The organism is Hyphomicrobium zavarzinii ATCC 27496 (assembly GCF_000383415.1).
Classification (GTDB): Bacteria; Pseudomonadota; Alphaproteobacteria; order Rhizobiales; family Hyphomicrobiaceae; genus Hyphomicrobium_C; species Hyphomicrobium_C zavarzinii.
This window is the reverse complement of the sequence record NZ_KB911260.1, coordinates 115344-156398: the sequence shown is the minus strand read 5'-3', so window position 1 is coordinate 156398 and position 41055 is coordinate 115344. Positions and strand designations below refer to the sequence as shown.

45 protein-coding genes (1 of these 45 cut by a window edge) are annotated in these 41055 nt (G+C 64.6%); 24 read left to right on the top strand and 21 right to left on the bottom strand.

Annotation, left to right across the window (positions count from 1 at the left end):
- The first annotated feature begins 650 nt into the window (after nt 1-650).
- Complete coding sequence (locus tag F812_RS0117205; protein ID WP_020087235.1) at nt 651-920, top strand: hypothetical protein; 270 nt, start codon at nt 651-653, stop codon at nt 918-920.
- A gap of 215 nt (nt 921-1135) precedes the next feature.
- Here the strand turns inward: F812_RS0117205 and F812_RS0117200 are convergent, their stop codons facing one another.
- A complete protein-coding gene (locus F812_RS0117200; protein WP_020087234.1) occupies nt 1136-1477 on the bottom strand; it encodes a hypothetical protein in 342 nt (113 codons plus the stop codon).
- Nucleotides 1478-2130: 653 nt separating this feature from the next.
- On the opposite strand from F812_RS0117200, the gene F812_RS0117195 reads away from it, so the two are divergent.
- Nucleotides 2131-2361, top strand: coding sequence for a hypothetical protein (locus F812_RS0117195; RefSeq protein WP_020087233.1), 231 nt, complete (start codon nt 2131-2133; stop codon nt 2359-2361).
- Between the two features lie 137 nt (nt 2362-2498).
- Here F812_RS0117195 and F812_RS0117190 read toward each other — a convergent pair whose 3' ends face one another.
- The gene (locus F812_RS0117190) at nt 2499-2828 is read right to left on the bottom strand and encodes a hypothetical protein (RefSeq protein WP_245257703.1); all 330 of its coding nucleotides are present in this window, start codon (nt 2826-2828) and stop codon (nt 2499-2501) included.
- 388 nt (nt 2829-3216) lie between these two features.
- On the opposite strand from F812_RS0117190, the gene F812_RS0117185 reads away from it, so the two are divergent.
- The 3 genes from F812_RS0117185 to F812_RS0117175 all read left to right on the top strand — a co-directional run bounded on the left by F812_RS0117185 (nt 3217) and on the right by F812_RS0117175 (nt 4891).
- Nucleotides 3217-3507: a PsiF family protein gene (locus F812_RS0117185; protein ID WP_020665390.1), complete on the top strand. Its 291-nt coding sequence runs from the start codon at nt 3217-3219 to the stop codon at nt 3505-3507.
- Nucleotides 3508-3766: 259 nt separating this feature from the next.
- Nucleotides 3767-4339: a TIGR00645 family protein gene (locus F812_RS0117180; protein ID WP_020087230.1), complete on the top strand. Its 573-nt coding sequence runs from the start codon at nt 3767-3769 to the stop codon at nt 4337-4339.
- A gap of 87 nt (nt 4340-4426) precedes the next feature.
- A complete protein-coding gene (locus F812_RS0117175; protein ID WP_020087229.1) occupies nt 4427-4891 on the top strand; it encodes an FKBP-type peptidyl-prolyl cis-trans isomerase in 465 nt (154 codons plus the stop codon).
- Nucleotides 4892-4978: 87 nt separating this feature from the next.
- On the opposite strand, the gene F812_RS0117170 is transcribed toward F812_RS0117175, so the two are convergent.
- Nucleotides 4979-5239, bottom strand: coding sequence for a hypothetical protein (locus tag F812_RS0117170; protein ID WP_020087228.1), 261 nt, complete (start codon nt 5237-5239; stop codon nt 4979-4981).
- 215 nt (nt 5240-5454) lie between these two features.
- On the opposite strand from F812_RS0117170, the gene F812_RS25665 reads away from it, so the two are divergent.
- The gene (locus F812_RS25665; RefSeq protein WP_020087227.1) at nt 5455-6219 is read left to right on the top strand and encodes a DUF2147 domain-containing protein; all 765 of its coding nucleotides are present in this window, start codon (nt 5455-5457) and stop codon (nt 6217-6219) included.
- Nucleotides 6220-6306: 87 nt separating this feature from the next.
- Here the strand turns inward: F812_RS25665 and F812_RS0117160 are convergent, their stop codons facing one another.
- From F812_RS0117160 to F812_RS0117150, 3 genes are all read right to left on the bottom strand, one after another.
- On the bottom strand, nt 6307-7830 hold the full coding sequence (locus tag F812_RS0117160; protein ID WP_020087226.1) for an MFS transporter: 1524 nt from the start codon (nt 7828-7830) through the stop codon (nt 6307-6309).
- A gap of 255 nt (nt 7831-8085) precedes the next feature.
- Entirely contained in the window at nt 8086-9696 is a 1611-nt protein-coding gene (locus tag F812_RS25660; protein WP_020087225.1) for a sensor domain-containing protein, read from the bottom strand.
- A 169-nt stretch (nt 9697-9865) separates the two neighbouring features.
- Nucleotides 9866-10171: a DUF2218 domain-containing protein gene (locus F812_RS0117150; RefSeq protein ID WP_020087224.1), complete on the bottom strand. Its 306-nt coding sequence runs from the start codon at nt 10169-10171 to the stop codon at nt 9866-9868.
- 126 nt (nt 10172-10297) lie between these two features.
- Here F812_RS0117150 and F812_RS0117145 point away from each other — a divergent pair, with 126 nt between their 5' ends.
- Nucleotides 10298-11164, top strand: coding sequence for a MurR/RpiR family transcriptional regulator (locus F812_RS0117145; RefSeq protein ID WP_020087223.1), 867 nt, complete (start codon nt 10298-10300; stop codon nt 11162-11164).
- A 211-nt stretch (nt 11165-11375) separates the two neighbouring features.
- The gene (locus tag F812_RS0117140) at nt 11376-13448 is read left to right on the top strand and encodes a TonB-dependent receptor domain-containing protein (protein WP_156827499.1); all 2073 of its coding nucleotides are present in this window, start codon (nt 11376-11378) and stop codon (nt 13446-13448) included.
- 69 nt (nt 13449-13517) lie between these two features.
- Here the strand turns inward: F812_RS0117140 and F812_RS0117135 are convergent, their stop codons facing one another.
- Entirely contained in the window at nt 13518-14519 is a 1002-nt protein-coding gene (locus F812_RS0117135) for an energy transducer TonB family protein (protein WP_040498780.1), read from the bottom strand.
- Nucleotides 14520-14788: 269 nt separating this feature from the next.
- Here F812_RS0117135 and F812_RS0117130 point away from each other — a divergent pair, with 269 nt between their 5' ends.
- A complete protein-coding gene (locus F812_RS0117130) occupies nt 14789-15631 on the top strand; it encodes a DUF72 domain-containing protein (RefSeq protein WP_020087220.1) in 843 nt (280 codons plus the stop codon).
- 14 nt (nt 15632-15645) lie between these two features.
- Here F812_RS0117130 and F812_RS0117125 read toward each other — a convergent pair whose 3' ends face one another.
- Nucleotides 15646-16182: an SRPBCC family protein gene (locus F812_RS0117125; RefSeq protein WP_020087219.1), complete on the bottom strand. Its 537-nt coding sequence runs from the start codon at nt 16180-16182 to the stop codon at nt 15646-15648.
- Nucleotides 16183-16348: 166 nt separating this feature from the next.
- Here F812_RS0117125 and F812_RS0117120 point away from each other — a divergent pair, with 166 nt between their 5' ends.
- The 4 genes from F812_RS0117120 to F812_RS0117105 all read left to right on the top strand — a co-directional run bounded on the left by F812_RS0117120 (nt 16349) and on the right by F812_RS0117105 (nt 19277).
- Nucleotides 16349-16714 (top strand): hypothetical protein, encoded by a 366-nt coding sequence (locus F812_RS0117120; protein WP_020087218.1) that lies wholly within the window; start codon nt 16349-16351, stop codon nt 16712-16714.
- 221 nt (nt 16715-16935) lie between these two features.
- Entirely contained in the window at nt 16936-17202 is a 267-nt protein-coding gene (locus F812_RS0117115; protein ID WP_020087217.1) for a hypothetical protein, read from the top strand.
- Between the two features lie 121 nt (nt 17203-17323).
- Nucleotides 17324-17926 carry a Spy/CpxP family protein refolding chaperone gene (locus tag F812_RS0117110; protein WP_020087216.1) on the top strand — a complete coding sequence of 201 codons (603 nt, stop codon included), beginning with the start codon at nt 17324-17326 and terminating at the stop codon, nt 17924-17926.
- A gap of 112 nt (nt 17927-18038) precedes the next feature.
- Entirely contained in the window at nt 18039-19277 is a 1239-nt protein-coding gene (locus tag F812_RS0117105) for an OmpA family protein (RefSeq protein ID WP_083929235.1), read from the top strand.
- Nucleotides 19278-19384: 107 nt separating this feature from the next.
- Here F812_RS0117105 and F812_RS24410 read toward each other — a convergent pair whose 3' ends face one another.
- Nucleotides 19385-19639, bottom strand: a complete 255-nt coding sequence (locus F812_RS24410; protein ID WP_156827498.1) for a hypothetical protein — start codon at nt 19637-19639, stop codon at nt 19385-19387.
- A gap of 159 nt (nt 19640-19798) precedes the next feature.
- Between F812_RS24410 and F812_RS0117095 the strand changes: the two genes are divergently transcribed.
- From F812_RS0117095 to F812_RS26150, 3 genes are all read left to right on the top strand, one after another.
- Nucleotides 19799-20215 (top strand): thioesterase family protein, encoded by a 417-nt coding sequence (locus tag F812_RS0117095; RefSeq protein ID WP_020087213.1) that lies wholly within the window; start codon nt 19799-19801, stop codon nt 20213-20215.
- A gap of 128 nt (nt 20216-20343) precedes the next feature.
- On the top strand, nt 20344-21291 hold the full coding sequence (locus F812_RS0117090; protein ID WP_020087212.1) for a polysaccharide deacetylase family protein: 948 nt from the start codon (nt 20344-20346) through the stop codon (nt 21289-21291).
- Nucleotides 21292-21427: 136 nt separating this feature from the next.
- Complete coding sequence (locus tag F812_RS26150; protein ID WP_020087211.1) at nt 21428-22837, top strand: DUF1134 domain-containing protein; 1410 nt, start codon at nt 21428-21430, stop codon at nt 22835-22837.
- Between the two features lie 91 nt (nt 22838-22928).
- Here the strand turns inward: F812_RS26150 and F812_RS24405 are convergent, their stop codons facing one another.
- From F812_RS24405 to F812_RS0117065, 4 genes are all read right to left on the bottom strand, one after another.
- Entirely contained in the window at nt 22929-23900 is a 972-nt protein-coding gene (locus tag F812_RS24405; protein ID WP_020087210.1) for a L,D-transpeptidase, read from the bottom strand.
- Nucleotides 23901-24014: 114 nt separating this feature from the next.
- A complete protein-coding gene (locus F812_RS0117075; RefSeq protein ID WP_020087209.1) occupies nt 24015-24440 on the bottom strand; it encodes a L,D-transpeptidase in 426 nt (141 codons plus the stop codon).
- Nucleotides 24441-24628: 188 nt separating this feature from the next.
- The gene (locus F812_RS0117070) at nt 24629-26077 is read right to left on the bottom strand and encodes a cryptochrome/photolyase family protein (protein ID WP_020087208.1); all 1449 of its coding nucleotides are present in this window, start codon (nt 26075-26077) and stop codon (nt 24629-24631) included.
- A 118-nt stretch (nt 26078-26195) separates the two neighbouring features.
- A complete protein-coding gene (locus F812_RS0117065) occupies nt 26196-27941 on the bottom strand; it encodes a tetratricopeptide repeat protein (RefSeq protein WP_020087207.1) in 1746 nt (581 codons plus the stop codon).
- Nucleotides 27942-28115: 174 nt separating this feature from the next.
- Between F812_RS0117065 and F812_RS0117060 the strand changes: the two genes are divergently transcribed.
- Nucleotides 28116-28685 carry a thioesterase family protein gene (locus tag F812_RS0117060; RefSeq protein ID WP_020087206.1) on the top strand — a complete coding sequence of 190 codons (570 nt, stop codon included), beginning with the start codon at nt 28116-28118 and terminating at the stop codon, nt 28683-28685.
- A 5-nt stretch (nt 28686-28690) separates the two neighbouring features.
- Here the strand turns inward: F812_RS0117060 and F812_RS0117055 are convergent, their stop codons facing one another.
- Complete coding sequence (locus F812_RS0117055; protein ID WP_040498770.1) at nt 28691-30145, bottom strand: bifunctional ADP-dependent NAD(P)H-hydrate dehydratase/NAD(P)H-hydrate epimerase; 1455 nt, start codon at nt 30143-30145, stop codon at nt 28691-28693.
- A gap of 399 nt (nt 30146-30544) precedes the next feature.
- Here F812_RS0117055 and F812_RS0117050 point away from each other — a divergent pair, with 399 nt between their 5' ends.
- Both F812_RS0117050 and glnA read left to right on the top strand, forming a co-directional pair.
- Nucleotides 30545-30883: a P-II family nitrogen regulator gene (locus F812_RS0117050; protein WP_020087204.1), complete on the top strand. Its 339-nt coding sequence runs from the start codon at nt 30545-30547 to the stop codon at nt 30881-30883.
- A 54-nt stretch (nt 30884-30937) separates the two neighbouring features.
- Nucleotides 30938-32344, top strand: coding sequence for a type I glutamate--ammonia ligase (gene glnA, locus F812_RS0117045; protein WP_020087203.1), 1407 nt, complete (start codon nt 30938-30940; stop codon nt 32342-32344).
- A 96-nt stretch (nt 32345-32440) separates the two neighbouring features.
- On the opposite strand, the gene F812_RS0117040 is transcribed toward glnA, so the two are convergent.
- Entirely contained in the window at nt 32441-32749 is a 309-nt protein-coding gene (locus tag F812_RS0117040) for a hypothetical protein (protein ID WP_020087202.1), read from the bottom strand.
- A 967-nt stretch (nt 32750-33716) separates the two neighbouring features.
- Between F812_RS0117040 and F812_RS0117035 the strand changes: the two genes are divergently transcribed.
- A complete protein-coding gene (locus F812_RS0117035; RefSeq protein WP_020087201.1) occupies nt 33717-34094 on the top strand; it encodes a c-type cytochrome in 378 nt (125 codons plus the stop codon).
- Nucleotides 34095-34198: 104 nt separating this feature from the next.
- Nucleotides 34199-34972, top strand: coding sequence for a DUF4846 domain-containing protein (locus tag F812_RS0117030; protein ID WP_020087200.1), 774 nt, complete (start codon nt 34199-34201; stop codon nt 34970-34972).
- A gap of 87 nt (nt 34973-35059) precedes the next feature.
- On the opposite strand, the gene F812_RS26635 is transcribed toward F812_RS0117030, so the two are convergent.
- From F812_RS26635 to F812_RS0117010, 4 genes are all read right to left on the bottom strand, one after another.
- Nucleotides 35060-35464 (bottom strand): hypothetical protein, encoded by a 405-nt coding sequence (locus F812_RS26635; protein ID WP_020087199.1) that lies wholly within the window; start codon nt 35462-35464, stop codon nt 35060-35062.
- Nucleotides 35465-35656: 192 nt separating this feature from the next.
- The gene (locus F812_RS0117020; protein WP_020087198.1) at nt 35657-36769 is read right to left on the bottom strand and encodes a pyridoxal phosphate-dependent aminotransferase; all 1113 of its coding nucleotides are present in this window, start codon (nt 36767-36769) and stop codon (nt 35657-35659) included.
- Nucleotides 36770-36843: 74 nt separating this feature from the next.
- Complete coding sequence (locus F812_RS0117015; protein WP_020087197.1) at nt 36844-37284, bottom strand: DUF1489 family protein; 441 nt, start codon at nt 37282-37284, stop codon at nt 36844-36846.
- A gap of 85 nt (nt 37285-37369) precedes the next feature.
- Nucleotides 37370-37831: a hypothetical protein gene (locus tag F812_RS0117010; protein ID WP_156827496.1), complete on the bottom strand. Its 462-nt coding sequence runs from the start codon at nt 37829-37831 to the stop codon at nt 37370-37372.
- A gap of 285 nt (nt 37832-38116) precedes the next feature.
- Here F812_RS0117010 and F812_RS24400 point away from each other — a divergent pair, with 285 nt between their 5' ends.
- Nucleotides 38117-38590 (top strand): hypothetical protein, encoded by a 474-nt coding sequence (locus tag F812_RS24400; RefSeq protein WP_156827495.1) that lies wholly within the window; start codon nt 38117-38119, stop codon nt 38588-38590.
- Here the strand turns inward: F812_RS24400 and F812_RS0117000 are convergent, their stop codons facing one another.
- Nucleotides 38591-39391, bottom strand: coding sequence for a YdcF family protein (locus tag F812_RS0117000; protein ID WP_020087194.1), 801 nt, complete (start codon nt 39389-39391; stop codon nt 38591-38593).
- A gap of 71 nt (nt 39392-39462) precedes the next feature.
- Nucleotides 39463-39759 carry an SH3 domain-containing protein gene (locus tag F812_RS24395; protein ID WP_020087193.1) on the bottom strand — a complete coding sequence of 99 codons (297 nt, stop codon included), beginning with the start codon at nt 39757-39759 and terminating at the stop codon, nt 39463-39465.
- Nucleotides 39760-40003: 244 nt separating this feature from the next.
- Here F812_RS24395 and F812_RS0116990 point away from each other — a divergent pair, with 244 nt between their 5' ends.
- Complete coding sequence (locus F812_RS0116990; protein WP_020087192.1) at nt 40004-40489, top strand: methyltransferase family protein; 486 nt, start codon at nt 40004-40006, stop codon at nt 40487-40489.
- A 17-nt stretch (nt 40490-40506) separates the two neighbouring features.
- On the top strand, nt 40507-41055 hold the 5' portion of the coding sequence (locus F812_RS24390) for a hypothetical protein (protein ID WP_020087191.1). 240 nt of this gene lie beyond the right edge of the window; only the first 549 of its 789 coding nucleotides appear in the window; its start codon is at nt 40507-40509; its stop codon lies beyond the right edge, outside the window.

Here is a 41055-nt window from a genome sequence, read left to right as displayed (position 1 = left end):
GCGCCCTTCGCGGGCGCGTGGATCGAAACAACGCCACCATCTGGACCGACCGATGTCGTTGTGGTCGCGCCCTTCGCGGGCGCGTGGATCGAAACTTTTGCGCCGCCTTCCCCCAAGCGCGGCGATGGCGTCGCGCCCTTCGCGGGCGCGTGGATCAAAACTCGCCAACAACCTCGCTGCCACCCTCGGCGCATAGAGTCCGTATCGCGATGGGCTTTGGCGTGCGACAGCCAATCCTCCTATTCCGGACCCGCGAGAACGGCGACGCAGCGGAGCATACGCATCAACGTAATGACCGCTTCTGGGACGAAGCCGACATCCAAAACCTTATCCCGCCCTCTCCGCTCGCCCCTACCCTCTCCCCATCCCGCTCATCCGGCGGCACTCTCTTGGCGCATGCCTTCGGCATGACGCGAGCTGGGCAGGTCTTGCCGGAGCTGAGCGCAAATAAAACGCGAGCGGGAGCGCCCCCCCCCTCAACACTGCCCACTGCCCACTGCCTACCACCCTGACTCCAAACCCGAATACCGCCCGCGCCCGGCACAGCCGCGTGCGCCGCCCTCTCTTTCCCTGCCGCCCATCGAACCAAATCGGCCCACGGAGCGTTTCCGGCGCGCCAACACGAGAAGCCCCCAGCACAGGAGGAGCCCATGTACGTCTCCACGCGTATCACCACGGTTGGCCTCGCCCTCGCCGGCACCCTCGCCCTCATGACCGCCACCGCCTCAGCCGCCGTCGTCTGCAACGCAGAAGGCGACTGCTGGCGCGTCAAGGAACGCCACGAGTACAAGCCCGAGTTCGGCCTGCGCGTTTACGCCGACGACTGGAGATGGCCTGAGGCCGAAGCCCATCGCTACCGCTGGCGCGAGGTCGGCCACGGCCGCGGCTATTGGCATAACGGCATCTGGATCGAGTTCTAGAGCCTTTCCGCAAAAGCGATTTTCCGATCAGAAGCACGTCCAGTCAAAGAGCGAGCGTCTGTCCGCGGGTCCACGAAAAAAGCGGCAAGACACGCGTTCGCTTGCCACGCGGAGCGGGGCTGTCGCCGGCAACTGGCGGCAACAGCCCTCTCCTTCGGACAGGCTCGTACCTTCGGAAAGGCTTGCGCGCGCCGCGCGGATGCAGCTCGCTATGATCAGCGAAGAGGCTCAAGCCTCTCCGTTAGCCGCGCCAGGGCGCGAATGATGAGCGCTGTCTCGATCACGAGCACGGCCAACGCGCCGCCGACGAACCAGCCGAGGGGAATGGCAGCACCCATCCAGCCCTCGATGAGGCGCGGCGCGATCAGCACGACGGCAAGGACACTCGCGAGCGCGAGCAGCACCAGGCGCCGCACGCCCCCGCGCACCTCCGCCTCGCGCGAAGGCGGCAGGAGATAGCCGCGGCCCGTGACGCCGTTGGGATAGAACACTGCATCGCCGCGCTCGGTAGTGCGGAACAACTGGTTCACGAACAGCCAATCGAAGATGCGCATCATGGGGAAACCCTTCTCTCTCGCAGCGCATTCCGCCGTCGCACGGAACGCTAGAGAGCCCGCATCAGGCCGTCTGTTCCAGCGGGATCATGGGCGCGAAGAGAAGCCGCGGCCCCGGAGGCAAAAGCACAGACAACGGAGTAGTGCTTGCCACTCGCATGAAAGTAATGCAATCTTAAGTTGCGTAACTTTGTGGAGGACCCGTACATGGCAAGCCTGAACGCGCAGTACATCAAAGACCACATGGCCAACATTCACACCAATGATTCCTGAGCTCGCGCTATCGCCGAGCGCGCGCTGGCGGAAGCTGTCACGAAAATCGGAACCAGCTCGGCCGACGCCGTCACCATCGATGCCAAGTTCCACGTCACCGCGATTGAAACCAAAGGCTGCGTCCGCCTGTGCACGGAAATAGGCGGCGTCCTGATCTGCACGCACATGAATCTCTGATCCTCAGCCACAACGAGACACCCTGACCAGCGGCCGCCATGCACATCGGGCACCGGCGGCCGCTCGCATCTCGAAACACACGCGAGACGGTAATCGCGCTGTGAAGGACGCAGCCCGCTCCCCTTTGCCCGCAGCCTGCCTTCCGGAACAAAATCCGCACCCATACATTGAGTGAAGCCGGGTCGAATTTTGAAGGAGACAACTCCATGCACAAGCTCACTGCCGCGGCCTTCGCCGCCGGCGCGATGATTTGTATCGGAATCCCGTCCTCCAGTGCCGCCCCCAACGCCGCCGCCCTCGGAAAATCCCTGTCGCAGCCCAGCATGGTGGAAACCGTGCAGGTTCGCCGCTCCTGCCGCTTCTGGTATCGCGAATGCCGCGCTCGCTGGGGATGGGGCTGGCGCTTCCGCCGCTGCGTGGTGCGCCACGGCTGCTGAGCGAGCGTCCGCGAGTTGCACGGGTCGAGGCAGCCCAGCGCGGCACATGAAATCTCACGCAGATAAAAGAGAAAGCGCCGGAAAAACTCCCGGCGCTTTCAGATGTCTTGAGATCAGGCCCTAGGATCAGGCGATCCTTACACGGCCAGCACGGAGCGGATCTGATCCTCGTACTGTTTCACCGCCTCGAGCGCCCGCGCCTTCATCACGGGATCGGCCCCGGACTGCGCCGTGAAGCCCTCCACCGCATCGCGCGCGTTGGCGATGATCTTGCCCGCCGACTGCTGGGGATTCATCTCACGCTTGCAGATGGTCTGCAGAAGCTGAGTGAGAATGACGCCCGTGGCGAGAGCCAGACCGGAAAGCTCCGCGTTCTCGCGCTTGAGCTGATTGATCGCCTCGGTCGTATCCGTCGTGTCCGCCATAACTTCAAACTCCGTTCTCGCGCCTTCGCGGCTCTTGCTCATCTTAGATCATCGTCGTCCGGGCCTGGCCGGCCCGGGCAGGACTCACCCGCCCCATAAAAACCGAGAGCGCGGCCGGATTCAAATGTGAACATCGGACATGAAGCCGCGACCGGCCGAAAATCGCGGGAGCGCCGGGTTTTCGCGGGCGCGAACAGGCTTAATCCCGCCCGCCCCCACCAGTCCCTGCTCCCCGCGACGCCCCAAGCGCTTTACCGATTTGTATACGCCGCACCGCTGGCGAAGCCCCGGGCTCACCCCCATCACTAGGAGTGGGCGAAGGCAGTAGCCTCCCCCGCAAGAAGGCCGTCCGGCCCCATCCCGAAAGCGGGCCGGGCGGCACGTCCCAGCCCGTTTTCGAAATGTAGGTTTCAAGGAAGGAATGACCCCGATGAAGGCTTTGAAATATCTTCCGGCGCTTGCCGCCTCGGCCATGTTGATCGCGAGCAGCGGAGCGATGGCGGCGAACTACGGTTCGAACGCGCAGTCGAACGCACCCGCCGCAACCAACAAATCGGCGCCGGCTACGAAGACGGCGAAGGCGAGAAGCCCGGAGTCGATCCAGTGCTCGCAGGAGGCAGACGCCAAAGGCTTGCATGGCAAGGACCGCGTGAAATTCCGTTCGGCCTGCAAGACCGCGCTCAGGGCACACAAGCCGATTCCGGACGTGCACAAGAGCTGACGGACAGCCACAGATCCGGCGATCTCCCCTCGATGGCGGATGAGGCCGCGGCGCGCCAGCGTCGCGGCTTCGCCATTGAACCCATTCAAACCCCGTAAAATAACGCCAAAATGCACCCCTTCAGGAGAACTACGTGCGTGCGCGGCTTCCTGCATGCCGCATTTAGAATTGCAATCGCGGATGCTATCGAGCGCCCCTCGTTTTCACGAGGAAGACACAGCGTCTTCGCAGAGCAAGCTCACCCGCAGAGGTACGCACCATGTCCGCACAGCCCGCCTTTTCCCCGCTTCGCGCGCTCGCGTCGCTCATCTTCGGATCGCGCTGGCTACAGGTGCCGCTCTATCTTGGCCTCATCATCGCGCAGTGCGTCTACGTCTTCCTGTTCATGAAAGAGCTCATCCACCTCCTCTTTCATGCGGGCTCCTTCGGCGAGCAGCAGATCATGCTGATCGTGCTGGGCCTCATCGATGTGGTGATGATCTCCAACCTGCTCGTGATGGTGATCGTCGGCGGATATGAGACCTTCGTGTCCCGCTTGAGGCTTCAAGGCCATCCCGACCAGCCCGAATGGCTCGATCACGTCAACGCCAGCGTGCTCAAGATCAAGCTCGCCATGGCCATCATCGGCATCTCCTCGATCCATCTCCTGAAGACCTTCATCGAGGCCGGAAATCTCGGCATGGAGAGCGCCAAGTTCACGGAGGCGGGCGTCATGTGGCAGACCATCATCCACGTCACGTTCATCCTGTCGGCCATCGGCATCGCCTACGTGGATCATTTGAGCCACGCCGCCAACGGGGCGAAGCCCGCCAAGGCCGGCGCGGCGCACTGAGGCAATGTTCCTCTGCCTCTCGCCATAGTGTTAGGCTACATACGGCCCCGGCATTCGAGACATCGAACCCAGGGAGCAGGAAAAAAGATGAAAACAGCAAGGCCCGCCAATACCCTCGCGGCAGCGGCAACCGCCCTCGCATTTGGCGCCACGGCGATCCTCGTCGCCCCCGCCGCCGCGACGGCCCAACAGGTAGGAGAGACTGTGACAACGGAAAGCGGTTTGCAGATCACCGATACGGTGATCGGCACCGGAGCCTCGCCCCAGAAGGGGCAGACCTGCATCATGCACTACACGGGCTGGCTCCTGGAGGACGGCAAGAAGGGCACGAAGTTCGACAGCTCCGTAGACCGCGGCGAGCCGTTCCCGTTCAAGATCGGCATGGGGCAGGTCATCAAGGGATGGGATCTCGGCGTCGCCTCCATGAAGGTCGGCGGCAAGCGCACCCTCGTCATTCCCTCGGAGCTTGGATACGGCATGAGAGGCGCGGGTGGCGTCATCCCGCCCGGCGCCACGCTGATCTTCGACGTCGAGCTCTTGGACGTCAAATAGCCCGCGGCAGACGCACATAAAAGGAACGGCGCTCCGGACCGCAAAGGCCAGGAGCGCCGTTCGCTTCCATAGAGGCGCAAACGCGTGCTAGCGGCGAGCGCGACGCTCCGCACGGTAGCGCGCCTTCTTGCTGGGTTCGCCCGAGAGCTTCTGACAGAACGCGCTGCGCGTTCCGCTCAGGCAGCCATAGCGTTCGAGCAACTCGGCGTCACGCTCGCTCACGGGGCCGCCAGCCCGCGCATTGGCACGGGCGTGCTCCACCTCCCAATAGGAATCCGCGCGAACCGCTGCCGGCATGAGCGCGACGAGCGCTCCAATTCCGAGAACGGGCAAGATCAGGCGTTTCATGATCGCATCTCCGATTTCGGGGCCAGTCTAGCCCAGATTCCGGCGGGCCTCCACGCGGGATCGCGCATCCTGGAGACAAGCTGCCCGCAAGGCAAACCCAAGGTTTACGCCTCACCAATCAGCAAAGACCGTCACCTGTTCCCCAGGGAATAGCCCCCCGCCTGGGCCACCGCCAAACTCCCGGCCATGGACACCCCCGAGGAGGAAGGCGCGTCATGCAGATGAACACCCGTACCCTGAGGCTCGCCGCTGCGGCGGCAGCGATGCTTTGGTCGGCTTCCGCGCAAGCTGCTTCCGACCCCACCGGCATCTGGTTCGATCACAACGGGCGCGGCGCGGTCGAGATCGCGCCCTGCGCCACGGGCGCTGGATTGTGCGGCTATGTCGTCCACATCAAGGACGAGAAAAACGCCAAGCGCTGCGGAATGCAGATCCTCGGCAACGTCACGCCGGACGGCGGCGGCTGGATCTACAGCCCCGATCGCGGCAAGAAATACAGCGTCGAGCTCGCCCGCACCGGAGAGAGCACGCTCCGTGTGGTCGGCAACGCCGGATCGTTCTTCAGCAAGACCTTCACCTGGAACCGCGCGCCGGACACCATCACACGCTGCGGCGAGACGACGGCGGCAGCCCCGAAACAGGTCGTCGAAGCGAAAGCCGATTCCGCCGCCTCGCGGGACGCCACCCCCGTTGCGCAAGAGCCCGCGCGCGAGCCCCCGTCAACCCGCTCGCTCGGCGCATCGAGCGCATCGCTTGCACTGATGGGTGCACCGAAGAAACGGGTCGCGGAAGTCACCCCGGCAGCCGTACCCGCTGCAACCGAGCCGGCACCAGCCGCGACGAAGGAGGCCGCACCGGCAAAGACGGTCGCCACGCCCGCTTCGTCACAGGATGAAAGCTTCGACGCCGAGCCGAAGCGCACCTGCAAATACAAGATCCCCTACGTCGGCCGCGTCATCTCGGTCCCTTGCCGCGACTAGCGTGCTTTCCATTCGTCCCCAACGAGAAGCACGTTAGATCCTGCCGACGAAAGCGCGGTGACGATGCAGGGCGCCTCCCATGCATCGTCACCGCTCAACTCTTTTGAGGAGCAGCGCCGCGATCACGGCTGCCACGATCGCCCCCACGGCGGAAACTGCCGACGTCACCTCGAACGCATAGACGAACGCCTCGCGCGCCGTCGCCAACAGCCGTTCGCCGCCGTCTCCCCCGAGCTGATGAGCGACAGAGACCGCGCCCCCGAGGGTGTCGCGCGCCACCTCGACGGAGTGCGGAGACATGTCGCCCAGCACGGCTCCGCCCATCGCGCTGCGGTAGAGCGCCGTCACGATGCTGCCGAGCACCGCGATGCCGAGAGCGCCGCCGAACTCGAAGCTCGTCTCGGAAATTGCGGACGCAGCTCCGGCTCGCTCGGGAGGTGCTTCGGCCATGACGAGATCGGTCGTGATCGCTCCGATCGGCGCAAGCCCCAGACAGAAGATCATCATGCCTGCAAACAGCAGCCACGGGCTGTGTGCCGCGCTGAGCTGCGTCAGCAAAGCGAAGCCGAGCGACGACAGCAGAAAGCCCCACGCGATCACCGTGCCGGGCCGGAACGCACGCACGAGAAACGGCGCGGCCATCGAGCCGAGCGCAAACACGATCCCAGAGGGCGCCGTCCAGATACCCGCTTCGAGAGGCCCCATGCCGAGCACGAGTTGAAGATACTGCGCGATAAACAGGAAGGTGCCGAAAACGACGAACAGCGCAATGATGTTCGTCGCAAGCGCGGCGCTGAAACCGCGCGCCCGGAACAGACCCACGTCGATCAGAGGATCGGCGAGCTGCGTCTGGCGGCGGAAGAAAAAGAGACCGATGACGAGCCCCACGCCGATCGCCGCGGCCGGCCCCAAGGCCCAGCCGTCCTCGGCGATGCGCTTGATGCCGTAGATGATGGAAAGCACGGACACGAGGGATTGCGCCGCACTCATGAGATCCATGCGCCCGGCGTTGGGATCGCGGAACTCCGGCAGCAGAAACGGCCCCAGCGCGAGCAGCAGCAGCATGATCGGCACGTTGATCACGAACACCGAGCCCCACCAGAAATGGCTGAGCAATACGCCACCGATGAGCGGCCCCACGGCAGCGCCCGCCGAAAAGCTCGCGACCCACACGCCGATCGCGAATGCCCGCTCGTCGTCGTCATGGAACATGTTGCGGATCAAGGAGAGTGTCGAAGGGGCGAGCGTGGCGGCGGAAAGCCCCTGCAGCGCCCGCGCCCCGATCAGCATCTCGGCGCTCGTGGAAAAGGCAGCCAGCAGCGAGGTGACGCCGAAAGCCGCCGCTCCGATCAGCAGCAACAGCCGCCGGCCGATGCGATCACCCAGCGTGCCCATGATGATCAGCGTGCCCGCGACCATGAAGCCGTAGATATCGACGATCCAGAGCAAGGCCGCCGAGCTCGGCTTCAACGCAGCGGTGATCTGCGGTACGGCGAGATGTAGGACCGTGAGATCCATCGAGTAGAGCACGCAAGGGAGCGCAAGCACCGCAAGCCCGATCCACTCGCGGCGCGTCGCCTTCGCAGCGTTGAACGCGGCGTCTTGTGACATGAGTAAGCGGGGCCTCCACCCGATCAGCCTTCATCGGAACCGGCCGGACGGCAAAGCGCACGCCCAGGCCCGAACAGCCCCGTCAGGACTGCGCCTCTTAACGTCAAGCTCGGGAAATGTCACGGGAGGCGACGCGTTGGAGATCGCGAACGCAGGTTTCGCGGCACCTCGCTCACGATTGGTTCCCGCGGCGCAACGCACCGGGCCCTGTGGCGACGCAAGCCGTTATCAGGCTCGCCGGCCGAAAGCGCCGGATCAGGCCGCGCTCGCCTGCTCGGACGCCCGATCGGCCATATCCGGCTCATAGAAATGATAGGTGCCCCGGCCCGACGCCTTCGAGCGATAAAGCGCAAGGTCGGCGTTGTGGAGCAACTGCTCCTGGTTCGCCCCGTCGCGAGGCGCGATTGCGATGCCGATCGAAACGCCGATGCTCACCGTATTGCCCTTGACCTCATAAGGCGCCGAAAGCTCGTCGATGAAGCGCTCCGAAAGTACGGCAGCATCCTTGATCGCATCCGCCGAAACCTGCACGACGATGAACTCGTCGCCGCCGATACGCGCAACCGTATCGGTCTTCCGGATGCAAGCCCGGATCCGCTCGGCAACGGCCTTGAGCAACGCGTCGCCCACGGCATGCCCCAACGTATCGTTCACCTGCTTGAAGCGGTCGAGATCGAGATAGAGCACGGAAACACTGTCGCCGGGCGCGAGCTTCGCCAGCGCGTGATCGAGACGATCACGAAGAAGCGTGCGGTTGGGAAGGTCGGTCAGGCCGTCATGCAGCGCGAGATGGGTAATCCGGTCCTCGAGACGCAAGCGATGCGTGATGTCCTCGTGCGTCGAAACCCAGCCGCCCTCCGGCATCGGGCTGCGCACCACCGCGATCGAGTTGCCATTCGAAAGCGCATGAACGCTTTCCTTGAGATGCGCGATGCCCGCGACACGCTCGGGCAGATAATCGGCCGGCATCCCGTCCCGGTAGATATCGGTGATGACGTGGTTGTTGATCACATCGGCGAGCGGGGTTCCGGGCACGCAGAGTTGCGCCGGCAGACCGTACATCTTCGCGTATTGCTCGTTGCACATGACCAGACACTGCTCGTCATCGAACATGACAAGCCCCTGCGACATGTGCTTGAGGGCGGCATCGAGCTTCACGTTCTGATCGTGCAGCTTGGCTTGGATCGTCTTGATCTCGGTGATGTCCATGCGAAGGCTCATGTAGCCCTTGAGCTTGCCATCCGCATTCCGCACGGCGGAGTTGATGCAATGGACCCAGTAATAGCTGCCGTCCTTCGCGCGGTTGCGAACATCGCCCTGCCACACCTCGCCCCTGGCCATCGTCGCGAACATCTCGGTCCAGAAGGACTTGGGATGGAGGCCCGAATTGACGAGCGAATGCGTGCGCCCGATCAACTCGTCACGCGAATAGCCGCTGATCTTGCAGAAGTTGTCGTTGACCTCGGTGATGGTGCCGCGCACGTCCGTCTCGGAGAGAATGGCGAGGCGATCGAGGATCACCCGCTGCAGCTTGAGCCGCGCGAGCGCCGAAGCGTGAGCTTCCGCCTGGACGCTCTTGGCTTGCAGCGCATCGTCAAGCGTCCTCGCCACCTTTTGCAGCTCGGCATTGGCCGCGAGCGCCGCGTTGACGAACGGCCGGACGATCCAGAAATACATGAGAGGCGCACTGACGACCGTTACGAAAGCCGCGTCCCAGAGATGATCGATCACGCTGGCCGGTGCGCCCTGCTGCGTCCGCATCGCCATCAGGAGAAAGAGCTCGACCACGAAGATGGTCAGAGCGATCTGAGCCGTAAGCCCAACCAGCTCTTTGGGGATCGTGGGAAGGCGCAGGGTCCGTGTCATGGGCTCGGCCGATCGCAATGAACCAGTTTCGACAGGAACGCCCTTTCGTCACCCGGACCATGTCCGGTGGCGTTCCATACAAAGCAGCTCAAAATGCCGCGGACGCGTGAAATTCTGCTTAGCGCTTATGCTTAATTATCTGTTGCCGTTGAGACTTTTTAAACAAATCTCAACCGTCGCCGGACGTTGTCGGTCGATCCGCCCACTCCACGCGGAGGTCTTCGCCCCGCGCAAACCGGACAAGGTGGTCAGCGACCACGAGCTTGATGCGCTCAAGATCTTCGGCGGTCTCCGCTTCGCACATGAGGAGGAGTTGGGCCTCGGTAGCTCTGAAAAGGCAGGCGCCCGGCTGGAAATCGACGCGGCCCTGATCCGCGTCGTATTCGGCCGTCGTCTTGTGAGCAAAGTGCTTACAGAGCTGCACCAGATAGCGGCTGGCCTTCTCCGAGCTGACGCGGGCTTCTGCTGCGAGCATAGACTTCCATGACACTGATGCAGCGCAGCGGGATGGGGCGGCGCAGTCGAATTGGTCTTGAACGCAACGCGTAACATCCACTACATCTCAATACTAGATTGTAGTAGTGTACTTTTTGGATCACACATGCTGGCGGCAGGCAGGCCCAACGACAAGCTCAGCGACCGCATCCGCGTCCGCGCGCGCAACGTCTCTCCCGCGATCGCGCGGGTGCTTGAGTTCATCGACAACAACCGGCACGAGGTCATGACCCAGTCGGCGCTGGAAATCGCAGCAGCCCTGCGGACATCCGACGCGACTGTCGTCCGCGCCGTCCAGGCGCTCGGCTTCAGCGGATTGCGCGAGTTGCGGCGGGTGGTGGCAACGGCCTCGGGCGTCGGCCAAACCCCTGCGGACACCATCGCCCGCACCGTCGCTTCGATAAAAGCAAGATCGGCAACGGCCGTCGAGCAGGTCTTCGCCGACCACCAGGAAACCTTCAACAACCTGTCCGCACCCGAGACGCAAGCGAGCATTCTCGCCGCGGTCGCGCAGTTGAGACCGGCCAAGAGAATTGGCGTGTTCGGAATTGGTGCAACCGCATTTCTGGCGCGCTATTTCGCAATGTCGCTGAACCGCATCGGCTACCCGACGTTCGTGTTCGACGGATGCCTGTCGCCGCTTCCCGAGCAACTCCTGGAAATGCGCAACATCGACGCCTTGGTGATGCTCGCCTACGGAAAGCCGTTCCGCGAAGCGATCTCGACACTTGGCGAAGCGCGGCGCCTGAAGGCGCCGGTCGTCCTCATCACAGATTCGAAAGAGGTCGCGCTCACGCGTCACGCAACCGCCGTCGTCCCGGTTCTGCGCGGCTTTGCGGGACGTATCGCTCTGCACGGCGCAACGTTCGTATGCCTCGAAGCAATAAATTTCGCGATGGCCGCCGAGAACCCGCCGAAGGCCATCTCTACGCTCGAGCGGCTGACCAGGCTGCGTAGTGCCGTGCACAAATAGGCCCCTGTGACCATTCTGCACCGCTCGCCCTCCCTTCTCGCGGCTGCCCGATCATTTTATTTACTACTACAGTCAGCAATTAAAATCTGAACCCTATCAGCCAGCCAGCCACCGCGCCCGCCGCGACGTTAGCCAGCCAGCCGCCTTTGAAGCTGGAAGCCGCCAGAGCATCTGCGCAGCTCCGTTTCGCTGACAGACTTGGGGAAGATTTATGCGTCACATAAGTGGAATTCGGTCGCGATCCGCGGCCTTCATGCTCGGCACGGGGGCACCGCTTTGGATCGGGCTCGGCCCCGCATTCGCGCAGGAGCAGCCAGCCGAGCTGCCGCCCCTTGAAGTGACCGCCAAACAGAGCGCGAAAAAGAAAAAGAAGGTGGCCAACCCGGCTCCCGCACCAGCCGCCGCATCCGCGCCCGTCGAAACCCAGCCTGCGGCGAAACCCGCGGCCACAACCGTCTCCGCCGAGCCCAGCATCGGCACCAACACCACCGACATCACCTCGCAGGATCTGGCCAGGATCAATCCGAGCAACATCAAGGACGTGTTCTCCGGCCAGCCCGGCATCCTCGTCGGCAGCTCGCTGCCCATGTCGCAGAAGGTGTACGTCAACGGCATCGAGGAAACGAACCTCTCCGTCACCGTCGACGGCGCCCGCCAGAACAACAAGGTGTTCCACCACAACGGCACAAATCTCATCGACCCGAGCTTGTTGAAGGCCGCTCGCGTGGACGCGGGCGTGGCGCCTGCCGACGCGGGATTCGGCGCACTCGCAGGCTCCATCGCCTACGAGACGAAAGACGTCGGCGACCTGCTGGACCGTGACGGCCTCGGCGGGTTCGTGAAATCGTCCTTCAACACCAACGGCAACGTCTTCACCAGCAACCTCGCCGCTTACGGCATGTCCAAGGGCTTCGAAGCGCTCGGCTACTTCAGCTTCGGCGATGGCGACGACTTCGAAGCAGGCAACGGCCAGACCGTCGAAGGAAGCGAGACCGACTTCCTGAGCGGCATCGGCAAGCTCGCCTATCAGGCGACCAGCGGCGATCGCTTCGAGATCAGCCACGAGCGCCTGAACGACGAAGGGCTGCGTCCCTATCGCGCGAACGCGATCATTCCCCCGCTGGGTCTCGAGCCCGCGCTGCGCGAGTACAGGCTCGACCGGCAGACGACGGTATTCAACTACAGCGACGCGACACCCCAGGGCTGGTGGGACCCCAAGGTCGTGCTCGCCTACAGCAAGACCGAGGTCTTCACGCCCTTCACCAATCGCCGCAACGGGCGCGTCTCACCAACCCTCGGCGAGACGGACACCTTCAACGGAAAGGCCGAGAACAAGTTCGCATTCGACACCGGCAACGTGATCGCCGGCATCGACTTCAGCAAGAGCCGCGCCGCTCTCGATTTTCCCGGTGAGTACCCGCGCGAGAAAAGCACGGTCGCGGGCGCTTATGCGCAGGCCAGGATCGAGCCGGTTCTCGGCACGCGCCTCTCGTTCGGCGGCCGCGCAGACCAGCAGTGGTTCACCGGCGTCAACGGCTCGAAGTGGAACGACAGCGGCCTCAGCGGCAACATCTCCGGCGAGCAGGATCTGCTCGGCCGCTTCCTCACCGCGAAGGCGGGCTACTCGCACGTCTGGGCCGGGGTGCCCCTCGCCGAGAATTTCATCATGAGCCCCGCCTGGACCTATCCGAACGGCCTCGAAGCTACCACGGCCGACAACTACACCGCGGGCCTCGTCGCACGCTACGGCGGCTGGACGCTCGAAGGAACGATCTTCCGCACCGAGATCGACAGCGCCCGCATCGCCCTCATCTCCCGCGACGTGGAAAGCGAAGGCTTTGAGATCGGCGCGGGCTACAACTGGGGCTCGGGCTTCCTGCGCGTGAAGTACGCAAACATCGATGCCACCATCGACGGCCTGCCGGCCGATTCCTACACCGGCAACTACCTCGTGACACCCGTGGGCGAAATCATCACCGTCACCGCCGCTCACACGTTCGCCGGAACCGGCCTCACCGTCGGCGCGGACGCCGAGTTCGCGCCCGAGTATGATCGCGTTATCGCGGGCTCGCCGCCCTACCCGTCCTATCGGGTCGTGAACGCGTTCATGGAGTACAAGCCGCAGCTCTCCACCTACGATCTGACGTTCCGCCTCGACGTGCAGAACATCTTCGACGAGACCTACTCGGATCGAGCGTCCTACGGCCACGAGTTCCCCGGCGAAGTGACGCCGCTCTACGAACCCGGCCGCTCGTTCCTTCTCAGCACCACCGCGAAGTTCTGACGGATCGCGAGCTTGTCCTTGGGGAGCGCTGCCTGCGTTGCGGCGCTCCCTTCCTTTAGCAGCGCTCCGTCACCGGTACACGTAGGTGATGACGAAGGTCCGGTCCGCAATCGTCGACTTGTAGGGCGGCAGCGGAAAATAGGTCTGCTTGGTGGCGAACACGACGCTCTGATCGAGCCCGTCGCGCCCCGATGGCTCGACCACGCGCACTTCCGCAAGGTCTCCGTTCTCGGTCAGAATGAGCCGGACCGTGACACGTCCGAACACACCTCTCGGCGGCGGCATGGTTGCGCGCAAGGCGCGGATCACGCCCCGCCCGAACTCGTCGTTCTCGCCCGAGCGTGTGATGCCGGGCGGGCGCGAGACGGAGGACGAGCGTCCCGGAGGCGCGACTGCGGCATCCTTCGGCGAAGGCTCGAGCCGCGCCTGCTGCTGGGCTTTCTTCTTGGGCGGGGCGGGCTCGGCCTTCTTCTCCGCAGGCTGGGCGGCCTCCGCTTTCTTTTCGACGGGCTTCGCCTCCTCCTGCTTTTGCGGCTCGGCTGGCTTCTCCGGCGGATCGGCCGGCTGCGGGATGGTCGCGAGATCGGGAAGCAGCGTCTCGAAGTCCGGCAGCGCCGATTTCTGTTCCGGTTTAGGCTCCGCTTGCTTCGCCTCTTGCGGCGGCGGCTGAGGTTGCGGCTCCGCGGCCTTCGGCGCGGGCTCGGGCGGAGCCGGTTGCGGAGGTGCTGGCTCTGCCTGCTTCGGCTCAGGCTTCGGCGGCTCTTGTTGCGGTGGCTCTGGTTGCGGTGGAACCGGCGGCGTGGGGCTCACCGGGGGCGCAGCACCCGGCGGCGGCATCGCAACCGACTCGAGGCTGCGCAAATCGGCGGCACTGACGAGCTCCACCGCAATCGCATCGTTCGAGCCCGACCGGTCTCCCATTGTGCGCGGAACCGAACGGCCGATCTCGATGAACAACGCCGCATGAAAAAGAAACGCCAGCGCAAGCGCAACCTGAAACGGCCGCTGCCCCTTCTCCAGAGGTGGAACAAGCCGCTCAGTCAGCGCAAACGTTTCATCGGCAGTTTGCATGAGCTCATCTGTCAACGTGAGGTGCGGCGCCCATCCTGGCATTTCGCATCACATGGCGCCCCACATCCGCCTTCACAACCGGCAGGTTGTCGCTCCCGATATGTCACCCGCCTCGATATCTCACCCCGGCGGTGCCATCTACGTTCCGCGAAGCTTTCACCCGGCCCGAGACTACGCGGGCAGGGCGTGCTCCGCTATCGGGGCGCTCGACATTTCCCCTCCCGCCGTGGCTTCTCCGCCCTATAGTCCGCCAAAAGGAGACGGCAGCCATGAGCCAACGCGGAACCATCAGAGCCGGGATCGGAGGCTGGACCTTCGAGCCCTGGCGCGGCGTCTTCTATCCGGAAAAACTCCCGCACGCCAAAGAGCTGCACTATGCGAGCCGCGCGCTGAGCACGATCGAGATCAACGGCACCTACTACCGCTCGCAAACGCCCGCCACATTCGGGAAATGGGCCAGCGAGGTGCCGGACGGCTTCGTGTTCTCCCTCAAAGGGCCGCGCTTCGCCACCAACCGGCGCGTGCTCGCCGAAGCCGGCGACTCGATCAAACGCTTTCTGGATTCCGGCCCCACCATGCTGGGGGACAGGCTTGGCCCCATCCTCTGGCAATTCGCGCCCACCAAGAAATTCGATGCGGCGGATTTCGGCGCCTTTCTCGAGCTGTTGCCAAAAACATTCGACGGCCACGCTCTGCGCCACGTCGTCGAGGTACGCCATCCCTCGTTCAAGGACAGCGAGTTCGTGACGCTCCTCCGCCACTTCGAGATCCCGGTCTGCTATGCCGATCACCCGACTTATCCCGCCATCGCAGATCTCACGGGAGACTTCGTCTACGCGCGTCTGCAGAAAGGCGAGGACGAAAACCCCACGGCCTATCCGGCCAAGGAGATCGCTACCTGGGCTTCAAGGGCAAACGCGTGGGCCGCAGGCGAGCTGCCCAAGGCGCTCGCCCCGGATCTCGCCGGAGAGCCACCAAAGAAACCCGGCAAACCGCGTGACGTCTTCGTCTACTTCATTCACGGCGGCAAGATCCGCGCTCCCGCCGCCGCGCAAGCCTTCACGGAAGCGCTCGCAAAACCAAGCGCTCCCAAAAGCAAGCCGAAGAAGTGACGGGATCGGCTGCGTCAGCCCGCCTTGCCTTCCGTCACCTTCTTGAGATTGGCGAGGCCTTTCTCGAACTGCCCGCCGATCATTTTGTCGCCGTTCATGATCGTGCAGATCGCGCGCTCCAGGAACCCGCGCTCACCCGACATGCTCCACGTCACGATCGTTCGCGGACCATCGCCCTTGAAGACGAACTCGCTGTTGGCCGATCCCGCAAACGGCTTGACGAAATCGGTGCGGATGCGGACGAGCTCGCTCGGGCGGCTCTCGACGACCGTCATGCTGCCTTCGCCGACCTCGTGATTGCCGGACCAGCGCAACACGGCGCCTTGGCCCGACGCCGGCCCCTCGAACGTTGCCTTGGCCGCCGGGTCGAGCTTTGCCCACGGCGACCACGCCTCCCAGTTGTGGAAGTCGTTCACCTCCGCGAACGTCTGCTCGGGCGTGGCGACGACGATCGCCGACCGCTCGACGCGATACGCCGAGGGCTGCAAGGCCACGTAGACGCAGAACGCGGCCACCACCGCGACAACCAGAAGGGCAATTCGCTTCAACATTTTGTCTTCCCCGAACCAGAGCCTCGTCGACGGAGGGCGCATATCACCCCGGCGCGTTACAAACCAGTCTAGCGCTCCCTCTTGACATGATTACGCCCGACACGCTTGCCTTGCTGGCATGAGCGGTCCGCCTGCCGGGCCCCAAAGAAACGGGAGAACAGAGATCATGCGCACGACCACGAAAACACTCTCGCTCGGCTTCGCCGCACTGGCGGCAGTCCTGGCGGCAACCGCCCCCGCGCGCGCGGCTGATCCCTCCTACGTGGGGACGTGGGCCTCCGATCTGGCTCAGTGCAAAGTGGGCCAGGATCGCCAGGAAGCCCCCCTCGTTCTCTCGAAGGACGGCTACGATCAACACGAGACCCACTGCAAGTTCAAATCCGTCGACGGCGCGGATGGCGAGTGGAAGGTCAGCTCGGAGTGCACGATCGAAGGGAGCGCGGAACCTTACAACTTCACGCTCACCGTCTCCGGCGACACGCTGACTGTGACGGACGAGGCCGGCTCCCGCGATCTGCTCGCCTGCCGGTAGGCGTTCACACCGCCGATACTGAACTCTGATCGCCTCGGACTTATCGGTCCGGGGCGCCTGCGTTCGCGCCACACGTCCCCATCATTCGACGCGCTTGCCCGATCTGCGCCACATTTCGCCCGCGCCCGGGGAGCAGCGTCCACGCGCGCCGTGTCCCGCGGTCCCGAGATGGGCCGCGAACCGGCACGCAAGACGGACGTCACATCAGGGAGAACAACAAGATGAAACTGATCGCCAGAAGCGCAGCGTTCGCGCTGGCCGCAGGCACGCTCGCCGTCATGAGCGGCGGCGCCAATGCAGCCTGCAAGCAGATCGGCGCGGTCGGAACCGGCGTCACGCAGGACATCGCGAAGTTCATGGCCGATGCCGCGCTGAAGAACATCCGCGAGAACCAGGGGTACGCAAAGGCTGCCGGGGCCACCACCTACAAATGCGAGACGGGCATGATCGCCACCGACTGCCACGCGCGTCAGAAAGTTTGTCAGTAGCACCGCCGGAAGGCGCGACGGAAACTCGCGCCTTCCCCGTTCTTCCCTACAAGACGGCGCATCCGGTCCCCCACCGGAAGAGACCCAGAGAGAGCGCCGGTCGAGCAAGGAGAACGGACATATGACACGTAAGGGTAAGTACATTCTCGCCGGCATCGCCGCCGCAACCGTAGGTCTCGCCGCAGCGGGCGCTATCGCCCAGCGCGGACACTGGGAAGGCCACAAAGGCCGTCATCACTTCGGCCCCGGCGCCTCGGCCGGTCTCCTGGGCCTCGGCTTCGGCGGTCCCCATGGCCGCATCTGCCGCGGCGACAGCGCCGAGTTCGCCGACCTCATGCTCGTGCGTCTCGAGCACCGCGTGAAAGTGACGGACGAGCAGAAGCCCGCCTTCGAGGAATTCAAGACCGCCACCCGCGCCGCCGCCGACAAGCTGCGCGAAGGCTGCCCCAAGAAGCCCGAAGCAAGCGACGAGAACACCCCGCGCAAGACGCCGATCGAGCGCCTCGCGCAGACGCAGGCCGGTCTCGAAGCCTCTCTCGAGGCGCTGAAGACCTACCGCCCGGCGGCCGAGAAGTTCTACGCGAGCCTCACCGAGGAGCAGAAGGCCAAGCTTACGGAGCGTCGCGGCAAGGGCCACTGGAAGCGCGATCACGGTCCGGACCAGAAGGGCGGCCACGGCCCCGACGATCAGAAGGACGGCCCCGCTCCCGGCGACAAGGGCTAATCCGGCAAGAGGCGCGGGCGGAGTTAACCCTCCGCGCCTCATTCTCCTCGAAGAATTGCCGCCGGAGCCTTGATAACTCCCCAAACCTGGATCATCGTGGTCTTTCTGGATCATGACACAGGTTGAGGTGGCAATGCTGCGGCGCGTTGCACTCGTTTTGCTTTTGCTGGCAGCATCCGGCCTTGCGGCGATCTTCGCCGCGGGCCGCTTCGGCGTGACATTGCCGTGGGACATCGCGAGCAGCACCGCGCCGGATCCCGCGCAGAAAACGGCCGCACCGGTCTCAAAAGATCGTGAACAGGCGCCCGCTGCCAAGGAAGAGCAGGCCGCCAAGTCGGCCGAAACCGTCATCGACCAGACCGTCGCGGCGCTCGGTAAATCGGACGAGCCAAAACCCGCGTCCGGAAACGTCGAGATCGACATCTCCCGCATTTCTCCGGATGGCTCGTCGGTATTCGCCGGACGCGCCGAGCCGGATACTTATGTAACGGTCATGGAAAACGGAAAGCCGGCAGGCACCGTGAAATCAGACGAGCAGGGCGAGTGGAGCCTTGTCACCGATCATAGGTTCGCCAGCACCGACCCGACCCTCACCTTCTCGACCAGCAAGACACCGCCCCCCGCGCCGGAACCGCCTAAAACACAAGTGGCGGCCGCCGCACCCGTCCCGGCCAGCCCCGCCTCGCCCTCCGCGGTCGCGAGCGACGTGATGCGCAAATTCGAGAACCTCGTCTCCGAAGCACGTGAGGAAGCGGAGAAGAACGCGCACGACACGCAACAAACCGGAAAGAAGAGCGAGGGCGAGACGCCCGCCGCAACGGGAGCACCTGCGACGCCGGACGCGCCCGCCTCATCCTCGACCACGGCGTCGTCCTCCAGCAGCGCAGCCGAAACCTCTGTCGCAGCCAACGCCACGAGCACGACCACGGAGCAAGCTGCCGGTGCAAGCACGAGCACCGCCGCCAGCGAAAAGACGGCCGCCGCCGATACGGATCGCACCACGACCGTCATCCCGGTGCCCATCATGTTCGTCTATAACGAGGCGGTGCTGACGCCCGAGGGCGAGCGCGCGGCCCGCCTGCTCCTCGAATACCTGACGCTGAAGCGCCTCTCGGCCGTCGAGCTCACCGGCCACGCGGACGAGCGCGGCACCAACGACTACAACTTCGATCTCTCGCGCGACCGCCTCAATACGGTTTCGGAGATCCTGAGAAACGGCGGCTACACCGGCGAGCTGAAACTCACGCCCAAGGGCAAGACGGAGCCGTTCATGGGCGTCGATCGCACGGCTTACAAGGGCGAGGCGCTTTACCAGCTCGACCGCCGCGTCGAGCTGCGAGTGACACGCTGAGCGCCCGCATCTCCACCCACTCGCGCAAAAAAAAGGACCCCGGTGCGGGCCGGGGCCAGGAGTGTGGGAGGAGAAGGGATCCAGAACGTGAAGGTCGTTGCGGGGTGTTACTGGCAGGTCTGAAGCAGCTCCCAGACGCGCTTGCACTTGCCGGCGACGCACACGTTTTTCGGCGTCTTGACGTACGAGCAGTGATAAGCGCCCGAGAAACCCTGGTAGCCGTTCATCGGCTTGTCGAACTGATAGGTCTGGGCGAAGTATTCCTTGCCGCCTTTCGCATCCGCATCGCTGCTGGCAATGAGCGGGAACAGAAGAGCTGCGGCAGCGAGAACGGCGAGAGCGCTGGTGCGAGCAATGGTCATCGAAGCCTCCATCTTGTGCCCCTCGGTCAAGGGCGGGTTGAGTGATCTGATGCCGTGAACCTAAGCGGCTCTGCCATCGCCCGCTGTTCCAGGCGTGACACTCGCGGCTTTTCGTGAAAAATCTCGCGCGCCAGTCCATCACGCCGCCGAGAAGGCCCCATGAACTCGAGTACGCCCGGCGCCTCCCCTGTCTTGACACCCGGCCTCACGGGGCACGCGGAAGTGCGCGTGACGGAAGCCCTGTGCGCTCCCGCCGTCGGCAGCGGCGCGATCATGGTCTATGCCACGCCGAGCATGGTCGCTCTCATGGAGGCCGCGGCCGTGGCGTGCGTGGAGCATCGCCTCGCGCCTGGCCAGGCGAGCCTCGGCGTTCAGATCGAGGTCAGTCACACAGCGGGCACGCCCGTTGGCCTCGCCATTTACGCCACTGCCACCCTCGTCGCCGTGGACGGACGCAAGCTGACGTTCGAGATCGAAGCCCGCGATTCGAAGGAAAAGATCGGCGCGGCGCGGCACACCCGGGTTGTCGTCGATGCGGAACGCTTCAAGGCCAGGATCGCGTCAAAATCCGCCTGACGTCCCCCTCGTCCTCGTCCCCGTCCCACTGCCCCCTTTATCCCCACTCTCCGCAGTGTGTGGCCAGCGGGCCTCCCCGCGGACGGCTTTTGTTGCTAGAAAGGGTGCAAGAATCGGGGAGAGACACAATGCGCTTCACGCTGTCCACGCTGCTCATTCTGTTTGCCACCGCGGCAACCGCTGGAGACGCATCCAAAGCTCCGCCGGCTGCGGGCGCAGCGGCCAAGGCGGCCGGCGCGGCGGCAACGGAAACATCCGCGCTTCCCGACAATCCCGCGAAGAAGAGCTGCGCGAATGCGGACGCGCTCGGCGTCGCCCGCACAGTGGAGATCGATACCACCGGCGGCCCCGGCTTTGGCCTCGATCACTACAAGGCCTACGACTTCCTGCAGGAAAAGGAGGTCGTCCTGACCTTCGACGACGGCCCGCAGGTCAACACCACGCGCGCCATTCTCGACGCCCTCGACGAGCAGTGCACCAAGGCGATCTTCTTCAGCCTCGGCAAAATGGCGATCGGCCTGCCTGAGATCATTCGCGACGTCGCCCATCGTGGCCACACCGTGGGCACCCACACGTGGTCGCACGCCGACATGAGAAAGAAATCGGACCAGGACGCGAAGGACGAGATCGAGAAGGGCATCAGCGGCGTGCGCCGCGCTGTCGGCGGTCCCATTTCGCCGTTCTTCCGCTTCCCCTACCTCCGTGACTCGCAGGCGACGCTCGCCCACCTCGCGAGCCGCAACATCGCCGTGTTCTCGACCGACGTCGACAGCTTCGACTTCAAGCGCCAGACGCCGGAGCAGCTTGTTCAGGCCATCATGAAGCGGCTGGACAAGAAGGGCAAAGGCATCCTGCTGATGCACGACATTCAGCCCCATACGGCCAAGGCCATGCCGAGCCTGCTCGCAGCGCTGAAGGCTGGCGGCTACAAGATCGTGCAGATGAAAGCCAAGGACGACCTCAAGACCCTGGCCGAGTACGACGCGATGATCGAGAAGGACGTGAAGGGCCTTCCGGCGGTCGGCGCCGAGCGGCCGATGTCGAGCGTGATCAAAACGGTCCCGACGGGCCAATAACACGGTCCGGAAGCCCCTCCCGATTGGTTAACCGCAGGGGCCTCCGACATGTATCGACACGAAAAAGTAGTCACATCACGCCCGCTTCATCGGTAAACTCCTCAAAAACGCCAAAACTGGGCGAGAGAGAGTTTTGATGAACATGAGACGAATCCTGCGCCCGGCTCTGCTGGGCCTTGCGCTGGCGTTTGCGCTGATGCCGGCCCAGAGAGCTGCCGCCGAGACCTGCTCTGCCGAAAGCTTCGGCGAAGCCGTCGACGAGTCGGCCGCTGAGCTGCGCGCCTTCAGCGCCGAGACGCAGCCCCGGCTCAAGCAGAAGCTCCAGGCCCTGCGGGACCACAAGAAGTGGACCGACCCGGATTTCGAGGCCAAGGGGCTCGCGCTCGTCCATGACAAGAAGCTCGACGAGTTCGACGCCCAGGCGGGCGAGCTTCTGGGTAAGATCGATACACTCGGCACACCGGAGACCGAGGCGGCGGCGGCAGGCAGCTGCGCCAATCTCTCGGAGCTGAAAGCCGCTTCCAGCGAGCTGATGGCCGTGATGCGCGCGAAGTCCTCCTATCTCATTGCCAAGATCGACAAGGAAATCGGCGCACCGGCCGCCGCGGCGCCATCCACTGTCGCGACCAGCGAGCCGGTCCCCGCTCCCACCCCGGCCGTTCCGCCACCGTCCTTGTCGCGCGAGCCCGCGTCGCCCCCTCCAGCATCGCCACCGGCTGCGTCGGCAGACGCACAGCCCGAGAAGCCCGCTGGGCCTGCCTCTCCGGTCCGCAAGACCGAGACCGCCAAAACCGAAACCCCCAAGACCGAGACCACGAAGCCGGCCGCCACCTCACCGCCTCCCGCGTCGGCTCCGGCCGCGGGTTCGAAGGGTAAGGAGGAGACGGAGAAATCTTCGAGCTGGAGCACCACCACCGCGCAGGCCGTGATCCCGCCGCCGCCTGTGGTGCGCACGCCGTCGCCCAACCACGATCTCCCGCCCGCCTTCGAGCCTCCGGCACCTGGCGATCCGCCGGGCGCGCCTTATGCGCTGCCCCCTGCAGACGGCATCCCGCATGCCCAGGACGGCTACACCATCGACGAGATCCGAGCGGCGACGCAGGGTTTCTTCGGCACAATCTCGACCTCGCTCGCGAGCGTCATCGAGCACGCCTTCAAGCAGGCGGGGCGACCCACCGCATACGTGCTCGGCAAGGAAGGCGGCGGCGCGTTCCTCGCAGGCCTCCGCTACGGCGAAGGCACGCTCTACCTGCGCTCCGGCGGCACGCAGCAAGTGTTCTGGCACGGCCCGTCGATCGGCTACGATGTCGGCGCCGAGGGATCGCGCACACTGTTCCTGATCTACAATCTCGATGAGGCCAACAGCCTGTTCCGCCGCTTCACCGGCGTGGACGGCTCCGCCTATCTCGTCGGAGGCGTCGGCATGACGCTGCTCAAGGGCGGCCCCGTCCTGATGGCACCGATCCGCTCCGGTCTCGGCCTGAGGCTCGGCGCAAGCATCGGCTACGTGCGGTTTACGCCACGCCCGACCTGGAACCCGTTCTGAGACGAGACATCGAACGCCCGCGAAACAGAAAACCGCGCCGGATTGAACGAAATCCGGCGCGGTTTTTTTGTTTCGGAGCCGGAAGCTGAGCTCAGAAGCCGTAACCGTAGGAGTAGCTGTTGTACAAACCGCGCGGCTGATAGTACGGGCGCGGCGCGGCGTAGTACCGGCGCTTGCGAGACGGCGGCGCATAGTAGCCAGGCGGCGGCTGCGCATAGGCGTAATTGCCGCGCTGCGCATAGCTCGGCGGCAGATAGCGGTATCCGGCGCGGCGCGTCGATGTTTCATCCCGCTCGCGCGAGGCCACACGCTCCGAATAGGAATGATCCGGGGTTCCGTGCACCACGATCTCCGTGCGCGCCTTGCCGTGATCGTTGACCAGCTTGAACAGTGCCGCCGCGTTCTTCGGCGCAAGCCGCACGCACCCGTGCGAGGCCGGGCGCCCAAGCTGGTTGATCGCATAGGTAGCGTGGATCGCGACGCCCTTGTGGAAGAAGATCGCGTGCGGCATCGGCGCGTAATCGTACTGGCGCGAGTACCACATCTTCGACATCCACGTCGGTTGGAACGTGCCGGTCGGCGTACGGTAGCCGTAGCGGGCCGACGAGATCTTCCAGGTGTAACGGGGCGTACCGTTCTCCGACACGGTCATCACCTGCCGCGTCAGATCGATGTTGATGCCGAGCGTCGGCTCCGGCGGAGGCTCCTGCGTAACGGCTGCGGTCTTGGGCTCCTCCGCCATCGCGGAAGCGGGTGCCGTGCCTGACGCAGGCTGCGGAGCGCTCATCCGCTCGGCAGCCGTCTCGGAGGCGGGCGTGGCCGAAGGCGCCTGCGCGGCGGCCGCTTCGACACTCGCTTCGGGCGCCTTCGGAATGGATTGAGGCGCAGGAGAAACCGTCAGCGTGGGCGGCGCGGGCTCAGCCGGGCCGGCAGCCGACTTGTTGATGATCGTCACAGTCGGAACGCCACCCTGCGCGGCTGGCTTCTCGGGCGCGGTCTGCGCATGTGCTACCGCCGCTCCCAACGAGACGGCAAGCGCACCGACCAGAACCTTCAACCTCATCACAACTCTCCAACGCGATACAAACTGAGAGGTAACAATGACGAGCACAGAGACCTAACTCGTACAGATGGACCATGAACGGGGCAGCACCGGGACCGCCCGTAAAACCCGACCTTAATGCGTGATGGTGATGCGTGTCCGCCCCGCGCCGTAGCTGCGCACGAGCTGGAAGAACTCGGCCGCATTTCCCGGCGACAGGCGAACGCAGCCGTGCGACGCGGGACGTCCGAGCCGGCTCACCTCGTTGGTGGCGTGAATGGCATAGCCGCCGCTGTAGAACACGGCGTTGTGCATCGGCGCGCCGCTGTATTTCGTAGAGTACCAGCGCCGCTCCAGGCGCTGCGCCCGGAAGTTGCCCGACGGCGTGGCGTAGCGGCCCCGGCCCGTGGACACCGGCCAGCTATAGTAGAGCTGGCCGTTCACATAGACCTGCATGGTCTGGCTGCTTTTGCTGATGCGGGCGTGGACGTTGGCCGAGGCCGTGGCAGGCACGAGGGCCGACGCGACCGCAAGGGCGATCGCGAGGACGAGAGGGCGCATCACTCTTTACTCCAGACACAGAAGAGGGCGGCCGCGAGAGCGGCATCAGGAAAAAGAAACCGCAATTCCGTTAGGATATCGTTTCCCAAGCAGACTTTCAAAGGCCGACGGATACCCAGGTAAACACGTTATCGGCCGTTTACCTCTGGAGCAGCAGTCCCCGGGCTGCCACGCAAGCGCCGGAGCCATCACGCCTGGGTCTTGATCGCCTCGAACGCACCCAGCGCCGCTGCACGCGCCTCCGCGTGCGCGACGATCGGGGCCGGATAGGTGGACCCGATTTTCACTTGAGCCGCCTCCAGAACAGCCGCCGAGGCCTGCCAGGGCTGATGGATGACGGAGGCCGGAAGCCCCGCCAGCTCCGGCACCCAGCGGCGCACATACTCGCCCTCCGGATCGAATTTCTCGCCCTGAAGCACGGGATTGAAGATGCGGAAATAGGGAGCGGCATCCGCGCCGGACCCCGCCACCCACTGCCAGCTCGCCGCGTTGTTCGCGAGATCGGCATCCACCAGCGTATCCCAGAACCACGCCTCGCCCTCCTGCCAAGGCAAGAGAAGGTGCTTGATCAGGAAGGATGCCACGATCATGCGCACACGGTTGTGCATCCAGCCCGTGGTCCACAGCTCCCGCATTCCCGCATCCACGATCGGATACCCGGTGGCACCCTTCTTCCAGGCTTTCAGGTGAGCAGCGCTCTTGCGCCACGGAAAACCGGAGAACTCGCTCCGGAACGGCACCTCGGGAAGATCGGGCCAGTGATGGAGCAGATGCGCGGAGAACTCGCGCCAAGCCAGCTCCTTGAGATAGGTCTCGACGCCTCCGGCCGCCTTCCGCTCTCGCGCTCCCGCCGCTTCCGCGGCCCACCAGCACTGGCGCGGGCTGATCTCACCGAATGCGAGATGCGGAGATATGCGCGAAGTGCCCTCCAGATCCGGCCGGTTTCGCTCATCCGTATAGTTGGCGATGGCCTCGTCGAGGAAAGACGAGAAGCGCGCTCGCGCGCCGTCCTCGCCCGGCGTCCATGCGTCTCTCATGCCACCCGCCCAATCGGGCCGCTCCGGCAGAAGACCCCACGACTGGAGACGCTCGCTCTTCGGCAGCTTGGCGGGTGCGCGAAGCTGAGTGGGGGCGGAGAGCGGCTTCGAAACCGTGACCTTGGACCGCAACGCGCGCCAGAACGGCGTGTAGACTTTGAACGGTCCCCCCGCCTGAGTGGTGAGCTGCTCGGGTTCGTGCAGCAGCGTTCCCGCGAACCGCCGCAGCCCCACGCCCTGCGCGTCGAGCCTGTCGCGCACCTCACGCTCGAGCCGTTGCGCCCAGGGCTCGTAGGCGCGCGAGCAATGCACCGCCTCGGCCTTCGTCTCCTTCGCCAAGGCGGAGAGCACATCCCCGCTGGCGCCTCTCCGCAGCACCAGCGATCCGCCGAGCCCCGAGATCGAACGATCGAGCGCTTCGAGGCTGTTGTGGAGCCACCAGCGCGAAGCCGCACCCGCACGCCAGGAGCCGGGAGCAGCGTCATCCAGGATGTAGACCGCGAGCACGGGAGAGCCCGTCTCCACCGCTGCACAGAGCGCTGCGTTATCACCAAGCCGAAGGTCCCGGCGAAACCAGACGATAATCGGCTTGTCCGTCATAGAAACCCGCGCGATCGAGAAAAGACGTCCCTCGCAAAACGAGCTTTCGCGCGCGACGGATCACTCGGAAATCACGCAGGGCGGCGCGCGATTGCGGTATGCGGCTCGGATCGAGCCTCTAGTTGAAAAGCAGATCGAAGATCGTCTTGGGCTTTTTCTTCACGGTGGCGCGCTTGGCCGGAGGCGGCTGCTGCTGGCCGAAAGCGCCGCCGAATGGCGTGTCCCAGGGCGCCCATCCGCCCGTCTGGCTGGTGCTCGTGAAGCGCCGGTCACCCGCCAGTCCTTGCCCGGCCATCTCGGGGCGATCCGCGCGCAACGCGAATTCGTCGGTGACGCCGTCCACGCTCGCAACCGTCACCTTGCCGTTCTCCCACGTCCAGTTCGCGACTTTCTCGCCCTGCTTGTGAGGCTCGATGGCGACGACGACGCCCGCCTCCACATCCACCACCGCGACCTGCTCGAGATCCTCCGTACCCGTCTTCGTCGTCACGGAGCCGCCGAAGAAGCGCAGCGTGCCGATCCCCTTGAACGGCGGCTGCTTGAGCTCCCATTCGAGCAGCTTCGGCTGCCCGCTTCCCATCATCTCCAGCGGAATGGCGAGCCGCGGATACAGATCGTTGATGGCCACGAACCGCTGACCGCGTGACACGACACGCCACGTATCGATCCCCGCATCAGCAAGAACCGTATCCTCCGCGCGAGACGGCACGCTGCCGAGCCGCTGCAGCGACTCCGTCGCGTCACGATAGCCGGGCCGCAGCGTCTGCGCCTTCTTGAGATCGGCTATCGCCTGCTCGGTCTGCCCTTGGGCTTCCTCGATCTCGGCCTTCACCCAATAGACCTCGGCCGTCTCGGGATTGAGCTTCTGCGCAACCTCGATATCGCGCAGCGCCACATCGATCTGTCCGGCCTGTTTGTAGGCATAGGCGCGATAGGCGAACGCGAGCCCCGAGCGCGGATCGATCTCGATGGCGCGGTTGAGATCTCCGAAAGAGTCGTCCTGCGCCTCGGCGAGACCAAAGGCGAACCCGCGTTCCGCGTAGGCGATCGCGTTCTTCGGATCGATCTCGATGGCCTTGGTGAAATCCTTGATCGCCGAGGCGGTATTGCGCGTCGCGAGGTAAGCCTTGCCGCGCAGCACGTAGCTCTCGGCATGAGAGACATCGAACGCGATGGCGCGAGAAAGATCCTCGATCGCCTCGTCGTAGTGCTCCACCTCGAGCTTGGCTTCCGCGCGGTTACGGTATCCGGCGGCGAAGCGCGCATCCGCCTTGACCGAGCGCGTGAAATCGCGGATCGCCGCGTGCGGACGCAGCAACGCGAGATGGGCGAGGCCGCGGCCGCTGAGCGGCGCGGGATTGGAAGGAAGAAGCTGGATCGCCTTCGTGTAGTCGGCGATCGCGTCGTCGAGCTCGCCGAGGCGTACATAGGCGCCCGCCCGGTTGTTGTAGGCGGCGGCATAGCCCGGGGCCAGCACGATCGAGCGGTCGAAATCTTTCACCGCCTCTTTGGCGAGCCCCAGCGACAAGAGCAGGTTGCCGCGATTGTTGTAGACGGCAGCGAACTCCGGAAAGAGCTGCGCTGCCAGATTGAAATCCTCGAATGCCTGCCGCGTGAGGCCCAGCTTGATGTTGGCGACGCCGCGGTCGTTGAGGATGGCGGCGCGACGGTCGTTCGGAAGCGCCGTGTCCTTGAGCGCTTCGGTATAGCTCTGGACTGCCTGCTGAACCTCGCCGCGCACCAGCGCGCCCGCCGCTTCCTCTGCGATCTGAGGCTCGCCGGGTGCAGCTTGCGCAGGCGCGTTGAGCCCGCCCGTGAGAAGGGCGAGCGCGAGCACGGCGCGAACGGGATGCAGGCGAACCATCGAACCTCTTGGCCACGTGCCGGAAATGCCGGCATAGTAGACGGATGGAAGACGCGAATCTTCTTCCCAATATAGCGCAACGTTCAATAAAGGCAGATTGTGGCCCGGGCACGATACGGCAGCGAACGCCCCGCAATCTCCGCAATAGGCCCCCGGTAGTCCCCTGGTAATTCCATGAACCTCTGGCTGCGCCTGGTGTGGCTGCTCTTGACGGCACCCTTCCGCCCGAAAATCTCGGTCCCCGACGGCTTTTCCACGCTCACCCTCCGGGTGCTCCCGAACGATCTCGATCTCAGCCTGCACATGAACAACGGGCGCTATCTCACGATCATGGACCTCGGGCGCATCGATCTCATCATCCGAGGCGGCTTGGGAAAGGCAGTCTGGCGCAACGGCTGGACCCCGGTCGCGAACGCCGTCGTCATCCGCTTTCGCCGCGAGCTGCGCGCCTTCGAGCGCTATCGCCTGGAAACACGTGCCGTAGCGTGGACGGAGCAGGCCGTCGTCATGGAGCAGACGTTCGTCTTCGCCGCGGGAGATCGTGAAGGACAGGTGGCGGCCAAGGCCTTGGTCAAAGGCGCGATCTACGACCGAAAGGAACAGCGCTACGTCCCCATACCAGACCTGTTCGAGCTGATTGGCGGCCCGGCGGAAAGCCCACCGATGTCGCCCGAGGTCGAAGCGTTCCTTGCCGCTGATCGCTCCATGCGCGAAGCCGGCCGGTCCGCCCAGCCCGGCGCCTGATCCGCCTAGCGCGCCGCGGCCGGCATCAGCCGCGCGAGAACCGCAGGAAGACGCTCCGGCAGATCCTCCGCGATCAGGCCAGGCCCGAAATCCGAGGCGGCTGCGCCATGCAGCCACGCCGCCGCAGCGGCCGCTTCGAATGCGGGCATCCCCTGCGCCAGAAGCCCGGTGATGAACCCGCCGAGCACATCGCCCGAGCCCGCCGTCGCGAGCCACGGCGGCGCGTTCACGTTCACCGCCGCGCGTCCCGAAGGCTCCGCGATCACTGTGTCCGGCCCTTTGAGCAGAATGATCGCGCCGGTCTCCCGGGCCGCGCCCCGCGCCCGTTCGAGCCGCGCGCCCCCGCCCGCGCCGAACAGGCGAGCGAACTCGCCGTCGTGCGGCGTCAGCACGACGGGGCCCGCATGGCCACGAATAGCGGTCACGAGGCGCGCGAGGTCGCCCGAGAAGGACGTCAGCGCATCCGCATCGAGCACCACACCCGCTGGCGAGCGCAGAGCCGCTTCCACCAGTCGGCACATGGCCTCTCCCACGCCGCCGCCGGGGCCGATCAGGAGCGCATTCTTCCGCTCGTCATCAAGGATCGCCGAAAGCCCCTCCGGTCCCTCGAACGGCCGCAGCATGATCGCGGTGAGATGCATCGCGTTGACTTCGACCGCGTCGAGCGGGCTCGCCACCGTCACCAGCCCCGCGCCTGCCCGGAGCGCGCCGCGCGCGCCCAGCCGGGCCGCCCCCGTCGCATGAGGCGCACCCGACACGACGACGGCATGGCCGCGCGCATACTTATGGCCCGTGTGAGACGGCCAGCGGAAATGCTCGCGCCACAGAGCGAGCCCGTTCACCCGCGCCTTGATGTCGAGCTTCGCCAGAACATCCGGCGGCGTCCCGATGTCCGCGAGCCGCACGGTGCCGCACAGCTCCCGGCCTGGAAAGAGCACATGCCCGGGCTTGAGGCGGAAAAACGTCACGGTCTCCGTGGCGCGAAACACCGAGCCTAGCGCCTCACCCGTCGCACCGTCGAGCCCGCTCGGCACATCGATGGCGAGAACTGGCGTGCCGGACGCGTTGACGGCCGCGATCACCTCCGCCGCAACACCCTCGATCGGCCGCGAGAGACCGGCCCCGAACAACCCGTCGATGATGAGATGCAGGCTCTCGAGCTTGTCAGGGTCGAGCGGCCGCACGGGACCGTCGAACCGGCGCGCCATTTCGGCCGCATCACCCTTGAGTGCCGCCTTCTCGCCGAGCAGGAACAGGCGCACGTCGTAGCTCGCGCGCTTGAGAAGCCGCGCCGCGACGAACCCGTCACCGCCGTTATTGCCCGGGCCGCACAGCACCGCCACGCGCGAGCCGGGTGGCACGAGACGGCGCGCGGCATCCGCAACCGCGCGTCCTGCCGTCTCCATCAGCGCGAGGCTTGCAACCCCGTGCTCGACCGCCAGCCGGTCCGCCTGCCCCATCTCGCTCGGCGTCAGGAGCTCCGGCAGCCCCCCGTCCAGCCAAATCGTCTGCGTCGCCACGCCGTGCCTCGTCCTATTCGTGAAACCTTCGACCCCGACCGTAGAGAGATCGGGGCGCATTGGCCATGCCGGCCGCGGGACGGATACTTTGACCAACCGCCTACGGCAGCGGCACCACGGACGGCTCTGGCGGACTTTCGTGCACAAAAAGCGCGCATAACGCACAATTTTTGAGCTATTAAGGGCAGCTGGACTGCCCATCCGAAAGGCAGTAATCAACCAAGCTTCTGAAAACAAACAAGTTAATTTGGATCAATCGACTTGGCATATCCCGTGCTACCCGATGGCCGGTCCGGCGCATCTGGCTTTGCGATCGGGACTGCTGGAGGACAAGGGCGCATGAAGAAGATCGAGGCCATTATTAAGCCCTTCAAGCTCGACGAGGTCAAAGAAGCTCTCCAGGAGATCGGCCTGCAGGGCATCACCGTGATCGAGGCGAAGGGGTTCGGCCGTCAAAAGGGCCACACGGAGCTGTATCGCGGCGCTGAGTACGTCGTCGACTTCCTGCCGAAGGTGAAAATCGAGGTCGTGTTGGGCGATGAGATGCTCGACAAGGCCGTCGAGGCGATCCAGAAAGCGGCCAAAACCGGCCGCATCGGCGACGGCAAGATCTTTATCTCGTCGATCGAGGAAGCCATTCGCATACGCACGGGCGAGACCGGCGCAGAAGCAATCTGATCTGCGCTGCGTCTCACGCGTGATACGCAAACTCAAATCCAAAGGGGAGTGTTTATGAAAACGGTCAGTGACGTCCTGAAGTTGATCAAGGACAAGGACGTGAAGTTCGTCGACCTGCGGTTCACCGATACCAAGGGCAAGATGCAGCACGTCACCGCTGACGTGAGCACGGTCGACGAAGCCATGTTCGAGGGCTACGCCTTCGACGGTTCTTCGATCGCCGGCTGGAAAGGCATCGAGAGCTCGGACATGTTCCTCAAGCCCGATCCGTCTTCCGCCCACGTCGACCCGTTCTTCGCTCAGACGACCGTTGCCATCTTCTGCGACGTCATCGAGCCGCTGACCGGCCAGCCCTATGAGCGCGACCCGCGCTCGATCGCCAAGAAGGCCGAGGCTTACATGCTCTCGCTCGGCATCGGCGATAAGGTCTACTTCGGCCCCGAAGCCGAGTTCTTCATCTTCGACGACGTGAAGTTCTCGACCGACATGTACAACGTCGGCTTCAAGGTCGACAGCTCCGAGCTGCCCACCAACACCAGCACCGAATACGAGATGGGCAACCTCGGCCACCGTCCGCGCGTCAAGGGCGGCTACTTCCCGGTTCCCCCGATCGACAGCTGCCAGGACATCCGCTCCGAGATGCTCTCGGTGCTGACCGAGATGGGCGTCACCGTCGAGAAGCACCACCATGAGGTGGCGGCCGCTCAGCACGAGCTCGGCGTCAAGTTCGGCCCGATGATCACGATGGCCGACCACATGCAGATCTACAAGTACGTGGTCCATCAGGTCGCTCAGGCCTACGGCAAGTCCGCGACCTTCATGCCGAAGCCGATCTTCGGCGACAACGGCTCGGGCATGCACGTGCACCAGTCGATCTGGAAGGGCAGCGAGCCGACCTTCGCCGGCAACAAGTACGCCGACCTTTCGGATACCTGCCTCTACTACATCGGCGGCATCCTGAAGCACGCGAAGGCCATCAACGCCTTCACCAACCCGCTCACCAACTCCTACAAGCGTCTGGTGCCGGGCTACGAGGCCCCCGTTCTGCTCGCCTACTCGGCGCGCAACCGCTCCGCCTCCTGCCGTATTCCGGTCGTGACCAGCCCGAAGGCCAAGCGCATCGAGGTGCGTTTCCCCGATCCGGGCGCCAACCCCTACCTCGCCTTCGCGGCTCTCCTCATGGCCGGCCTCGACGGCATCCAGAACAAGATCCATCCGGGCGACCCGATGGACAAGAACCTCTACGACCTGCCGCCGGCAGAGCTCGCCAAGATCCCGACCGTTGCGGGCAGCCTGCGTGAGGCCCTGGCCTCGCTCGACAAGGACCGTGCATTCCTCAAGGCTGGCGGCGTGATGACCGACGACATGATCGACGCCTACATCGAGCTGCGTATGGCAGAGAACATGCGTTACGAGATGACGCCGCATCCGGTCGAGTACGACATGTACTACTCGGTCTGAGAGACACCCCGATCACGACGGGGGAAGGAAAGGCCCGGCAGCGATGCCGGGCCTTTCTCGTTATGGATCTCTGCGGAGCACTCAGCAGACAAGCGCTCAGTAGAACAGCAGAACGCCGATGAAGATCGAGGCCAGCGCGAGCCGGTAGAAGCTGCGCTCGTTCTGCATCAGCCAGCCCACGAAGCGGCGCGGCAGCTCGCTCCACGACACGCGCGCGAGCGCCGACAGCACGAACCCGAGCACCAGGCCCAAAAGCAGCGACCCCGGCTGCACGCCCGAGTGATCGCCAGTGAACAGACTGTCGAACGAAAAATCGGGGACCGGCGCCGAGCCGATCACCACCAGCACGCCGGCAGCGAGAAATCCGAAAGCCAGAAGCGAAAGAAACCCGATCGCCGATCTCATGTGAGCCTCGCGAGGCTTGGCCTGACCGTGTGGGGTGCGAGCGAGACGCGCTCGCATCGAAAACGGAAAGCAGGCTCGAACAGAACTTGGAGCACACCGAAAGCGCCGGGCGGCTTGACCGCTTCTCAGGCGCATCCCGAGCTTAAGCCGCCCGCCTCAACGTTCGGTTAACCAAGGCCGCGACGGATCCGGAGCGGCCCGCGACTTGTGCATACTTCGGATATTGACAGCTCTGGGTCTCAGGCGCACACTTTCAAAACTCCTCGAAAGGAGGTCTAAGAAAATGTCACCACCGGATCAGATGAGACCGCTCGCGAACTGAGTGGATTGCTCTGTTTAAGAGAGCAATTGGCGAGCGGCGCCAAACAGACAATTTGAAATTGCACGTGGAAACTTGGGTAAGACTGCGAGCTTTCTAAGCATCGCGGCGGAAGGCCGTGAATTCGATCGACAGACCTGGCGCCAGGGATCGGAGGCCAGAGGGATCGACAGGGAGAAAGAGAGGCCGTATCCGGCCCTTTCCCGACACGGACCGATGCAGGGCCCGATAAGGAAAGCAGCATAGCCACCAAGCACCCACGAAAAAGGATCAGACGGCTAGGACGAAATGCGGAACCGGCAGGCGGCTCCGGAGAGACGCGATCCTTCGACGAAGGCAGATCTCTCGTAACGGAAGTTCGTGACGCCCCGCAGCGCAATTGAAAGAGTCCTTGTCCGCGATCTCGCGAGCCCGCTGGAGCAATCTCCGGCGGGCTCAAGTTTTTTCGCCACGCGTATAGCTCCCCGTTGAGGTCGCCAGCGCAACGCTGCGCACCTTGCGGCGTAGCGCACTGCAGCAAAAACCAACCAAACCACGTCAAGGAATCTGGACGGAGCTCCCGTCAAGCGATCTGGATTTAACCTACGGAAGTATTTATACGTAGGCACACAGCCGGAACAGGCTGGATCCAAGGATGGAGCTCGTAATATGTGGAAGTGGACGGTGGCGGCGGTTCTCGCAGCAGTCATTCCGACTGCAGCATCAGCTCAGGACGTCGAAGCAGGCGCTGCAGTATTCAAAAAATGCGCAGCTTGTCATCAGATCGGACCAAGCGCGAAAAACGGGCTCGGTCCCGAATTGACCTGCGTGATCGGCCGCAAAGTCGCGTCCGTCGAGGGATTTCAGTATTCCGAGGGCCTGAAGAAAACCGATTGGACCACCTGGGACGATGACCACTTTCTGAAATGGGTGGAGAACAACAAGAAGCTCGTGCCCGGAACCAAGATGATCTTCCCGGCCGGCGTCAAGAATGAGACCGACCGCGCCAACCTGCTCGCCTACGTGAAGGCCCAATGCGCCAAGTGATCCAGCGAGTGATCGAGCGCGCCAACTGATCGGGCGCGTGAAATAAGACAACCGGCGGCGCATCTCGTCGTTGCGCCGCCATGATTGAATGCGACCGAGACGCAATGATGCGCCTCGGTCTTCTTTTTATCGCTCTCACACTGTCTGGTACGGCCTACGCGCGCGCGCCTTACGGCTGGCTGCCGTCGCAGGCCTTGCCTGCGCCAAGCCTCGCGGAGCGCATTGCGCCGCCTCCGGGCTTCGAGCGGATTGCGGCCCCTGAAGGTTCGTTCGCCGCCTGGCTGCGCGGTCTTCCGATGCGTCCCGAAGGCGCAAAGGTGATGACCTACACCGGTGCGCCCAAATGGCGGCAGGATGTCCATGTCGCCGTCGTCAATATCGACATCGGCAAGCGCGACCTCCAGCAGTGCGCCGACGCCATCATGCGCCTGCGCGCGGAATGGCTCTACAGCCAGAACCGCGACAAGGAGATCGCCTTCAACGACACCGACGGAAAACGCCGCCGCTTCTCAAGCAGCCGCAGCAGCGATCACGCCGGCTTCAGAAAGTACATGGATCTGGTGTTCGCCTACGCCGGCACCTACTCGCTCGAGCGGGAGCTGAAGCCGGTGAAGCCCGAGCAAATGGCGATCGGCGACGTTTTCATCAAAGGCGGCTTCCCCGGCCACGCCGTCCTCGTTGCCGACATGGTCGAGAACAGGGCAACCGGCGAGAAGCGCTTCCTCTTGCTTCAGAGCTACATGCCCGCCCAGGACATCCACGTTCTCAAGAACCCGAAATCGGCAGACGGCACACCCTGGTACTCGACCGAAATCGGCGACCAGCTCGTCACGCCGGAATGGGTGTTCCTCAGAAGCGGTCTGCGCCGCTGGCCCTGAAAGGCAAGTCCGAAACCGCGAGTTCAAAAAGCATCACGCCGGATCTCTCGAACCGGCGTGAGCGTTCTCTGCGGTCTGTGCCAGCGCCTAGCGTGACAGGCGAATGACGCCCGAACCCTTGGAGCTGGAGAGCCTGACGACCTGGCTGCCTCCACTAACGGAAATCACGATCTTTCCGGATGTGTCGAATTCCGGATTGTAGAACGTGCCGCGGAATGTGCCGCCCGAGCCGCGCACGAAACCGGTCTGTGAAACCGTTCCGGACTGCGTGGCACAAGTCGCACTCACGTCGTATGCCGCCTTGCCGCTTGGACTGAACGTTGCGCGGCAGCGCGCCCGCTCAGTCGCGCCGGACGTATAAGTCCACGTGCCCCCACCCTTCCAGGAGCCCGCAAGCCCTGGAGAGTCGGCACGTCCTGGCGCGGCTACGGCGGCGAGACAAAGCGCGCCCAGTCCCAAAGAGAGAAACATGCCCCGTGCGGATTTCTGCATCAGTCTCCCCTTCAAAATGTGCTTCTCACGAAGGAAGCACGATCACGCAAAGATTTGGGTGCGAAATCGATTCGAACAAGAGCGGGAACACCCCTATTGCGCTGTTTTCCGGCCCGCTTTTCAGGCTGACCCGGCCTGACGCCGAAAGTATACGTCGGAAACCCGATCTTCACGACGAAGAGCGCTGCAAATTTATTTTTGTTCCCGCGCGGCCGCCAAGGCGGCAGGCAGAGCGGCGGCGAACAACGCCAGATCCTCGTCGCGGCCGCAGGAAACACGAATGCAGCGGTCGAGCGGCGCAACGGCAGGCTTGCGCACGAAGATGTCTCGCGCGAGCAACTTATCCAGCACGGCACGCGCGAATGCGCCGTCCACGCCGCAATCGATGGTGACGAAATTCGCGCCCGACGGCAACGGAACGAGGCCCTGCGCGCGGGCGATGTCGGAAATCTTGTCGCGAGCCCGCGCAATCCGGCCCACCGCATCAGCGAGGTAGGCCTGATCGATCAACGCTTCCAGTGCACCGATCTGCCCGACGCGATTGATGCCGTAGTGATTGCGCACCTTCTCGAAGAGGGAGATCAACTCCCGCTCGCCCACCGCATAACCGATCCGCGCCCCGGCAAGCCCATACGCCTTGGAGAACGTCCGCAGCCGCAGCACTTGCGGATTGGCGACATCGATCGGCGGAGCCGCATCCAGCGGCGCCGTATCGCAATAAGCTTCGTCGAGCAGCAGCAGCACGCCATCCGGCAAGGCGTCGATCAGGCGGAGAAGCTCGGAAGCAGGCCACCACGATCCCATCGGATTGTCGGGATTGGAAACGTACACCACCCGCGCGTCATGGCGCTTCACCGCATCCAGCAGCGCGCCGAGATCCTCCCTGTCGTCGCGATAGGGCACCTTGACCAGCGTCGCGCCTTGCGCCGCCACGTGGAAGTTGAACGTAGGATACGCGCCATCCGAAGTGACCACCACTTCGCCGGGCTCCGCAGCGATCTTGACCGCGAGCCCGAGCAGCCCGTCGATCCCTTCGCCGATCACCACGTTGTCCGCCGCCACGCCGTGGTGGCGGGCGAGCGCATGGCGAAGATCGTAGTTCTCGGGATCCGAGTACTTCCAGTTTTCCGCAGCCGCATCCCGCATCGCGCGGATCGCAGCGGGGCTCGGACCGAACAGGCTTTCGTTGGCGCCGAGCCGGGCCGCGAACGGCCTGCCGCGTGCCCGTTCCTGGGCTTCAGGGCCAACGAACGGAACGAGCTTCGGCAAGTCTCGAACAATGCGAGTGATCGGCGGCCGTCCCATGTGCTCCCCGGCGGTCTTCTCAAATGTGCCTTGGCAAGACCGATGCTCCGGCGGCGCCTGAAGCGTGGTCCCTGCTAGATAAGTCCCAGATCCAGTAGCGCGCGGCGCATGTCGGGTGGAAGCGCGGCAAAATCGCCGCCGCTGCCGCCCGCCAGATCCTCCGGCGCGTCCTCTTCCGTCAGATAGCGCCAGCCCTGAAAGGCGCGGCGCGGAACCGGGCGCACCGCCACCAGCTTGCGATCGAGCAGGATGAGACAGCACGGTGTGCCGTCGTCCCTCGTTCCCTCCTCGAAACCGATCAGCTTCTGGCGGGCCTGGATGACACCCTTGATGACCCAGTAGAGCGAGCCGTTGGGAAGCAGCGCCTCCTGCTTCTTGGGCGTCTGGAGCGTGCGGTGATAGATGCGCGGTTTCTCACCGCGCGCCTTCTGCTCCTTCACCCAGCCCTTCTGCCACGCCGCTAGCTCCTCGATCGAGGAGACGCCGACGCAGAGCTTGACGATGTGAAGCGACATGATGAGATCCGGTCATCGCGCGGCCCGGCGGCCGGCACCCGTGTTCTACTCCGAAACGGGCCGTCCGGACGAGGCAATCCACAAGTCACTTGTCGCTGCAGAAGCCCGTGTACTGGCTGAAAACCGGCTGTCCTAGAATGCCGAAGTGACGGGAATGCACGGCCGGATGTTTCCCGGACGCCGCATCCTTGTCGTAGATCGTCGTGAGGTTCATGAACCCCTCGTTCACGATCTCGATGAAATGGTTGGCGTTGATGGCGCGTACCACGCTGAGCTTGCCACCGGTGGACCCGTTTTCCGTCTGCAACGTGGCCTTCTGCTGCTCGAGGTCGATCTCCTCGATGCTGAACGAGAGCGGGCTTGGCGGCTTCGAATGGAAAACGCCCGCGTCGTAGCTCCAGGAAGCGCCCGACGTAAACGAGCAGACGAGATTCTTGGGGACGTCCTCGGCCGCTGCGGCACCCGCGAGAACGCAAAGCCCGGCCGCAGCCGTAAACCCCCGCACCACACCGAGATCCAAAACCCCGAGTTTCGAACACCGCGTCATACTCGCCCCTTCCGTCTGGCCGCCCGCCCGAGCGGCCGTCTAACTCGAACCAAGCCAGAGGGTTAGAGCGCTTCCGGACGGCTGTGAAGCGGTTTTCCGCGAACACCCGCGCCAATCGATACCCTAGCCCTTGCCCGCGCCCTGCGCACGGGACATAAGCCTTTGTCATGCCGCTTTTTAGACGATGATCACCTCAGCCCCCGGCATTTGGGGGACTCGCGGGAATCGCCCCGCTGGGAGATAAGGTTCGCCATTGAACCCAGACAGACCGGCTTTCCGCCTCGCATGCTCCTGAGCCTCAAACCGCAACGATGTGTGGCCCTCGCGGCCCTGCTGCTCGGCGCCTGTGCCTCGCAGAGCGAGAGCCTTGCTCCGACCATCACATCCGCGCTGCCGTCCGGCGAGACGGTGAGCAAGCTGCCGCCCCCGGGCGGCTATCAGCTCACGGACGCCGATCTTGAGCTCGACTGCAGGAAGCTCACCGGCCGCATGGCCGTGCGGATCGTGCAGATCCGCGATTTCCAGACGCGCCGTCAGACCACCGCGCTCTCGCGAGGCATTCAGTCGGCGACGACGCCGGTGTTCGGCGGCACATCCGTGGGCGCGGATCCCGACGGCCGCTACGCGCGCGACCGCGCACAGCTCGAAGCCTACAATAAGCGGCTCGAGGAAAAGAAATGCCCGAGCTTCGATCTCGAAGCGGAGCTGAATCCGGCCGCCAAGGATCCGCCGCGCACACGTCTCGTAAAGCAGCCCTGATCAGGGACCTGGAAACAGCTCGTCGATCCGGCCGAGCGCCCGATAGGCAAGAAGCCCCAGCCATTCGTTGACCGCGAGATCGAGCCGCATCAGCCCCTGCGGAATCCGCTCGAAGAAGCGCATCAGGTCTTCCGCACCGCGCGTGCGATAGTCGACCGGATAGGCGATCACATCGAACCCGGCTTTGCGGAAGAGCCCCATCGAGCGCGGCATGTGATAGGCGCTCGTCACCAGATACCAGCGCTCGCCGGGCTTGGGCTCGACGAGGTCGCGCGTGAACACCGCATTCTCGTAGGTATTGCGCGCCCGGCCTTCGAGCACGAGGCGATCCTGCGCGATGCCCCCGTCCATGAGGAACGCGGCCACGGGCTCGGCCGCGCCCGTGTTGCGTGCAAGCAATCCGCCGACGCCACCGGTGAACACCACCTTGGCTTCCGGATGCCGAAGGCCGAGCCGCAAGGCTTCCGTCACGCGCTCCGCCGCCTCGTTGAGACCGAGACCGCCGCGCCCTGCTGACACCCATCCATCCTCGAACCCGCCGAGAATGATGATCCCCGCGACCCGGTCGCTTTGCGCCGGACGAGGGACGGAGGCAAAACGCTGCTCGAGCGGAAGAATGAAAAGGTTGCCGACTGGGAAGAGGCCACACACCAGCAAGCCCACCGCTCCACCCCAGGCAAGGCGGCGCCCGAGACGGCTTCCGTCACGCCGCATCAGCCATAGGCCGGCGAGCACGCAAATCACGAGCACCGACGATGGCTGAGCGAGGAGCGCCAGGATTTTGGAGAGCGTGAAAGGCATCTAGCCCCGGTCGGTCGAAAGCGAGGAGACCGGCAGAGCCGCGCGTCGCGCGGGCTCCGCCGCTTCGGCTCTTACGGACAGGCGATCTTCGCCATGTTCGACTTGTCGGCATAGCCCTCGAGCGAGCCCTTCCGGACCGCGCACCAGAAGCCGCGCGGCGTGCAGAAGAGCTTCCGCTTCTCCAGGATGTCGCCCTTGTGTGCGACGCCGATCACATCCGCCGTGCTGTAGGGGCGGGCGCGAAGGTTGAGGCTCGGCACCGTCACCTTGAAGCAGCCGTACTTGGTGGCGGCCTGCGCCTCGGCCGAGAAGCCGGACAGCGCCACGAGCCCGGCCAGCGCGAGCATGAGAGGAGATTTCGATGTCATGGGGTTTCCTTCCTTGAAAATACGCGGCGCGCGCGCCCAGCACGACGCGCCTGATACACCGGGCTTGATGAACCGGATTTGAACCAGATCTGAACGGGGCGCTGGTAATGCCGATTACGGATAAAAGTATGGCCTAAACGACGGAGCCGGACATTTGCCTGGCCCTGCGCATGAGATTACCCCTATCTCCCGTGGCAGACACCTCACGATACCGCCCGAGATCAAAAACCCGAGATCGAAACACATGTCCGGAACGGAAAGCAGAGCCGCAACGCCGCCTTCGACCATCCCCTGGCCCCCGATCCTGCTCGTCGCGACGGTTGCCGCCGCGATCGCGCTTGGACACATGCTCCCCCTCGATTGGCCGGGAGAGGACGATACGATGGGCCACATCGTCGGGCGCGGCCTGGGCGCGGCCGGTCTCGCTCTGCTCGTCTGGGCAGTCTGGACGCTGCGCCGTCACGGCACCACCGTTCTGCCCGACAAAGCCGCCGACGTACTGGTCACCGATGGACCCTTCCGCTTCCGGCGCAATCCCATCTATGTTGCCGACATCCTGATCCTGTTCGGCATCGCGGAGCTGACACAGAATGTCTGGTTCGTGATCCTGGCGCTGCCCTTCGCCGTCCTTGTAACGTGGCTCGCTATCCTGCCGGAGGAGCGCCATCTGGAGGAGCGCTTCGGAGACGCCTACCGGGACTACAAAGCCCGCACCCGGCGCTGGATCTGACACGTGGGGGACTTCTGGTGAGCACCGACTATGGCGAGAAGGAGCGCCAGTTTCTGGAAACGCTGAAGGCCGACACCGGCCGTGCGCTCGAGGACTGGCTGGCGGCCATCGCAGCCGAAGGCCTGACCCACAGGAACGACATCATCGACTGGCTGCGCCGCCAGGGCTTCATGTTCTCGAAGGCCTCCTGGATCGAGCGCATCCACAACAACGGCGGCCGGCCGATCTACGCCGGGGCGGGAAGCCCCCGGCCCGCGACCGCACGGCGCACACCTGCTTCACCCCGCCAGCGCCCCGCAGCCCCGCCCGAAGCACCGCGCGAGACGCAGAACCCGGCGCCGGCCACTGCACCGTCATCACCCCCGCCGCCAGCGGCACCCCTCGCCGTTGCACCCCTCCCCGTTGCCGTGAGCGCCCCTGCCGCGACGGTACCGCTCACGCCCGCCCCGGCGCCGGACCCGGTCACGCTGGAGGCCCTGCTGGCCCGCGCGAAGGCCTTCCGCCCCCTCGCCAACTACGTCATCGCCGAGGTCGGCAAGGCCGTGCCCGGCACCGTCACCACGCCC

Excerpts from the sequence above, each read along its gene's own strand:
- F812_RS0117055 (WP_040498770.1), bottom strand. The coding sequence starts at position 30,145 with ATGGGGCAGGCGGACCGGCTGGCGGTCGAGCACGGGGTTGCAAGCCTC.
- F812_RS24410 (WP_156827498.1), bottom strand. The coding sequence starts at position 19,639 with ATGACCATTGCTCGCACCAGCGCTCTCGCCGTTCTCGCTGCCGCAGCT.
- F812_RS0117125 (WP_020087219.1), bottom strand. The coding sequence starts at position 16,182 with ATGTTGAAGCGAATTGCCCTTCTGGTTGTCGCGGTGGTGGCCGCGTTC.
- F812_RS0117175 (WP_020087229.1), top strand. The coding sequence starts at position 4,427 with ATGAAAACAGCAAGGCCCGCCAATACCCTCGCGGCAGCGGCAACCGCC.
- F812_RS24400 (WP_156827495.1), top strand. The coding sequence starts at position 38,117 with ATGCTCCTGAGCCTCAAACCGCAACGATGTGTGGCCCTCGCGGCCCTG.
- F812_RS0117090 (WP_020087212.1), top strand. The coding sequence starts at position 20,344 with ATGCGCTTCACGCTGTCCACGCTGCTCATTCTGTTTGCCACCGCGGCA.
- F812_RS24405 (WP_020087210.1), bottom strand. The coding sequence starts at position 23,900 with ATGAGGTTGAAGGTTCTGGTCGGTGCGCTTGCCGTCTCGTTGGGAGCG.
- glnA (WP_020087203.1), top strand. The coding sequence starts at position 30,938 with ATGAAAACGGTCAGTGACGTCCTGAAGTTGATCAAGGACAAGGACGTG.
- F812_RS0117015 (WP_020087197.1), bottom strand. The coding sequence starts at position 37,284 with ATGTCGCTTCACATCGTCAAGCTCTGCGTCGGCGTCTCCTCGATCGAG.
- F812_RS0117160 (WP_020087226.1), bottom strand. The coding sequence starts at position 7,830 with ATGTCACAAGACGCCGCGTTCAACGCTGCGAAGGCGACGCGCCGCGAG.
- F812_RS0117110 (WP_020087216.1), top strand. The coding sequence starts at position 17,324 with ATGACACGTAAGGGTAAGTACATTCTCGCCGGCATCGCCGCCGCAACC.
- F812_RS0117185 (WP_020665390.1), top strand. The coding sequence starts at position 3,217 with ATGAAGGCTTTGAAATATCTTCCGGCGCTTGCCGCCTCGGCCATGTTG.
- F812_RS0117010 (WP_156827496.1), bottom strand. The coding sequence starts at position 37,831 with ATGACGCGGTGTTCGAAACTCGGGGTTTTGGATCTCGGTGTGGTGCGG.
- F812_RS0117120 (WP_020087218.1), top strand. The coding sequence starts at position 16,349 with ATGCGCACGACCACGAAAACACTCTCGCTCGGCTTCGCCGCACTGGCG.
- F812_RS0117170 (WP_020087228.1), bottom strand. The coding sequence starts at position 5,239 with ATGAAACGCCTGATCTTGCCCGTTCTCGGAATTGGAGCGCTCGTCGCG.
- F812_RS0117150 (WP_020087224.1), bottom strand. The coding sequence starts at position 10,171 with ATGCTCGCAGCAGAAGCCCGCGTCAGCTCGGAGAAGGCCAGCCGCTAT.
- F812_RS26150 (WP_020087211.1), top strand. The coding sequence starts at position 21,428 with ATGAACATGAGACGAATCCTGCGCCCGGCTCTGCTGGGCCTTGCGCTG.
- F812_RS0117190 (WP_245257703.1), bottom strand. The coding sequence starts at position 2,828 with ATGAGCAAGAGCCGCGAAGGCGCGAGAACGGAGTTTGAAGTTATGGCG.
- F812_RS0117180 (WP_020087230.1), top strand. The coding sequence starts at position 3,767 with ATGTCCGCACAGCCCGCCTTTTCCCCGCTTCGCGCGCTCGCGTCGCTC.
- F812_RS25660 (WP_020087225.1), bottom strand. The coding sequence starts at position 9,696 with ATGACACGGACCCTGCGCCTTCCCACGATCCCCAAAGAGCTGGTTGGG.
- F812_RS0117140 (WP_156827499.1), top strand. The coding sequence starts at position 11,376 with ATGCGTCACATAAGTGGAATTCGGTCGCGATCCGCGGCCTTCATGCTC.
- F812_RS0117115 (WP_020087217.1), top strand. The coding sequence starts at position 16,936 with ATGAAACTGATCGCCAGAAGCGCAGCGTTCGCGCTGGCCGCAGGCACG.
- F812_RS0117205 (WP_020087235.1), top strand. The coding sequence starts at position 651 with ATGTACGTCTCCACGCGTATCACCACGGTTGGCCTCGCCCTCGCCGGC.
- F812_RS0117200 (WP_020087234.1), bottom strand. The coding sequence starts at position 1,477 with ATGATGCGCATCTTCGATTGGCTGTTCGTGAACCAGTTGTTCCGCACT.
- F812_RS0117035 (WP_020087201.1), top strand. The coding sequence starts at position 33,717 with ATGTGGAAGTGGACGGTGGCGGCGGTTCTCGCAGCAGTCATTCCGACT.
- F812_RS0117040 (WP_020087202.1), bottom strand. The coding sequence starts at position 32,749 with ATGAGATCGGCGATCGGGTTTCTTTCGCTTCTGGCTTTCGGATTTCTC.
- F812_RS0117145 (WP_020087223.1), top strand. The coding sequence starts at position 10,298 with ATGCTGGCGGCAGGCAGGCCCAACGACAAGCTCAGCGACCGCATCCGC.
- F812_RS0117135 (WP_040498780.1), bottom strand. The coding sequence starts at position 14,519 with ATGCAAACTGCCGATGAAACGTTTGCGCTGACTGAGCGGCTTGTTCCA.
- F812_RS0117030 (WP_020087200.1), top strand. The coding sequence starts at position 34,199 with ATGATGCGCCTCGGTCTTCTTTTTATCGCTCTCACACTGTCTGGTACG.
- F812_RS0117065 (WP_020087207.1), bottom strand. The coding sequence starts at position 27,941 with ATGGTTCGCCTGCATCCCGTTCGCGCCGTGCTCGCGCTCGCCCTTCTC.
- F812_RS24395 (WP_020087193.1), bottom strand. The coding sequence starts at position 39,759 with ATGACATCGAAATCTCCTCTCATGCTCGCGCTGGCCGGGCTCGTGGCG.
- F812_RS0116990 (WP_020087192.1), top strand. The coding sequence starts at position 40,004 with ATGTCCGGAACGGAAAGCAGAGCCGCAACGCCGCCTTCGACCATCCCC.
- F812_RS0117195 (WP_020087233.1), top strand. The coding sequence starts at position 2,131 with ATGCACAAGCTCACTGCCGCGGCCTTCGCCGCCGGCGCGATGATTTGT.
- F812_RS0117060 (WP_020087206.1), top strand. The coding sequence starts at position 28,116 with ATGAACCTCTGGCTGCGCCTGGTGTGGCTGCTCTTGACGGCACCCTTC.
- F812_RS0117130 (WP_020087220.1), top strand. The coding sequence starts at position 14,789 with ATGAGCCAACGCGGAACCATCAGAGCCGGGATCGGAGGCTGGACCTTC.
- F812_RS0117095 (WP_020087213.1), top strand. The coding sequence starts at position 19,799 with ATGAACTCGAGTACGCCCGGCGCCTCCCCTGTCTTGACACCCGGCCTC.
- F812_RS0117000 (WP_020087194.1), bottom strand. The coding sequence starts at position 39,391 with ATGCCTTTCACGCTCTCCAAAATCCTGGCGCTCCTCGCTCAGCCATCG.
- F812_RS0117050 (WP_020087204.1), top strand. The coding sequence starts at position 30,545 with ATGAAGAAGATCGAGGCCATTATTAAGCCCTTCAAGCTCGACGAGGTC.
- F812_RS0117070 (WP_020087208.1), bottom strand. The coding sequence starts at position 26,077 with ATGACGGACAAGCCGATTATCGTCTGGTTTCGCCGGGACCTTCGGCTT.
- F812_RS25665 (WP_020087227.1), top strand. The coding sequence starts at position 5,455 with ATGCAGATGAACACCCGTACCCTGAGGCTCGCCGCTGCGGCGGCAGCG.
- F812_RS0117105 (WP_083929235.1), top strand. The coding sequence starts at position 18,039 with ATGACACAGGTTGAGGTGGCAATGCTGCGGCGCGTTGCACTCGTTTTG.
- F812_RS0117020 (WP_020087198.1), bottom strand. The coding sequence starts at position 36,769 with ATGGGACGGCCGCCGATCACTCGCATTGTTCGAGACTTGCCGAAGCTC.
- F812_RS26635 (WP_020087199.1), bottom strand. The coding sequence starts at position 35,464 with ATGCAGAAATCCGCACGGGGCATGTTTCTCTCTTTGGGACTGGGCGCG.
- F812_RS0117075 (WP_020087209.1), bottom strand. The coding sequence starts at position 24,440 with ATGCGCCCTCTCGTCCTCGCGATCGCCCTTGCGGTCGCGTCGGCCCTC.